Genomic DNA, 57,671 nt, shown 5'->3' on the forward strand with positions numbered 1-57,671 from the left:
CAGGGTTAAGTATGCGCTAAATTAATTCCGCCAACGGGTATAATCCCTAAAATAATAGGATAGTTTTCCATTTTAGACTTCGCATGTCATTTCCCATCAGAGTTTTTCTGCTCCACTACTGCCCGCAAGATTACCACATCCTCCAAAGGGCGGTCAGCAGAATCTGTCTTGCATTTTTGGATCTTTTTTACAACAGACAAGCCGTCGATTACCTCTCCGAAGACCGTGAACTGACCGTCCAGATTCGGCGTGCCTCCATACTGTTCATATTTGGAGATGTGTTCGTAATTAAACTTTACAATTTCATTCGTCTGTTCCAAAACATAAGGCTGTATCTTTTGCAGCGCAGAAGGAGTATAGTATTCCCCCCAAACAATATAAAACTGTGAACCGTTGCTCCGGCGTTCGGGGTTCACCTCATCCGGATCACGAGCCATAGCCAAAGCACCACGCAAATGATAAGAATAAGGCCAGTCGATTTCTGCCGGTAAGGTATATCCCGGACCACCTTTTCCCAAAACCTTGCCTTTAGGTGCTCCTTTGGAATCCGGATCACCTCCCTGAATAATATAATCTTTGATCACTCTATGAAAAAGGGTGCCGTCATAATATCCTTCAGAAACCAACTTCAGAAAATTATCCCGATGCAAAGGAGTATCATTGTATAAAGCCACACGTATCACCCCAAGAGAAGTTTCCAAACGAATAATAGAACGTTTCTCCTTATCACCTGCAAAACATCCGGCAACAAAAAGACCCAAAAAGCAAAAAAAGACAATGATTTTTCTCATCAGAATTAAAAAATATTAAACTAGACGCTGCAAAGATAGTAAAACGAAAGATATACCCCTCTATATTATCGAAACATTTCAGTAAATATTATCGCAGGTAAAAAGCCTCTCATAAAGTTATCAACAGCTGTTGAAAAAAAAATATTATAATAAGATGTGTAACTGTAGGGTTTTTTGTAACTTTGAACGCAATTTGCAAAAGCTCCCGAAAAGATATAATTTTGCCAAGATTCATTTAAAAAATCAAGACTCCGGGAGAATTTAACATGTTAAAAAACAAGAAATGAATATGGAAAATGTTTATCATATTCCTGTTTTGCTTCAGGAAACGGTAGACGGATTAAATATAAATCCTGACGGCATCTATGTTGATGTCACATTTGGAGGTGGAGGGCACAGCAGAGAAATTCTAAGCCGGCTCTCTCCCAAAGGACATTTATACAGCTTTGACCAGGATGAGGATGCGGAGCAGAACATCATTCAAGATAACCGCTTCACCTTCGTCAGAAGCAATTTTAGATACATCAAAAACTGGATGCGCTATTATGGCATAGAGCAAGTGGACGGTATTTTAGCTGATTTAGGAGTGTCAAGCCATCATTTCGATGCACAGGAAAGAGGATTTTCCTTCCGTTTTGATGCTCCGCTGGACATGAGAATGAACCAGAAAGCACAGCGTACAGCTGCCGATATACTGAATGAATACTCCGAAGCTCAACTGGCAGACTTGTTCTATCTGTATGGAGAACTGAAAAATGCGCGTAAAATAGCGGCTGCAGTCGTTAAAAACAGAAATAACCAAAGGATAGAGACAACGGGAGACCTGATGAACATCATCAAGGTGTTCTTCGAAAGAGACCGCGAGAAGAAAGAGCTGGCAAAGGTTTTTCAAGCGCTCCGCATTGAAGTCAATCAGGAAATGCAGGCGCTCAAGGAAATGCTGACGGCCTCGGCCGTGCTTCTGAAAGCCGGAGGCAGACTATCTGTGCTGACTTATCACTCGTTGGAAGACCGCATGGTGAAAAACCTGATCAAGACAGGCAACGTAGAAGGGCATGTAGAAAAGGATTTCTTCGGAAACACGAATGCTCCCCTTAAGATGGTCAACAACAAAGTGATCATTGCATCTGAAGAGGAACAGACAAGAAATCCAAGAAGCAGAAGTGCCAAACTGAGAATTGCAGAAAAGAAATAATCTATGAAGAAATCATGAGAAAAAGAAAAAATACACCTGACGTAACGGAAGAACTCACGGAACTGGAGCAACCTGACAACGAGCAGGAATTGGCAGAGGAAGATTTCGAGAAGGACGAAGAAAACGAAGTCGCTGAGCCTATCGTTATCAAGGATGATTCACTCCCAGCCAAGCTGGAACGCTTCACACAAAGAGAAGACCTTGGAAGCAAGAAGAAAATCAGCCTGAAAGATATTCTGGGAGGCGAGATACTCACTGGAAGCACATTCCGGAAACAGTTGGGACTGATCGCTATTTGCGTTTTCTATATCATTGTGTACATCACCAACAGATATCAGGCCCAGCAGGAACTTATCGAAATAGAAGAACTGAAAACTAAGTTACAAGAACAGAAATATTATTCTCTGACCCGTTCCGGGGAGTTTACCATCAAAAGCAGACAAAGTCAGGTTGAGAAAATGCTGAAACAAACTCCTGACAGCATGCTGGCCACTCCAAGCGAACCGCCATTCATCATCAAAACAACTACAGAAGAAGAGTAAAATGGACTTTGACAGTAAAAAGATAATCCCCAGATATAGCCTGATCTTTATCTTTATCGTAGCTTGGGGACTGTACATCCTGGGAAATGCCGCATACCTGATGTTCGTGGAAAAGGAATATTGGGAGGAGGTCAGCAAACAATTGGTTCAGGATGATGTACCGATTCCGGCAAACAGAGGTAATATTCTTTCTGCTGACGGACATATCATGGCTAGTTCCTTACCCGAATACAAAATATACATGGACTTTGTGGCTCGGGACAAGGATCCGAAAGTGCAGCAAAAACTGCAGGCATGGAGAGACTCTATGCTGACTACCAAAATGGATTCTATTTGTGACGGTCTGCATAAGATTTTCCCGGATAAGTCTGCAGCTGAATTCAAAGCAAGACTTAAAAAAGGACGTAAAAAGAAGAGCAGCTATTGGTTGCTCTATCCGAAACGTGTTTCTTACATTCAGTATAAAGAGTGTAAGAAACTGCCTCTTTTCCGGGAAACTCCGGGTAAAGGCGGTTTTTACACGGAAACATTCAACCAAAGAAAGAAGCCTTACGGTTCACTGGCTACCAGAACTTTGGGTAATCTGTATGCCAGCAAGGACTCAGCGATCTATGGTCTGGAGTTGTCTTACGACTCTATCCTTAGAGGAAAAAGTGGTGTGTCTCACCGCGCAAAAGTCAGAAACAAATGGCTCAGCCTGGTAGATGAACCGCCCGTTGATGGTAACGATATCATGACAACCATTGATGTGAGCATGCAAGACGCTGCAGAAAAAGCCATTCTGAAGAAATTAAAGGAAATCAATGGCGATGTAGGTGTCGTGGTACTTATGGAAGTGGCAACCGGTGATGTGAAAGCCATCGTTAATATGACCAAACTGGACGACGGCTCTTATTATGAAATCAAGAACAATGCCGTTGCCGATATGATGGAACCGGGCTCTACATTCAAAACCGCATCCATTATGGTTGCCCTGGAAGACAAGAAAATTACAAAGGATGACTTTGTAGAAACCGGAAACGGACAGTGGGAGATGTATGGCCAAAACATGAAAGACCATAACTGGCGTAGAGGAGGATATGGGCGTATCAGCGTGCCGGAAGTGTTGATGTACTCTTCGAATATCGGTGTGAGCCGAATCATCGACGAGCACTATAAAGATAACCCGCAAGCGTTCGTAAAAGGACTGTATCGCGAGGGAGTAGGAATTCCTATTGATATCCCTCTTGTCGGAGCAGGAAAACCGAACGTAAGAATGCCGAACAAGGACAACTGGTCTAAAACAGCATTGCCTTGGATGAGTATCGGATATGAGACACAGATTCCACCAATCTACACACTGACATTCTACAATGCCATTGCAAATGGCGGTAAAATGGTCAAACCGAGATTTGTCAAGGCTGAGTTGAAAGACGGAGTCGTGGTGAGAGAATTCCCGGTTGAAGTTGTCAAAGAGCAGATTTGCTCCAAGAGTACGCTTCAGGACATCCAGGATATTCTGGAAATGGTTGTCAGCAAGGGACTCGGCAAACAGGCCGGATGCCCGCAGTTCAAGGTTTCCGGAAAAACAGGAACAGCACAGATTTCAAAAGGCAAAGGCGGATATAAATCCGGAGGTATGCACTATCTGGTCAGCTTCTGCGGATACTTCCCTTCTGAAGCTCCAAAATACAGTTGCATCGTTGCCATCCAGAAATCGGGACTTCCGGCCTCCGGTGGCGGACAATGCGGTCCTGTATTCCGGGAGATTGCCCAGTCAGTAATGGCCAAAGGTGTATTCCGGGAACCAAGAGAAGGAGCTGATTCAACCTCTATATTCATTCCGGATGTATCCAACGGTAATATGCAGGCTGCGGCTCAAGTTTTGGAATCCTTAAATGTTCCGTTCCACACGGACTTCAATACGGATGACAAGAAACAGTTTGTTTGGGGTACTTCACAAAACAATGGAAACAATGTGATGCTGTCTTCAAACAAGTCACCCAACAATCTGGTACCGGATGTAAGCGGTATGGGAGCCCGTGATGCCGTATATCTTCTGGAAAGCAGAGGTCTTAAAGTACGAATCAATGGAGTGGGACTTGTTAAGAAACAAAGTATAGCACCTAACACACAAATAAAGAAAGGACAAACAATTATTATTGAACTCAGAAAATCATAAAAGGTATGAAACTCGAAGAACTATTGTCTTGCATCAAGACAAACAAATATATCGGCAACAAGGATCTGGAGATCCAAGGTCTGGATATTGATTCAAGAAAAATCAAACCGGGTTATCTGTTTATCGCAATCAAGGGAACAGCAACCGACGGACACAGCTTCATCAACAAAGCCATTGAATATGGAGCCAGCGCCGTTCTGTGTATGGACTTACCGGAAGAAATCAATCCGGAAGTTACTTACATTCAGGTAGCAGATACAGAAGATGTCGTAGGACAGGTAGCAACCAAGTTCTATGGTGATCCGACCTCAAAGATGAAACTCATCGGTGTTACCGGAACCAACGGAAAGACAACGATTGCCACCCTTCTGTTCAACATGTTCAAGAAAATGGGTTATAAGTGCGGTCTGTGTTCCACTGTCTGCAACTATATACAGGATGAAGCCATCCCAACCAGCCACACGACTCCCGACCCGATTACACTGAATCAGTTGTTGGGACGAATGGCCGACGAAGGATGTGCTTATGCCTTTATGGAAGTCAGCTCGCATGCTGTAGCCCAGAAGCGAATTGGAGGCTTGAAGTTTGCTGGAGGTATCTTTACCAACCTGACACGCGACCATCTGGACTATCACAAGACATTTGAGAACTACCGTGATGCCAAGAAAGCATTCTTCGACGCTCTGCCTAAAGATGCTTTTGCCATCACCAACGCTGATGACAAAAACGGCATGATCATGGTACAGAACACCGCTGCCACCGTAAAGACCTACTCCATGATGCGCATGGCCGATTTCAACGGCAAGATTCTGGAAGAGTCTTTTGACGGCATGTATCTCAGCATCAATGATCAGGAAGTAAGTGTTCCGTTCATCGGACGTTTCAACGTTTATAATCTGCTGGCCGTTTATGCGGCTACCATCATGCTGGGTAAGGATCCTTTGAATACACTGGTTACTCTCAGCACCATGACTCCGGTAAACGGACGTTTTGAAACCATACGTTCCAAGAATGGAGTAACGGCCATTGTTGACTACGCTCACACACCGGATGCTCTGGTCAACGTGCTGAACACCATCAATGATATTGTAAAAGGTAAGAGCAGCGTCATCACCGTATGTGGTGCCGGAGGTAATCGTGACAAAGGAAAGCGTCCGATTATGGCTCGCGAAGCTGCCGACCACAGCGACCGCGTAATCATCACCAGCGATAATCCCCGCTTTGAAAAGCCGGAAGACATTATCAAAGACATGACCGACGGATTAAGTCCGGAACAGGCTCAGAAGGTAATTACCATCACCAACCGTAAAGAAGCCATCAAGGCAGCCTGCTTAATGGCACAGCCAAACGATGTGATTCTTGTTGCGGGAAAAGGACATGAGAATTATCAGGAAATAGAAGGAGTGAAACATCACTTCGACGACCACGAGGTTATTAAAGAATGTTTCGGAATTAATTAATCTTAGTCATGCTGTACTATTTATTCAGATATCTGGAGGAGTTCGGAATACCGGGCTCACACATGTGGACCTACATTTCTTTCCGTTCTCTGCTCACTCTGATTCTATCGCTGATTATCTCAGCCTGGTTCGGAGAATATTTCATCAAATGGATGAAACGTCATAACGTAAGCGAAGCGCAACGCGACAAGAGTATCGATCCCTATGGAGTAGAAAAGAAGGGAGTCCCCACCATGGGAGGCATCATCATTCTGGTCTCCATCATCGTCCCTTGTCTGCTGTTCGGACGACTGCGTAATATCTATATGATCCTGATGCTGGTCACCACAATCTGGCTCGGCGCACTGGGCTTTGCCGATGATTACATCAAGATGAAAATCACGAAAGACGGATTAAAGCCGGCCTACAAACTCATCGGACAGACTTTATTGGGACTGTTTGTGGGCTTGACGCTGTGGCTCAGCCCCGATGCCGTCATCCGGGAGAACGTAACCATGCAACGGTCCGGAAATCAGGAAATAGTGGTGCATAAAAGTGAAAAGGTAAAATCAACTAGTACCACCATTCCGTTTGTGAAGAACAACAACCTGAACTACACGGAAATCATGAGTTTCTGCGGTAAGTACAAGACTGCAGCCGGATGGTTTCTGTTTGTTGTCATGACCACAATCGTAGTCGTGGCCGTATCCAACGGTTCCAATCTGAACGATGGTATGGACGGAATGACGGCCGGAAACTCGGCCATTATCGGAGTGGCACTCGGAATATTTGCCTATGTGTCCAGCCACATTGAATTTGCCAGCTACCTCAACATCATGTATATACCGGAATCGCAGGAGCTGGTTATCTTCATTTGCGCCTTTGTGGGTGCTTTGGTCGGTTTCCTTTGGTACAATGCCTATCCGGCCCAGATTTTCATGGGCGACACAGGCAGTCTGGCCATCGGAGGTATTATTGCCGTGACCGCCATTATCATTCACAAAGAGCTACTCATTCCGATTCTGTGCTTCATTTTCCTGATGGAAAGTCTGAGTGTCATCCTGCAGGTAAATGTAGCCAAGTGGGGAAACAAGCGGGGCAAGAAACTGAGAATGTTCAAGCGCGCCCCTATTCACGATGCATTCCGCGTGAAACCCGGACAGCTGCCAGCCGATATGAAAATATTCCTGAACTGGCCGAAGGGCTGCTGGCTGGAGTCTAAGATTACGGTACGTTTTTGGATCATCACCATCATCATGGCTGCATTGTCCATCATCACATTAAAAATAAGATAAGAAGAAAGGAAACAGATAAATCATGAAAAAAAGAATTGTAATATTAGGAGCTGCCGAAAGTGGAGTCGGTGCAGCAGTACTGGCACAAAAGAAAGGATTTGATGTCTTTGTCTCAGACATGGGCACCATCAAGGAGCGCTACAAGAACATGCTCGACAGCTACGGTATTATCTGGGAGGAAAAACAACATACTGAGGAGCTGATCCTCAATGCAGACGAAGTGATCAAGAGCCCGGGCATTCCCGAGAACGCCCCAATGATTCTGAAAATAAAGGAAAAGAACATTCCTATTATTTCTGAAATTGAGTTTGCCGGAAGATATACCCGCGCCAAAATGATCTGCATCACAGGCAGCAACGGTAAAACCACGACTACATCGCTGATTTATCATATCTTCAAGAACGCAGGCTATAATGTAGGTCTGGCCGGCAATATCGGACAAAGTCTGGCTCTGCAGGTGGCAGAAAAGGACTATGAATACTATGTCATCGAGCTGAGCAGTTTCCAGTTGGACAACATGTATCAGTTCCGTGCCAACATTGCCGTATTGCTGAACATCACTCCCGACCATCTGGACCGCTACGACAACTGCATGCAGAACTACGTAGATGCCAAGATGCGCATCCTGCAAAACCAAACCGAGGAGGATGCCTTTGTCTACTGGGCAGACGATCCGATCATCAAGAAAGAACTGCAAAAATACGGAATCAAGGCGCAGACCTGTCCTTTCTCCATCATCCGCAAAGAGGGAATGATCGGTTACATCGAGGACGGACAGTACAAAATAGAGACTCCTACTCCATTCAATATGGAACTGGAGGAACTGTCGCTCACCGGCAAGCACAACCTGTATAACTCACTGGCTGCAGGTATCTCGGCCAAGATTGCCAACGTCAAGAACGAGGTGCTGCGCGAGAGTCTGGGTAACTTTGAGGGAGTAGAACACCGTCTGGAAAAGGTGACCCGCGTACGTGGTGTAGAATATATCAACGACTCTAAGGCAACCAACGTAGACGCCTGCTGGTATGCTCTGGAAAGCATGACCACGCCTACCATCCTGATTCTGGGAGGAAAAGACAAGGGCAACGATTACCATGCCATCGAGGAACTCGTACGCAAGAAATGTGTCGGCCTGGTATTTCTGGGAGCCGACAACACCAAACTGCACCAGTTCTTCGACGGATTTGGTATTCCAATTGCAGACACCCACAGCATGAAAGACTGTGTGGAAGCCTGTTACAAAATGGCCAAACCGGGCGACACCGTATTGTTGAGCCCATGTTGTGCCAGCTTTGACTTATTCAAGAATATGGAAGACCGGGGTGAACAGTTCAAGACTCTGGTACGTTCCTTATAATATTATTACATTAAAGGATTATGAAACTTCCGGCTGCATTTTTTAAAGGAAAATCCATCCTGCAGGGCGACCTGGGTATCTGGACGGTATTTTTCCTGCTTTGCACAATATCTATTATTGAAGTTTACAGTGCTTCCAGTAATATGAGTTACCAGTCAGGCGCCTTTTGGCGACCTGTACTGGAGCATAGCGGCTTTTTCTTCGCAGGCTTCTTGGCTATTCTGGTCATACACAAGATTCCATGCCGCTACTTTAAAGTGATTCCATTGTTTATGATTCCTATTTCCGTGGGAGTATTGTTCGCGACCCTGTTTACGGAAAAGGTAAACAATGCGTCACGCTGGTATGAAATCGGTGGTTTTTCATTCCAGCCATCCGAAGTGGCCAAATGGACACTCGTGGTTTATATTGCCCTGATTCTGTCGAACATGCAGACAGAAAAGGGAGCCAACAAGCAGGCATTCAAATTTATCTTTTGGCCGGCTGCGGTTTTCTGTGCCCTGATTCTCCCGGAGAATTTCTCTACTGCCGCCATGACCTTCCTGATTACCATCATCATGATGTTCATCGGACGCGTGCCCTGGGGACAGTTGGGCAAACTTCTGGGAATTCTGGCATTAATCGGAGGAACCGCTTTCAGTGTTCTGAAATACACTCCGAACGAAAAGATTGAAGCCTGGAGCCAGTTGCCCGGTCTGCACCGTCTGGAAACCTGGTCCAACCGTTTAAAGAACCACTCAGAGGAAACGGTCGATGCCAAATCCTACAACATCCGGGAGAATACCCAGGTGGCACATGCCCGCATCGCCATCGCCTCATCCAATATTTGGGGAAAAGGCCCGGGAAACTCCGTGGAGCGTGACTTCCTGCCCCAACCGTTTTCCGACTTCATCTATGCGATCATCCTTGAAGAAACCGGACTGCTGGGAGGAGCGGCAGTTATGTTCCTCTACTTTATCCTGCTGTTCCGGACCTCATTGATTGCTTCCAGATGCGAACGGTCCTTCCCCGCCTTTCTGATTATGGGACTGGCCATTATGATGGTGATACAGGCCATGATCAACATGGCGGTAGCCGTAGGCGTATTTCCGGTCACCGGTCAGCCATTGCCGCTGATGAGCAAGGGAGGTACGGCCACCATCATGAACTGCATTTACATAGGTATGATCCTCAGTGTTAGCAGATCATCAAAGAAAAAGCCTAATTATGCGATCAGCGAGGTATCGTAGATGCCGCCAGACTCTCTTACTTAAAAAATTATAAGAGTTCATTGTCTTTTATAGAATATTTATTGCTATTTTTGCTGTCATTAATATTATAAGGTATGAAAGAGGAGCTAAGAATCATCATAAGTGGTGGAGGAACCGGCGGACATATATTCCCGGCGATTTCTATAGCCAACGCGCTGAAAGAGCAACATCCTGAATGTGAAATTCTTTTTGTCGGCGCCGAAGGCAGAATGGAGATGAAGAAAGTGCCGGCTGCCGGCTACGAAATCAAAGCGCTCCCGATCTGTGGTTTTGACCGGAAGAACTTGTTGAAGAATTTTGCCGTATTATATAAAATCTACAAGAGCAGACGACTGGCACGCCAAATCATCAAGCAGTTCAAGCCTATGGCTGCGGTTGGAGTAGGCGGATATGCCAGCGGCCCGACTCTGAACGTGGCCGAAGGAATGGGTATCCCTACCCTTCTTCAGGAGCAGAACTCCTATGCGGGAGTCACCAATAAGCTTCTGGCCCAGAAAGCAGACAAAATCTGCGTGGCCTACGAAGGAATGGAGCGTTTCTTCCCCAAAGAGAAGATTATCCTCACAGGTAATCCCGTAAGACAGGATCTACTGACATGCAGCAAAAGCCGGGAAGAGATTCTGAAAGGCTTCGGTCTGGATCCCAACCGAAAGACGATTCTGATTATCGGAGGAAGCCTCGGAGCACGCACCGTTAACGAGAGTGTCCTGAGCCAACTGCCGCTGATTAAAGACAGCGACGTGCAGATTATATGGCAAACCGGCGGATACTACTTCGACAGTATCCAGAAAACACTTGCCCAGCAAGGAAAGCCACAGAATCTGTTTGTAACGGACTTCATCACCCACATGGATGAAGCGTATGCAGCGGCCGATCTGGTCATTTCCAGAGCCGGAGCCAGCAGCATTTCCGAGTTATGCCTTTTGGGCAAGGCTTCCATTCTGGTACCCTCGCCCAACGTTGCGGAAGACCATCAGACCAAGAACGCAATGGCTTTGGTGCGCAAAGACGCTGCGTTGTTTGTCAAGGACAGCGAGGCGGTGAACAGCCTGATTCCTCTGGCTCTCAAGACCTGCCAGGATGCTGCACTGCTGCAGAAGCTTTCCGAGAACAGTAAGAAAATGTCTTTCAAGGATTCTGCAAACGTCATTGCAGAACAGGTTTATCAACTTGCCATCAAATACAGAGATAAAAAACAGAAACATGGAAATTAACAGTATCAAAGCAGTATATTTTATAGGTATCGGGGGTATCGGAATGAGTGCCATTGCACGCTATTTCCTGAACAAAGGCATCCTTGTTGGAGGATACGACCGCACTCCGAGCGATTTGACCCAGAAACTGGAAGAAGAAGGAGCGCTCATTCACTACGAAGAAAATGTGGCGCTCATTCCCGAAGCCTGCAAAGACAAAGATTCTGCACTGATTATCTATACACCGGCCATTCCGGCCAGCCATCAGGAACTGGTTTACTTCAAGGAAAACCAGTTTGACTTACAGAAAAGAGCCCAGGTGCTCGGCACACTGACCCGTGCTCACAAGGGTCTTTGTGTGGCCGGAACCCACGGCAAGACAACCACCACTTCCATGACAGCCCATATCCTGCACAACAGCCATGTGGACTGTAATGCTTTTTTAGGTGGTATCACGAAGAACTACGGCACCAACTACATCCTGTCTGCCAAAAGCGACTATGTCGTTATCGAGGCCGATGAGTTCGACCGTTCTTTCCACTGGCTCAGTCCGTATGCTTCTGTCATCACGGCCACTGACCCCGACCATCTGGACATCTATGGCACCAAGGAGGCTTATCTGGAGAGTTTCGCCAAATACAGTTCGCTGATACAGCCGGGCGGTTATCTGGTGCTGCACAAGGACCTGGAAATGGAGGCCCGTGTGCAGGACAATGTGACCGTTTACTCCTACAGCCGCAACGAAGGAGACTTCCACGCCGAGAATATCCGTATCGGCAATGGAGAGATTTTCTTCGATCTGGTTTCTCCGTTTGAGAACATCAAGGACGTGCAGCTGGGTGTTCCGGTAAGCATCAACATTGAAAACAGTATCGGTGCCATGGCACTCGCACAGATTGCCGGAGCCACAGCCGAAGAAATCAAGCAGGCCATGGCTTCCTTCCGTGGTGTGGACCGCCGTTTTGATTTCAAGATCAAGAACGACCATCAGGTATTCCTGACCGACTATGCCCACCACCCGGAAGAAATCAAGCAGAGCATCCGCTCCATCAAGGAACTCTATGCGGACAAGAAAATCACCGCGATATTCCAGCCGCATCTGTATTCCCGCACACGCGATTTCTATAAGGAATTTGCCGAAGGACTGTCTCTGGCCGATGATGTGATCCTGCTGGATATCTATCCGGCACGCGAAGCTCCTATCCCGGGAGTGACCAGCAAACTGATTTACGACAATCTGGCACCGGAAGTCACCAAGCGTATGTGTACAAAGGACGAGCTGCTCGACCTGATACAGAACTCCGACTTCGACGTTCTGATTGCACTGGGAGCCGGTGACATTGAGAATTATGCCCCTCAAATTGCAGAAATACTGAAAGATAAATGATAAAGAAACTCATACTTTTCATTATTGTCGTAGCCTTGGCCGGCTATTTCATTGCGGCCGTTACCGTACTGAACAAGCCTAAGGACGGTCAGGTCTGCGAACAGGTGGAAATCATGATTGAGGACAGCCTGGAACACAGCCTCATCAACGAAGAAGACATACAGCGATATCTTGTGCAGAACAAGCTGTTTCCACAAGGCAAACCGATCCAGGAGGTTGATCTGCTGGCCATAGAGAAGGCTTTGAAGAAAAGCCCTTACATAGACCAGGCCACTTGCTACAAGACAGCAACCGGCTCCATCTGTGTGAAGGTAAAATCCAGACAGGTGATTCTCCACATCATCAGCAATAACGGAGAAAACTACTATCTGGACAATCAGGGCAACTCTATTCCCAAGTCGTCTTATTTTGCCAATATGCCGATTGTGACGGGAGAGGTTACCAAGAAATACGCCAAGCAGAAGCTGACCACTTTGGGCAAGATCATCCAGAACGACCCGTTCTGGAACCAGCAGATTGAGCAAATCAATGTGCTCGACGACGGCAAACTGGAAATGATACCACGAGTTGGAAAACATACGATACTGTTGGGAGAACCCAAGGATTTCAAGAAGAAGCTCGACAAACTGAGAGTCTTCTATGAGAAAGGGTTGTCTCAAGTGGGATGGAACAAGTACTCAGACATCAGTCTTGAGTATCAGGATCAAATAATATGTACAAAAAATAAAGACTAACATGGCAACAGATAAAGACATAATTGTAGCAATAGAGCTCGGCTCGTCATCAATTCGTGGCATCGCGGGCAGAAAGGATGTGGATGGTTCGCTCCAGATTCTGGATGTGGTGGAGCGCAAATCCAAGAACTGCATCCGCAAGGGAGTAATCTACAACCTCGACAAAACCATCCAGGCGCTGAACGGTATCTTTATCCAGCTGCGCGAGGACCTGAATGTCTACATCAACAAGGCTTATGTAGGTATCGCAGGCCAGTCACTTTGCACCATCCGCAATTCTGCGTCCAAGCAGATGGCCACCAAGGTAGTCATCTCCAACGATATTATCGACTCTCTGAGAGACTCAAACTATAATATCAATTATCCCGACAAGGTGATTCTGGATGTAAAATCCCAGGAATACCGCATCGGCACAAACTACGTTACCGAACCGGTCGGCATCCTGAGCAATCAGATTGAAGGCCGCTTCCTGAACATCGTCATCCGTTCTTCCGTCAAGGAGAATATCCAGAAATGTTTCGATGCCGTAGGTGTCCAGATTATTGATATGTATATCGCTCCTCTGGCACTGTCCGACAATATTCTGACCGACAATGAAAAGCGCTCCGGCTGTGCATTGGTTGACTTCGGTGCAGAAACCACCACCGTGTCAATCTATAAGAACAACATCCTCCGCTATCTGTCTGTCATTCCACTGGGAGGCAATAACCTGACTCTGGACATCTGCAGCAAGCAGGTGGAAGAGGAAGAGGCCGAAGAGCTGAAAATCAAATACGGCACCGCCTTCTCGGACATGTCCCGCGAAGTGGTGCGCCACATTCCGTTATCGTTCGACCCGGGCACAACCATCGCCGAAGATGTCCTGCAGGAAATCACCGAAGCACGTATGGAGGAAATCATTGCCAACGTGTGGGAACAGATCCAGCAAAGCGGATATGCCGACAAACTGCTTTCGGGCATTGTCATCACCGGTGGAGCCGCCAACATCCCGAATATCGAAAAGGCAATCAGTCATAAGACCAAGTCGGACAAGATCAAGTTTGCCAAATCTCTGCAGACCATGATCAAGCCGGGCAATTACGCGAATGTCATTCAGGAGATGAATTCCAACACCCTGATATCTCTGCTGGCCTGCGGCGAATGCGACTGCACGGACGTTGACCCTAACGAGATTGAAAGAATGCGTCTGGAGGAAGAGGAAAACAGACGCAGAAAGCAGGAGGAAGAGGAAGAAAGAAAACGTCAGATTCTGGAAGAGCAGAAGAGACAGGAAGAACTTGCCGCTCAGACCGAAAAAGCCTCAAAGCAACAGAATGAAACCTCCAAGAAAGAGGATGATGAGGAAGAGGAAGAAGAGGACAAGAATAAAGGGGGCTTTATGAAATCGCTGAAAAGCAAAATCTCTAAACTTACCAAGATGTTTACTGAAACTGAAGAGTAACATCGACTAAAACTGATACAGCCATGACAGAAGAGAACAAGAATATGAATGACGAAAGCGGAATCCAGTTCAACGTAAAAACGGACAGTTCCAGCATCATCAAAGTGGTCGGCGTTGGCGGTGGAGGCGGTAACGCTGTAAACCACATGTATAAACAAGGCATCCACGATGTTACATTCGTGGTTTGTAACACCGATAAAAAGGCTCTGAGCGACTCTCCTGTACCTACCCGACTGCAGTTGGGCGCAGGTCTCGGAGCAGGAAACCGACCGGAAAGAGGCCGTCAGGCAGCCTTGGACAACATCGAGGAGATCAGAAAAATGCTCGACGACGGAACCCGCATGGTATTCGTTACCGCCGGTATGGGTGGCGGAACCGGTACGGGTGCCGCTCCGGTGATTGCCCAGTGCGCCAAGGACATGGGCATCCTGACAGTAGGTATCGTTACCATCCCGTTCCTGTTTGAAGGAAACAAGAAGATTGACCAGGCACTCGACGGTGTGGAGGAAATCTCCAAGCACGTGGATGCACTTCTGGTCATCAACAACGAGCGTCTGCGCGAAATCTATCCGGAGCTGTCTCTGCTGAACGCTTTTGCCAAAGCGGACGATACTCTCTCTATCGCAGCCAAGAGTATTGCCGAAATCATTACCGTGCATGGTATCATCAACCTGGACTTCCAGGATGTTACTACCGTACTGAAGGACGGTGGTGTGGCCATCATGAGTACCGGTTACGGCGAGGGAGAAAACCGTGTGAAGCATGCCATCGACGAGGCATTGCACTCTCCGCTGCTCAACAACGATGATATCTTCAACTCCAAGAAGGTATTGCTCAGCATCACTTTCTGCGCCAAGGATCAGGATCAGCTCACCATGGAGGAAATGAACGAAATCAACGACTTCATGACCAAGTTCGGCGAAGACGTGGAAACCAAATGGGGTGTGGCTACCGATGATACACTGGAGAAGAAAGTCAAGATCACCGTATTGGCAACCGGATTCGGTCTGGAAAATATTCCGGAACTGGAGCAGAAGAAGAAAAAGCCGCGCGAGAATGATGAAGAAAAGGAGAACGAGGAAATCCAGAAGGGTATCCGCCGTGACCAATACTATCCGGGAAGAAACCAGACTGCCACCAGAAAGCGTCACAACGTGTTTATCTTCAAGAAGGATGATCTGGACAACGACAACATCATCACCATGGTGGACGAAATGCCTACCTACATCCGCAACAAGGAGCAGCTTGAAGAAATCAAGTCGAAGACAGCACACAACCTGGCACAGACCGTCGTGGAAAACGAACCGGAAACAACCAGTCAACCAAGCAATACAATCATATTTCAATAAACTATGGCACTATTTGAACAAATCAGCAAAGATATCGTTGCCGCAATGAAGGCCAAGGACAAAGTACGCCTGGAGGCTCTGCGCAACGTGAAGAAACTGTTCCTGGAAGCCAAGACCGCTCCGGGAGCCAATGACGAACTCACAGACGAAGCCGCTCTGAAGATTCTGTCTAAACTGACCAAACAGGGTAAAGACACTGCAGCCCTCTACGTAAGCCAGAACCGCGAAGACCTGGCTAATGAGGAACTGGCTCAGGTGGCAGTTATCGAAGAATATCTGCCCAAGCCTCTTTCCGAAGAGGAACTGAAGGCCGAAATCAAGAAGATTATCGAGGAAACCGGAGCCAGCAGCCCGAAGGATATAGGTAAGGTAATGGGTGTGGCCACAAAAAGTCTGGCTGGAAAAGCCGACGGCAAGGCCATCAGCAGCATCGTTAAGGAACTGCTTGCCTAAGCAAGACCAAAAGATGCCTCTGCGCCGGAAATCCGGCCCGATAAAGCATATAAAAAAGGAAGAGTTTGGTGTTACGCCAGACTCTTCCTTTTTTCTTTTAAAAAAAGTTCCTGATGTTTTTCCAAAAACATCGAAATGAATTTTCCATTTCATCGAAATGTTTTTTTCTTGCCGCCACAAGGAAGCGCTTGCCCTCATTCTGCCGCGCATCACAGCGGCAAGCCCTCTGCAAGGCGTTTCCGCAGACCGGGAAAAAGCGGCCGGGCTTATTCAAACAAATCAGAAAGCACCGTCAGAGACTTCATGTCCGTAAAGCCCGGAAAATGCAACTGATAATAATGAATAAGGATTTTGAGATATTCACGCCTGTCCTGCCGCGACAATTCCAGCAGATGCATGTCCTCATAAGGCACCCGATACATGGCCGCCAGCAAAGTGGCATACTCTGGTGCAAGAAACACACCGTGCACCGGAGGCATCTCTACAAACGAAGATTCCTGCATGTCGAAATAATATCCCGGCACATAGGAATCCATAAAAGGCGGAATTCCCAAAAAACGGGTGATCTGGGTGACCAGCGCCAGATGAAAGCTCGGAAAATCCGTATCACTCCGTTCCAGCCATTCAAAAGAATCTACCAGAAACGTGAAGAGTTCCTCATTCTTGGGTTCCTTTCTTAATATATGGACCAGAAATTCGGAAAGGAATAAAATAATGGCCGATTTATACGGATTGAAGCTGCTCATCTGCATGGACGACAGCAAAGACAGTTCATTGATGGTCTGCAACGGAAAACGCTCTCTATAGTCATACTCCAGCTCCAGAAGGTTCAGCGGAAGAAAATACGTGCTCTTCATCTTCGACCTTTTTCCGCCTCCCTGAGAAATCCGGAACGACAAGAAGCCCCTGCACTCGGTGTAAACCTCGGCAATTCGCTTTTCATCGTCCAATTTATGGATCCGGAGAACGATAGCCCTACTTTTTTCGTACATAAAAGTTCTGTTTTAAATATGGTGGCAAAAATAGAGAAAACAAGGCATTTTTGAGCAAAAAAAGCAATAAAAAAGGGCAAAACGAATTTTTTTCGAAAAAAAACGCATTTTTTTTGCGGAAAAGTTTGGAGATTCAAAAATAAGTCGTACCTTTGCATCGCAATCGAGAAACAAACCTCGGTAACAAGAACTCAAAAAGTTCAAAACACCACGGTCCCTTCGTCTATCGGTTAGGACGAGAGATTTTCATTCTCTAAAGAGGAGTTCGACTCTCCTAGGGACTACAAAGTTAAATGAATATATTTTAAGAATTGAGATGGCAAATCATAAATCATCAGTAAAAAGAATCCGTCAGGAGGAAAAAAGAAGACTCCACAACAGATACTACGCTAAGACAATGCGTAACGCTGTTCGCAAGTTGCGCGCAACCAAGGATAAGGAAGCTGCTATCGCGATGTATCCAAGCGTACAGAAGTCTTTGGACAAGTTGGCAAAGATCAACGTTATTCACAAGAATAAGGCTGCTAACTTGAAATCTAAGCTCGCTGCTTATATCAGCAAATTGGCTTAATCCTGATTAAAGAAATAAAGAAAGAGACCCAATGAGGTCTCTTTTTTTTGCCCTTTTCCCAACGGGCACTCCCCCAGCCCCGGAGCCGAACCTGAAACAGCGACGGCATATTACAACGATAATTAAGAAAAAAAAATAGTTCGATATTCTTTTTTTTTGTATATTTGTGCGTTAAATAGAATAAGTAATAGTATGTCAGAAGAAGAACAGATCAGTGCCGGAAGTTATTCGGCGAGCAGCATACAGGTCCTCGAAGGACTGGAAGCCGTGCGTAAGCGTCCGGCCATGTACATCGGTGATATCGGTGAAAAGGGATTGCATCATCTGGTTTACGAGACCGTTGACAACTCCATTGATGAAGCTCTTGCTGGCTACTGTACTCATATTGAAGTGACCATCAATGAAGATAATTCTATCACCGTGCAGGATAACGGACGAGGTATTCCGGTGGATATGCACGAGAAAGAACACAAGTCTGCCCTCGAAGTGGTGATGACAGTGCTTCATGCCGGTGGTAAGTTCGACAAAGGTTCCTATAAGGTTTCCGGTGGTCTGCACGGAGTGGGTGTATCCTGCGTAAACGCATTGTCCACCAAGATGTTGTCACAAGTATTCCGCGACGGCAAAATCTATCAGCAGGAATATGCCTGCGGTAAGCCTCTCTATCCGGTAAAGGTAGTAGGCACTACAGACAAGCGCGGTACACGCCAGCAGTTCTGGCCCGACGGAAGCATCTTCATCACCACAACCTATAAGTACGAGGTTCTGGCCAACAGAATGCGCGAACTGGCATTCCTGAACGCCGGAATCACCATCACCCTCACCGACATGCGTGAGAAGGATGAGGAAGGCAACCCACGTCAGGAAATATTCTATTCTAAAAACGGACTGAAAGAATTTGTTCGATATATTGACTCAAGCCGTATCCATCTGTTCAACGATGTGATTTATCTGAACACTGAAAAGCAGGGAGTTCCCATCGAAGTGGCAGTGATGTATAACACGGGATATACCGAAAATATCCACTCTTACGTCAATAATATCAACACAATAGAGGGAGGTACCCATCTGGCCGGTTTCCGCACCGCCCTGACCCGTACGCTGAAAAAATATGCCGAGGAGCAGTGCGCCAAGGATCTGGAGAAACTGGAAAAGAACAAGGTGGAGATCTCTGGAGAAGACTTCCGCGAAGGACTCACCGCAGTGATTTCAATCAAAGTGGCCGAGCCTCAGTTCGAGGGACAGACCAAAACGAAATTGGGTAACAGCGAAGTGGCCGGAGCCGTTCAACAGGCTGTAGGCGAAGCACTGGCCAATTATCTGGAAGAACATCCTAAGGAAGCCAAACAGATCGTAGATAAAGTGATTCTGGCCGCTACGGCACGTGTAGCCGCACGCAAGGCACGCGAAAGCGTACAGCGCAAGAGCCCGATGTCGGGTGGCGGACTGCCGGGAAAACTGGCCGACTGCTCGGATAAGGATGCTGCAAACTGCGAGCTCTTCATCGTGGAGGGTGATTCTGCCGGTGGATCGGCAAAACAGGGACGCAGCCGTCAGTATCAGGCAATCCTGCCTATCCGCGGTAAGATTTTCAACGTGGAACGCGTGATGTGGCACAAGGCCTTTGAACACGAAGAGGTGAACAATATCATTCAGGCATTGGGCGTACGCTTCGGCCTGGGAGAAGACAGCAAAGAGGCCAATTATGATAAACTGAGATATCACAAGATTATCATCATGACCGATGCCGATGTCGATGGTTCACACATCGACACCCTGCTGATGACTCTCTTCTATCGCTATATGCCGGAACTGATTCAGAACGGACACTTGTTTATCGCAACACCTCCGCTCTACAGATGCCGCAAAGGCAAGATCGAGGAATACTGCTATACCGAAGCCGACCGTCTGCGCTTCATGAAGACTTACAACAACGGTTCGGAACAGGGCATCACCACCCAGCGCTACAAAGGTTTGGGTGAGATGAACGCAGAACAGTTGTGGGAAACCACCATGAATCCGGAAACCCGCCTCCTGAAGCAGGTTACCATAGATGATGCCGCAAGTGCCGATTACGTATTCTCCATGCTCATGGGCGAAGATGTAGGACCACGACGCGAATTCATCGAACAGAATGCAACTTATGCCAATATAGACGCATAATCAAATAGAAATACTATCATTCAATTCTTATAAATATTTTCTTGGCTGCTCTTTAGAAGTGATTCTACGGGAGCAGCTTTTTTATTGTCCGGAAGAGAACCTTTTTTAACTCCAAGAAACTATTCTTTTTTCTTTTTTTGTCGTATCTTAGTCCACTCTTAAGCAATTAATAAAAATACCCGAAAAACGAACCCTTAGCTTTTCCGAGAAGCTAACTAAATAGTTTTTTATACAATAACCTAAAAAAAATCTCATGAGAAAGATCTATTCATCATTATTAATGTTGGCTCTTTCCAGTTTTTCTTTAGAGACCATGGCTCAAGGAAACCTGATCAGCCAAACATTAGAAAACCCAGACAACGAACCGGCTCCCGTATTCCCCGTACCGTCTGCCCGACAATTAGCCTGGCAGGAGACCGAATTCTATGCCTTCTTCCACTACGGTATGAATACCTACACCGGAAAGGAATGGGGCTACGGAAACGAATCACTGAGCACATTCCGCCCACCCAAACACCCGAACTGCGAACAATGGGTTCAGGCAGCAAAAGATGCCGGCATGAAAGGCGGTATCGCCGTAGTGAAACACCATGACGGATTCTGCCTGTGGCCAACCAAAACAACCGAACATAATGCCAACAACTGTGGCCTCAGTTTCGAAGTCAATGTGCCAAAAGCTTATGCAGAAGCCAGTGAAAAGCTGGGTATGAAATATGGATTCTATATTTCTCCATGGGATAGAAACAGCGCTCATTACGGTAAAGACACATACGTAAAAGAAGTATTCCTGAAGCAGGCCTCCGAGTTGGCAGAATATGGTCACGACCAGTTCGAAATGTGGTTCGACGGTGCCAATGGCGGCGACGGTTACTATGGCGGTGCCAATGAAGTGCGAAATATTGATGCCAGCACTTATTACGATGTGCCAAATCTGGCTGACTCCATTCACAAAATGCAGCCTAACTGCGTGATGTGGGGCGTGGGCGATGAAGCACGCTGGATCGGAAACGAAGCCGGATGGGCCGGCGTAACCAACTGGTCACCGGAATACAAACCTGCAAGAGGACCTAACGAGAACGGTAACGAGAACGGTTGGAGATGGTTCCCGGGCGAATCAGATGCCAAAGGTACCAATATGGGTTGGTTCTGGCACGCCGGCGAATCACCACGCTCTCTGAATGAATTGTTCAAGTTCTACCTGGAAACAGTAGGACGCAACGCAACCCTGATTCTGAACTTCCCGCCCGACCAGAGCGGTGAGCTGCCCAAGGCAACAGTGACCCGTATGAAAGAACTGGGACAGCTCCTGAAGGAAAGACTTGGCACGGACCTGGCCCTCGACGCTAAAATCGAAGCATCAGAAACAAGAAAGGCTGGAGCAAAAAGAACTTACGTAGCCACAAACCTTAACGACAACGATAAAGACACTTATTGGGCTACAGATGATGATGTCATCGAATCTACGATTACCCTTTCTTGGGACGCTCCGAAAACAGTTCACTATGTGGCATTGATGGAATACATCAAAAAGGGACAGAGAATCAAATCGTTCACGATAGAAACCAGCCAAGATGGAACAAACTGGACCCCTCGTGCCACAGACCAATGCACCACTGTAGGCTACAAGAGAATTATTCCTCTTAACGGCAGCACAACAGAATATGGCAACGGATATAGCGTAAAGGCTATCCGAATCACCATCAACGACAGTAAGGCCTGTCCGCTGTTGCATACAGTATCTGTTTTCTAATCAACCATGACAAATCATTCAAATCATTCAAAAATGAAGAAAAACAAACTCTATATAACCAGTCTGCTTGCACTGACTCTTCCGGCTTACGGTTGGGCACAAGACAGAATCAGCTTCGAAGGAAATGACGGACAAGCAACCTACAAAAGCATTGGCGTTTATGATTCCTGGGACGAATCGCCCTTCCGCTCACAAAACGGTGCCAATCCACTGCTCAAGGGAAATGTAGCTGTCATTGACAACCCGGATGTAACAGAAGAAGGTAATGCTTCGGCTAAAGTACTCATGGTACAGCGCTCACGCTACGGAAGTAATCAGTTTGGAGCACGCATAGACCTGAACACTCCTTTTGAACTGACAACGACGACCAAGTATGTACATGTCATGATCAAAAAGGATAAGCCGGGACGCGTATTGCTCATCGGTTTGGGTAAACGTCAGGACAGAGCCGGACAAAGTCCGGAAACAGAACAGTGCTGGGCGCTCTCATCACGAACTATCGAACCGGGCATCTGGAATGATGCTGTGTTTGCCATCAAAGGAAACGGCGGTATCGATATTCATAGCCTCGTAGTGGTGCCCGACTGTGAGTCTACACACGACCTTAAAGAGGATTTTCTGGTTTATATCGACGAGATCGAGGTAAACGATGAGTCCACTCCACGCATCAAGATCGGTGACTACCCACTGAATATTGAAGAGGATGCAGTTTCCAGCAAGAACAACTATTATGTAAACAGTGTGGCTCTGACCTCACCGACAGCTGGAGAACAGACCATCAACGTGGGAAGCGCTACTCCGCAAACCATCTACCGTCCATTACTCGAGAAGTCATTCGTCGCAAAAGCCGGCGAAACAGTAACACCGAAAATAAACTTCAGCGGTAGCTGGATGAATGGTTATGTCTATCTGGATAAAGGACAGGACGGAGACTTCTATTGGCAGTTGAACGAAGACTATACCGCACCGGAGAATAGTGATTTGGTATCTTACTATTACATTGAAACCGTTGAAAACGAATCTGGATTCAATTATAAGGGCGAACCGGTATCAGGCAACAACCGTAACACCATGCAGACACCGGCATTCAAGATTCCTGAAGATCTGAAACCGGGATTCTATCGTCTGCGCTTCAAAGTCGACTGGGGTAATGCAGATCCGGGAGGCCGCACAACCACAACAAACGGTATCATTGCCAACGGCGGTAACATTACCGATGTGCGCTTAAATATCCACAAGGACAAGGTCAATGTAACGACACAATATCAGAACGGTGACGTCTATGCAGCCGACGGCTCACAACTGGCCGGCTCTGAAGTGAAGTTCGGAGAACCGCTGACCATCAAGATGGTTCCGTCTAACGGTTTCATTCCTGACGGTATCACATTGACTCATGGATATAATCTCACCGGTGACAGTCTGGTTCACGGAACTCCTCAATATACCACTATCCGCATTCCGGGATATGCTGTTAAAGAGGACGGCACCTTGACCATTCCGGCAAGTCTGGTTGATGGTGACCTGCATATTCTGGGTCATTTCAAGAGTACAACCAGCGGCACCGAAACCGGAGAATATGAAGTAAATTTCGAGAAAGATCTGATTATCACGAGAACAGACAGAACGTTGAACTCTGTGTCTCTGACCGGTAATGAAGGCTGTTCTTTTACAAGCAACATGTCAAAGACTCCCAAGACCGTGTATCAGAACCGGCTTTCGGATGTGGCCATAACCAAACAGGGAGAAACAATCACTCCCTCTGTCAACTATACTACCGGCGGACCGATGCATGGTTATTTCTACATCGACTTCAACAATGACGGAATCTTTACCACAGAAATAGGAAGCGATCACAGACCTACTTTCGGCAGTGAGCTGTTAAGTTTTTCCTACTACGACGGTTATAACAGCGACGGAGTAAAGAAAGGAACTGGAGAAACCAACAATACAATCACATTTCCTGCAGTCACCATCCCGGAATTCATTCCGGATGGTGTCTACCGTGCCCGTCTGAAAATAGACTGGAATAACATTGACCCCAAGGGACAATACGGAGAGACCAACAAACTTGATGCAAACGGCGGTTACGTTGTTGACTTCCTCATCAACATCAGCAACGGAGAAAAAACCGTAAAGCTCAACACCCTCAACGGTAATATCTACGGAACAAGCAACAGCGCATTGCCCTACAAGCTTACTTCTGAAAAGGTGCTGAATGTGGTTCCAACTCCGGTCACTGAAGATTATGTACTGAGCGAACCCATCTACATTCGTAGCGGATTGAATTTCGATGGGCCACAGTACATTCGTGGCAACCAGCAGTGGTTTGCAGATACCCTTCAGGTTGATGAAGTAAATTTGGGACAAACAATCTCTGTTCCTGTCTATGGTAATGTGGAGATTACTGCAAATTTCAAAGCTAAGGACGGCGCCGCTTACAAAATGATCTTCAACGATGAGTTTGACGGAAAGAATGGAGAGCGTGCCGATGCCAGCAAGTGGGGAGTAAGTAAACGTCAGAATGCCACCTGGAACCGCTTTATCAGCGACAGCATCGCCGTAGCATACATTGAAGACGGACAGCTGGTTTTGAAAGCAATTCCTAATGAAGACAAATCTACCGACAACGTGGATATGCTTACCGGAGCTCTGGAAAGCCAGAATAAGTTCAGTTTCAAGTATGGTAAGGTGGAGTGTAGAGCCAAGACCAACGGTTATAAAGGTAACTTTCCTGCTATATGGATGATGCCACAGGATCAGAGTGCCGGTTGGCCGAACTGCGGTGAGATTGATATCTTCGAGCAGATTGATACCGAAAACAAGTCTTATCACACCGTTCACTCTAACTGGACCTATAATCTGGGAAACAAGAACAATCCCACTTCTTCTTTCAGCAAGAATCTGAGTATGGACCGTTATCATACTTATGGCTTTGAGTGGAACGATAAGTTATTGACCTGGTATGTGGATGGTGTCAAGGTAGGCAGCTATGCAAAAAGTACCAACAATGACGCGCTTTCCAAAGGACAATGGCCTTTTGACAAGGAATTCTATCTGATTCTGAACCAGTCCGTAGGAAACGGCTCATGGGCTCAACCTGCTGACATTAATCACACATATCGAATGGACGTTGACTGGATTCGTGTATACCAGAAAGACAACACTACTAACATTGAAAGCACAATAGACCATTCTTTGGAAATCAATACAAGTGAAAACAAGATTATGATCAGTACCGGAAAGGCTACAGACGTACAGATTGTAAATATCAACGGTACAACCTTATATAAGGGCACTGTAGACGGAAACAAGACTTTCCATGTGCAGAAAGGCGTTTACATTGTAAACAACCAGAAGGTTCTGGTACCTTAAACGAAATAACTCGAAAAGAGATTTAAAGAAAAGAGCAACCGGGGCAAATCCCAGTTGCTCTTTTTATATACTTTACCTTTAGACTTTTCTTTATCCTAGTCTTGCAGATACCCCTGCTCTTTCAGTTCTTCCACAGCTTTTTCCAGTTCTTCGTACCAGGCTTCGCCAAAACGAAGAATCAAAGGCTCTTTCAGAAAACGGTAGACCGGAAGATTCAGCTGCTTGCCCTTCTCCACAGCCATACGGCAGACATCCCAGCGATGATAGTTCAGAGCGGTCATATCGCCGATTTTCTTCAGACGGATAGGATACAAATGGCAGGATGCCGGTTTGTAGAAATTGGAACGTCCCTCCCGATAAGCCTTTTCCAAAGCACAGAAACAGTTTCCTTTGTCGTCGTAACAAGTAAACACACAGTCCTTACCGTTGACAATACTGGTCACCAAGTCACCGTCACGATCCGTATATACCACTCCCTGACGGTCGATAACCGCCTGTGCCGAGGCCGAGAGTTCATGCCACACCTTCGGCAATGCCTCTTCCAGTTCGGCCACTTCGTCCAGTTCTACCGGTGCGCCGGCATCACCTTCGATACAGCAGGCTCCCTTGCAGGCTTCCAGATCACAACAGAATTTCTCGCTCAGGCAATCCATGGAAATGATCGTATCATCGATCTGTATCATGGGAATCTCATTTCTTTTCATACCTTTTACCAATTTATCGGGGTTTTACCATATTGTTCCAGATAAGCGTTTGTCAGACTGAAGTGCTTATTACCGAAGAAGCCGTGATAAGCCGACAGCGGAGAGGGGTGAGCCGAAGTCAGCACCAGATGGCGCTCGCGGTCAATCACCGCTCCCTTCTTCTGCGCATAAGCTCCCCAAAGGATAAACACCAGATGATCGCGCTCCTGCGACAACTTGCGGATTACGGCATCTGTAAATTCCTCCCAGCCATGTCGCTGATGTGAGGCAGCCTGATGAGCACGCACCGTCAGCGTAGCGTTCAGCAAAAGCACACCCTGCTGAGCCCAGCGCGTCAGGTTTCCCGTTGCAGGCACTTCCTTGCCCAAGTCTGCCTGTATCTCCTTAAAGATATTCTGGAGAGAGGGCGGAAAAGGAATTCCGTCATTCACCGAAAAACAAAGGCCGTGCGCCTGTCCCGGACCGTGATAAGGATCCTGACCGATAATGACCACCTTCACCTGATCGAAAGGACAAAGATTAAAGGCATTGAAGATCAATCCTCCCGGAGGGTAACACACCTGAGTTTTATACTCCTGACGGACAAAATCTGTCAGTTCCTTGAAATAAGGCTTTTCAAACTCATCAGCCAGTTTCTCTTTCCAACTAGTTTCTATCTGAACATTCATAGTCTATACATTTTATATTTGCAAAGATAGGCATTTATAGACATCTGTCGGCAAGCCCATTCATTTTTTCGGTGCTTTCTGCAAGCGTTGCCGTAAATAAGCCGACACAGGGCGCTCAAAAAACTCATAAAGCAACACCGCCAGCAGCGCACTGAAAAGAAAAGTCACTCCGATGCGCATGCCGCCATGTATTCCCGGCATCCAGGCATCCACCATCCGGATACAAAGCAGATGAACCATATAGAAGCTAAAACTCCATGCTGCCGGTTTCTGCCACGCCTTGTGACGAAGGAAAGCAGAAATCCGTCCTCCATGCTGCTCTCCCAGAGCAAAAGCCAGCACGACCCAGGCCGAAGGTATCCAAAAAAGAAGGGCATAAGTGGCATTCAGCGGTACCCAAGAATACAGCAGACAGGCAACTACCATCGACAGCAAGGCCGCTCCCTCCAAACAGGTAGTCTGCAAGGAAGACAGACTACGGTGACGCAAACGACTGTAAATACGATAACAAAGTATTCCCAGCCCGAAATCCAGCAATCGGAACAGCGGATGGATATACAACAGCTGGTTGCCATAAAGTTCCGGCAGGCGGGTCTGAAACAAGCCGTAAAGCACCATCAGGAGCAAACCGCCACCACCCCATAGCCAGTATTTGCGATGCACTCTGCCCCACCCTTTCATCAGCAAAGGAAAGACGGCATAGAAGAACATCAGATCGGAGAGATACCACGACACGGCATTCCCCGAAAAGAAATAACCGTACCACGGAAACCAGCTTTGCAACAACAGGGCGTTGGCAACCAACGGACCGGCAGAAAGCTGTTCACCGCGCAGCACACCATGCACCCACAAAGCCAACAGCAGTGTGAGCCAGTGCACAGGTAACAATCGAACCATGCGTTTCTGCATATAAGCCTTCCAGGAGAAATCCGGCTGCACCGCCCGTTCTCCATATCCGGCAGCCAGCACAAATCCGCTCAGCACCAGAAAGAACGAAACACCGCACGAGCCTCCGGCCTCAAACAGATCGAGATGATGAAAAAAGATACACAGGGCAAAAACCACCCTCAGGCTTTGCAAGGAATAAATCATACGACAAGGGGTATAAGAACAGAAACAGCCTCAGTGATTCACTGAAGCTGTTTCCGATTTATGTTTTATTCTGTTTCAGAATGATTAGTCCTGAATCAAGTTCTTACCGGTCATTTCCTTCGGCTGCTCCAGACCCATGATGTGGAGAATAGAAGGAGCTACGTCGGCCAGAATACCATTTTCAACCTTGGCATTCTTGTTGGCAGTTACGTAGATGAATGGAACCGGATTCAAAGAGTGAGCGGTGTTTGGAGTACCGTCAGCATTGATTGCGTTGTCTGCATTACCGTGGTCAGCGATGATGATTGTCTCATAATCGGTAGCCTTGGCAGCCTCAACCACTTCCTTCACGCAGTCGTCAACAGCCTTCACTGCCTTCTCGATTGCCTCGTAGATACCGGTGTGTCCCACCATATCACCGTTAGCGAAGTTCACCACGATGAAGTCGTACTTGTTCTCCTTAATCGCAGCAACCAGCTTATCCTTTACTTCGTAAGCGCTCATTTCCGGCTTCAGGTCATAAGTAGCCACCTTTGGAGAAGCTACCAGGATACGCTCCTCACCGTCGTACGGAGTCTCACGACCACCGTTGAAGAAGAAGGTAACGTGTGCATACTTCTCAGTCTCTGCAGTGTGCAGCTGCTTCAGACCCTTGCTGCTGATATATTCGCCCAAAGTGTTCTCCACGTTCTCTTTCGGGAACAGGATGTGTACTCCGGTGAAGCTTGCGTCGTACGGAGTCATGCAGTAGTACTGCAATCCCGGAATGGTCATCATGCCCTGCTCCGGCATATCCTGCTGAGTCAAAACAATAGTCAACTCTTTAGCGCGGTCGTTACGGTAGTTGAAGAAGATCACTACATCGCCTTCCTTGATCGTACCGTCAACATTAGCGTTGTTAATTGGTTTTACGAACTCGTCGGTAACACCCTCAGCATAGCTTTCTTCCATAGCAGCCACCATGTCAGTAGCCTGCTTTCCTTCGCCCTTCACGAGCAGATCATAAGCTACCTTCACGCGCTCCCAACGCTTGTCGCGGTCCATAGCATAGAAACGGCCCACGATAGAAGCAATCTGACAGCCGGTCTTCTCGCACTCAGCCTGCAGCTGCTCGATGAATCCCTTACCGCTCTTCGGGTCGGTGTCACGACCGTCCATGAAGCAGTGTACGTATGTATTGGCAATGCCATATTCCTTAGAAATCTCACACAGACGGAACAAGTGATCCAATGAAGAGTGCACACCACCGTTTGAAGTCAGACCCATCAGGTGAACGCTCTTACCGTTGTTCTTGGCATACTCGTAAGCAGAAACCACTTCCGGGTTCTTCAGGATGCTGCCGTCGGCACAAGCGCGGTTGATCTTTACCAGATCCTGATAAACGATGCGGCCGGCACCGATGTTCAGGTGACCTACCTCAGAGTTACCCATCTGTCCGTCTGGCAAACCTACGTTTTCGCCAGAAGCCTGCAGTTCTGAGTTTGGATAGTTCTGTGCCAGATAGTCCATATAAGGAGTCGGAGTCTGGAAAATAACATCACCTTTACCATGATTACCCACGCCCCATCCGTCGAGGATCATCAAAAGAGCTTTTTTTGCCATAATATAAATCGTTTTTAAAAGTTATCTTTCTTGTTGCAAAGTTACGAAATAAATTGAATAAAGCGGATATCGCTTTTTCATTTTTCACACCTTTTTATCTGCCGCTCATTTCCTGCTCGCTGAAGAGCGAAAAATCGCCTTTTCCCAAAAGATTATAGCTCATACGGTGATAGGGACTCACTCCATATTCACGGATGGCCAGACGGTGCGCCTTGGCGGGATATCCCTTGTTGCTGTCCCAGTGATACTGGGGATATTCCTCGTGCAGCCGCATCATATAATCATCGCGATAGGTCTTGGCCAGAATAGAGGCCGCGGCGATGCTCATGTACTTGCCGTCGCCTTTCACTACCGTGGTATGAGGCGTGTCGTGATAGGGTTTGAAACGGTTGCCGTCGATGAGCAGTGCCTCGGGGCGCAGTTTCAGCTGATCCAGTGCCCGGTGCATGGCCAGAAACGAAGCATTCAGGATGTTGATTTCGTCGATCTCCTGCGGGCTGACCACACCCACGGCCCAGGCCAGCGCATCGCGCTCAATCTGTTCGCGCAGCAGGTAACGCTTCTTTTCGCTCAGTTTCTTCGAATCGTTGAGCATCTCGTTTTCATAATCCTTGGGCAGAATCACGGCGGCGGCATAAACAGCTCCCGCCAGACAGCCGCGTCCGGCCTCATCACAACCCGCCTCTATCAGGCGGTCATCCATGTAGGGTAATAACATAACTCGGTTATTTTGATAATCTATTTTCCTTTAAATCCATAAATATTTCCGGCAAAGTCTGCCGCGAAAAACATATTGCCCGATACGGCCATTGTCGTCATGATGGGGGCGCCTACCTTGTGGCTCCACATCAGCGAACCGTCATGCCGGTTGATTCCGTATAAGGCACCATCGGAGGCTCCTACCAGCACCATGTCGCCGGACAATACCGGACTGCACTCTATCTGTGCAGCTTCTCCGTTTACATAAGGAGCCGTGTAAATCAATGCCTTTCCGGTACGGAATTTCCACTTTTCAGTCCAGTTGTGGCGGTCCAGCGCCACCAGACCGTTTTCGGCCGTTCCGAATATAATCTCCTCATCGGTCACCAAAGGAGTGGACGTGACATCCACGGAATAAGGGAGTTCTTTCTCAAAAAGAATCTCACCTGTGGAAGGAGACAAAACGAACAACGACTTCAAGGACAGGAAATACATCAGTCCCTCAAACATGGCGGGGGAAGAAGCACGGTTTCTGATACCGTTCTCACTCTTGCCCCACAGCAACTGTCCGTTGTCCGCATCGTTGGCATACATGGCTCCCCACTGCACTCCACCAATCAGGACTTTCTCATCCGCACTCAAAGACAATGTGGCGGTAGTACCTTCGCGCTGCGCCCATCCGGTGTTCTGCCAAAGCAAAGTGCCCGTACGGGCATCCAGAGCGCACAGTCCCTTACCGGAGCCGGCAAAGACCCGCTCGCCCGAAGCCACAATACCGTCGTTCAGACTAGGAATATAAGCCACATCCAGCTTTTTCTCCCAAGCCAGCTTACCGCTCTCTGCATCCAAAGCATACAGATAGCCGTACACATCCTGAGCAAAAATCAATCCCTGTGTTCCTGCAATCGTATTCTTTACCGAAGCACGGGTTGCATATTTCCAAACAACCGTACCGTCTGCCGCATTCATGGCCACAATGGCTGCCTTGCCTGATTCGTTTTCATCAACCGAAGCCGCATAGACTTTATTCTTGTAGACAATCGGCGAAGACATATAGATGTTCGAACCGATATTGGTGCTCCAGGCCAGGGCAAACGGCAGGGCTACCGTATCCTTGGAAATACCGACGTGACGGGCATTCCCGGCCAGATTCGTCCAGTCTGTCGAAGTCCCGGCCGGCAAGCTATCGGATGCAAAGGTAAAGTATTTTTCTTGCACGGCCACTTCTCCGTTATGAAAATAAGCCGTAGCTTTCAGAGTCACCGTTCTGCCCCGGTATTTTTCCGGCAGTTTGGCTTTGCCACGCCAATTGAAATCGGTTGTCTGAGTCATCGCCTTGTCAGAAAGAATCTCTTTCTGTCCCACCCAGCAGGAGAACAGCACCTTGTCGGCCGTTGCTACCGTAGCATAGGCATTTACCGAAACATTCAGTTCGCCATCCGCACGGACAGGGGCCTGCCCGTTCTGCACCGAAGCTATTTCCAGATGCCGGTCTATATAGGTGTATCGGAGTTCCGACTTTAAGTTTCCCTGTTTGTCCACATGGAGAGTACGGAAAGCTGACGTGGCATGGTCAATACCACCACGCGCCGGAGTAGAAGTACAGATGGCCAAAGCCTTTCCATGCCGGGTGATGTAATTGATATGCCAATGTCCGTATATCCAGGCTTTCAGATTGTGGGCATCCAGATCGATGGTCTTATCCGAACCGGCAGAAAAGATGTGCCGGTCGCCGGTTGTCCAGTAATCGTGGTTGAAGAACACGACAGGCGTGCCTTTCGGAATCTGGGCCAGATCGTTCTTCAGCCAGCGGTAAACGTCTTCTTTTGTATATCCGGGCCGGTAGTCTCCACCCCACATCGGGGTGACGATATAATGCATCTTGCCCACGTTGAACGAATAATAGACCGGACCGTAAATCTTTTCAAAGAGTTCTTCACCGTATTTTCCGTTCACCAGGTCATGATTTCCGATGCAATAATACACTGGCAGATCCATATTACCGTCATTCATCATCGGCTTGTGGGCCTTCAGTCCTTTCTCATAACAGATGTCACCGGTATGGACAATAAAGGCAGCCTGTTCGTTCCAGGCATAGTTCCGCAAGTCGTTCACCCAGTCCTCCTGCCCCACAGCCGAAGAGATTTCCGTATCGGAGATATGCACAAAACTATGTGCGCCGTCTTTCTTGACATGGGCTTCGTAGGGTTGCAAGGCAAAATCATAATGCTCCACGCCTTTTTCTATGGGATGATAATAGCGGGTAGCCTTATATCCGCTGGGCATGGAAACAAACAGAAAGCGCTCCCGGGCATGTCCGGGCAAGGAATAAGTACCGTCGGACAATGTTTTTGTCACATTCAAACCATCGGAAACCATCACGTTTCCCAAAACTTTCTCGCCTTTGTCATGTCGGCCGTTTCCATTAGTGTCTGCATAAACTTTTCCGCTATAGGCTTGTGCCTCCGAAGCGGCACACAGTCCCAACAAAACGGCAGACACCAGAGTGTTTAATCTTTTCATCATTAGTATTATTTGGGTTAATCAATAAAGTCAATATTCAGATCCTTGATAAAGGGCACCAAAGGGAAGATGCCTATCGAGTCTTTCATCCCGATTTCCTTGGGAGTAGGAGGAATAAACTTTCCCTGCACGCCTTTCATGCGGGCCCCTTTATCTGTCAGAGTCACGATGCCATACAAAGCTCTGTCGTAGGGAATGGAGCGGCTCAGCAGAGAGTAGCGGTCATTGATCTCCTTCGGATAACGCTTTTCCGTTTCCGACAACTGTTCTATCCAGACATACGAAGCGCTGTTTATCTGCACATAGGTAATGCCTCCAATGTTTTTGATGTAGTTGCTGTGGTTATGCCCGCTGAATGCCAACACTACTTTTTGGAATCCGCTCCGGCGGTTCTCTTCCTCCAGAATCTTACGGACTGCCTGTCCATTGTTCATAAACGTGTCGATACTCTGGTGGGAGAAAAGAATGCACTTCTTGGTGGTGGCTGCCAGATCAGCCTTCAGCCATTCCAGTTGTTCGGCATCAACAAAAGCACGCATCTTGGGGTTCACATAATAGTTTGCTTTGGAATACGGAATATATCGGGTGCCATCATACAGATTGTTTCCGTCCAGCACAATGAAGTGAAACTCTCCCTGATCAAATGAGTAATAACGCCCGGGCATTTCCATACCCCGGACATATTCTTCCTTGGTGTATTTGTCCAGGTCATGATTTCCCAGAACGTGGAACTTCTTTCCCGGAAATCCTTCCCAGACTCGGCGATAGGGAGCATTCAGACTGTCCAGACGGATAAAGTCGCCCAACTGAATCAGGAAGTCCACCTTTTCGCGCCTGGCAGCATCTACCACCGCCTGCATGCGCTGCATACCGTCGGGCACATCCGGTGCATGCAGATCCGAAACAATGGCAAAACGCACCGGCTCATCTTTTTCCTGCGCAAAAGAACACAGATTGAAACAGAAGAGAATGAAAAAAATACGTTTAAAAAAGTTCATAGCTTGTTTTATTAGATTTATTGTTATCAGAATAAATCCAAAGATAGGTATTTATCGAATAAAATCAAACCGGGGAAGTTATTTTTCCCGGAAAGCGGAAACAGCAGAAAGACCCGAAAAAATGATGCTGATGACTTTTTCATTTCATCAGCATCATTTTTCAAAATCATCAGCATGAAATTATGTAAAGGGCAAAGAGGCGTTTTTTTGCTTTCAGAAGCGAAAAAAAATTCCGACCTTTGCCGGCATGATTATCGTATTGCTTTGTTTATGGGTGAGCGCCGCATTGGGCTACATCCTCCGTCGACACCCCTGGCACTGGGTGTCTTCCATGACAACTTATATCATCTGGCTTCTGCTCTTCCTGCTCGGTATGGAAGTGGGATCCAACCGTACGCTCATCGCCTCGCTCGGCACATTGGGCGTGGAGAGTGCCGTGGCAGCCCTGTTTATGGTAGCAGGCAGCTGTGTGGCGGCCTTGCTGTTTTACAAAAGCATCGGCAAGATGAAACGCGAAAGTGCCGAAACAGGTAACCCGGAAAAGGCTCCGTCGCTCTCACATCAAATGAAGGACAGTCTGATTATTGTAGGTTTCTTTCTGCTGGGACTGGTCTCGGGCTACAGTCTGCCCCGCCCGCCTCTGCCGGCTGACGCCGGATATATCACGCTCTGCGTGCTGATGGGCAGTGTGGGTTTCTCCATCGGACAGAATGACGAGGTGCGCCGCAGCATCCGCCGGCTGGACCGCCGACTGATGCTCCTGCCGCTGGTGACGATTCTCGGCACCTGGGGCGGCATGCTGGCCGTGTGTGCCCTGATTCCCCGCATCGGAGTAGCGGACTGGATGGCTGTGGGTTCGGGCTTCGGATACTACTCGCTGTCGGGCATCATGATTTCGGAACTGCGTGGAGCGGAAATCGGTACCATAGCGCTGATGAGCAACATTCTGCGTGAAATCATCACACTGGTTGGCGCACCGCTGCTGGCACGCTGGTTCGGTCCGCTGGCTCCCATCACGGCCGGAGGATGCACCACGGAGGATACTACCCTGCCGGTCATTGCCCGTACGTGCGGACGTGCGCTCGTTCCGGTGAGCATCTTCCACGGACTTACCATCGACTTCTCCGTACCGTTTCTCATTTCCTTTTTCTGCTCATTGGCCGGATAACCGGTCAGTCCTCCTGCCGTCCGGCCAGTTCGGCACGGATGCGGCTCAGCGACTGAGGCGTGATCCACAGATAGGAGGCAATGTATTTCAGAGGAACGTAAAGCAGCAGCTCGGGATTGTCCTCCAACAGGCGCAGATAGCGCTCCTTGGCACGGGGCACAGCGGTGCTGATGAGCCAGGTTTCCAAATCGAGAAACTGACGTTCGAACAGGATGCGCCCAAAATTGGCGGCCTGCACGGAGCTGGAAAACCATTCCTCCAGCTCTGTACGCGAAATAGCATACAATTCACTGTCGCTCATCGCCTCAATGGTGATGAGCGATTTTCGTCTTCCGGCATAGCCCCAGATGGAAAAGACAGCTTCTCCCGCCGAAGCGAACCAAAGGGACTGGTCGGTGCCGTCATCATTCACAAACGACCCGCGCCAGATGCCGCTGGCAATGATATAGAAATGGCTGTTACTCTCTCCTTCGCGCACCAGGAAACTGCCACGGGGATAGGACACGGGGGTCATGCGCTCGAGCAAACGGGCGGCATCGTTTGCCGTAATGGCATATTTGCTGCAAAAGCGCTCCAAAACTTCTTGCTTCATCGGATTTTCTCATGATTCTTTCCTCCGGCAAAGATAGCCATCATTTCTCTCGGCGGCAATAAACGGTGACCAAAAAAAGAAAAGTCAGCAGCTCGGCCATCGGTACGGCCAGCCAGATGCCGGCAGCCCCCAGCCAAAGAGGAAGCAGCCCGAAGCAAAGCACAATAAAGACAAAACCGCGCAGCAGGGTGATGAGCAGGGCCATGCGGTCGCGCTCCAGACTCTGAAAATAGCCGATGCTCACAATGTTCACGCCAAAGAATACAAAGCCGCAGGCAAACAGGGGCAGTCCCTCCACGGCCAGAGCATAGGCCGGATAATGAGGCTCGAGAAACCAACGGACAATCTGGGGACTGAACAGGGCGGTGACCGCCAGACAGAGCGCTCCGGCGGCTACGGCAGTAATCAGTGCCTGGCGCAAGGCCTGATGCACGCGCCCGCGGGCACCGCATCCGTGGTTGTAGCTCAGGATGGGCTGTGCCGACTGGGCAATGGCATTATAGACCATAAAGATGATGGGAAAGAAGTAGCAGGCTATGCTGAATGCGGCCACTCCGTCCTCATGCAGATAGTGCATGAACACGTAGTTGCCTACAAACATCATGGTGGCAATAGCGGCCTCACAAAGGAAAGAGGAAAGTCCCAGACGCATTATGGTACGGGTGTGGCGGCACAACTGTCGCCATCCGCTGCGGGTACGTTGCAAGGACATCAGACGCAGGGTGATGTCGGGACGCAACAGATAGCCCACAATCATCAGCGCACCGAGGATATAGCCCAGACTGGTGGCCAGAGCCGCACCCATCATGCCCCACCCCAGTCCGAAGATGAACCAGTAGTCGAGAGCGATATTTATGAGTGCGGGCACCACATTGCAGAGCATGGCATAGCGGGGCGACCCGTCGAGCCGCACAAAGAACATACCCGAATTGAGCAGAGCACTGAACACAAAGAAAGGCAGAAACCAGTGCATATATTCCAATGCCAACGGGAGCAGACGCTCCGAACTTCCGAAAAAACGGGCCACCTGCGGGGCAAAACAAAGCACGATGCCCCAAAGCAAGACCAGCAGCAACGAACCGACACACACGGACTGGGTGATGTAGGCACGGGCCAGACGCTCTCTGCCACGCGAAAGGGCTATGGAAGCGGCTACCGAAGCGCCCACTCCGAACATCAGTCCGATACCAGTATTTATCAGGAACAAAGGGGCTGTGATATTTACTGCGGCCAGGGCATCGCTGCCGATACCGCGCCCCACAAAGATGCCGTCGGTAATGACGAACACGGCCGAAAAGACCATTCCCAACAGCGTGGGGAAAAACAGTTTGCGAAACAGGCGCGACACTTCCATCGTGCCGAAATCAAGTGTTTCCTTCACATTCTCTTTCATAAACTTCCTACTCTTTTTTTGACGGCAAATGTAGGAAGGGGAAACGGCATAACGCTTCACATTTGGTAAAAAATGCGTTGTGCCTCTAAAAAGAGGAACCTTGGATTTTTCTAAAAAAAACAGCCGTATTCCACAGCTCTGGCACAGGGCACAGAACCATAGAATACGGCTGCCTGAAAAGGGTTATACTGCGTATTACTTTTCAAAAAGAATCAGAACATACGGGCCACACGGCGGATACCGGCTACCAGCGCATCGACTTCCTCAAAGGTGTTGTAAAGACCGAAGCTGGCGCGCACGGTGCCTTCGATGCCCATACGGTGCATCAGCGGCTCGGCACAGTGGTGACCGGTGCGCACGGCAATGCCCAGACGGTCGAGCAACGTACCTAAATCCAGGTGATGGATATCGCCCACCAGGAAGGAAATCACAGCATCTTTATGCTTTGGTGTACCGATGAAACGCATGCCTTCAATAGTGGCCATCTGCTCCATCGCATAGCGGGTGAGCTCCTGTTCATGAGCATAGATATTGTCCATGCCCAAGGCGGTTACGTAATCCAACGCATGAGCCAGACCGGTAGTCGCTACATAATCGGGTGTTCCGGCCTCGAACTTATAGGGAAGCTCGTTGAATGTGGTGCGCTCGAAGCTGACATTCTGAATCATCTCACCGCCACCCATATACGGAGGCAAACGGTCGAGCCATTCTTCCTTGCCATAAAGCACACCGATACCCGTAGGACCGTAAATCTTATGTCCGCTGAATGCAAAGAAATCGCAATCCAGATCCTGCACGTCTACCGCAAAGTGGGGAGTACTCTGGGCACCGTCTACCAGCACGGGGACTCCGTGGGCGTGAGCCGTACGAATCATCTCTTTCACGGGATTGACTGTGCCGAGCACATTGCTCACGTGGGTGATGCTCACCAGACGGGTGCGCTCGTTGAACAGCTTTTCGTATTCGTCCAAACGGAGCTCGCCTTCGTCGGTAATGGGGATCACGCGCAGACGGATGCCTTTGCGGGCCTGAACCAACTGCCAGCTCACAATGTTGGAGTGATGTTCCATCTCACTCACAATCACTTCATCGCCTTCCTTCAGAATGGCATCGCCAAAGGTCGTGGCCACCAGATTGATACTTTCCGTAGTGCCACGGGTGAAGACGATTTCGGCCGTAGAACGGGCATTCAGAAAGCAGCGCACGGTTTCACGGGCCTGCTCATGCAGTTCGGTTGCCTGTTGTGAAAGGAAATGCACTCCGCGATGCACGTTGGCATTCACATTATAGTATTCGTGCGTCATGGCTTCCACCACCGAACGGGGCTTTTGTGTCGTTGCGCCATTGTCCAGATAGACCAAAGGCTTGCCATACACCTCACGTCCCAGAATGGGGAAATCCTCACGAATCTTGTTAATATCGTAACTCATAATCTTCTCTTGTTTTCTTATATCTTTTTTCTCCGGAGGAGGAATGCGGCACATCATCCGTGCACCACAAAGTTCTGCTTACTTGCAGATCTTGCAACCGGAGCAACGGCTCAACTCGCCGCGGAAACGCTTCTCCACCAGATGATGCAGACGGTCGCGCAAAGCATCAATGGCAATGCAGTCGATCACCTCGCCGGCAAAGGCAAAGCGCAGAAGCATCTGGGCCTCTTCACGTGAGATACCGCGCTGCTGCATGTAGAACAGAGCCTGTTCGTTCAACTGTCCCACAGTGGAACCGTGGCTACACTTCACATCGTCGGCATAAATCTCGAGCATGGGCTGTGCGTACATACGGGCTTCCTTAGTGGCACACAGATTGGCGTTGCGCTCGTTGGAAACGGTGTGCTGTGCGTTCTCGCGCACCAAAATGCGGCCGGCAAAAGCACCCACGGCCTGATCATCGAGCACATATTTATAAAGCTGGTTGCTGGTGCAATGGCTCACACGGTGGTCAATCAAGGTGTTGTGATCCACGTGCTGCTGCTTGTCGGCAATGACACAACCGTAGAGGTTGGTCTCGGCACGCTCGCCCGAAAGGGTCACTTCACTGCGGTTGCGGGTCAGTCCGTTGTGCAGGGTGATGGTATTGAGCGACACGTTGCTGTCGGCCTGCTGGTCTACATACAGATTACCGAAGCGTTTGTTCTTCACATGAGTCTCCTCCAGTTCATAGAGTTGCAGACGGGCATTGTTTCCGACATATACCTCAGCAATCTGAGTAGTCAGGAACGAACGGTCATCGGCAGCATGGTCACAGAACAGAATGCGGGCCTCAGCGTTGTCTTCCAACACGATGAGCACACGACGGTTCACCATCAGGTCTACATCCGAACGCAGGATATTCACAATCTGCAAGGTGCGCTCGGCCACAACACCACGGGGCACATACACAAAGAGTCCGTCCTGAGCCAACATGGTGTTCAGCGCATTGAGGGCATCTTTTCCCGTGCGGGCCTGCTTGCCATAGTAGCGCGCCACCAACTCGGGATACTGCTGTGCCGCCTCGTGCAGGGAGCACACAATCATTCCTTCGGGCAGGGCCACTGCCGGCTGTATCTTGCTATAGAAGGCATCATTGACCATAAAATAGAGTGAGGTGCTCAGGTTAGGCACATCGCACTTGAACACTTCATAGGGATTGACCGGAATGTCCAGGCGATTCAGGTTCACTCCGTAATCGGGTGCAAAGGCTGCCGGTACATCGGTGTACTTGTAGCGCTCCACCTTCTGCGTGGGAAATCCCTGCTGAAGAAAATCCTGAAATGCCTGTTCGCGCAGGGCATTCAGAACCGGAGCACTGTGGCTGTCGATCATCGTGCGGCACTGGCGGAACAGATCGATATATTGTTGTTCACTATTCATTCTTTCTTCGTTTTTTAAAATTCAAACTCTTGTTTGCATCTGGATGCTTGGTCTAACGGGTTTTCCGGACCGGAATCCTACAGGAATTCCGATAGCCGCGACATGTGTCCGCAACCGCTGACGCTGTTTTTTCAACAGGTGGATAGGATTTGCCGCCGGGCTTGAACATTTGAGCAGCCTGCTGGGCGCATGCCGCCACAAACAGAAAACCGGAAGACCATTTCTTGCACCAAACCGGATTAGTCTTCCAGTTCGGCCTTGATCCAGTCAAAACCTTTGTTCTCAATCTCCAGAGCCAACTCCGGACCGCCGGTCTTCACGATACGGCCACCAAGCAGCACGTGTACGATGTCCGGCTTCAGGTAATCCAACAGGCGCTGGTAGTGAGTAATGACCAGAGCGCTGGTCTCGGGAGTTCTCAACTTGTTGAAGCCTTCGGCTACAATACGCAGGGCATCTACGTCGAGGCCCGAATCGGTTTCGTCCAGAATACTGAGTGTCGGCTCAAGCATCGCCATCTGGAAGATCTCGTTGCGCTTCTTCTCACCTCCTGAGAATCCTTCATTCACGGAACGGTTGGCCAGTTTGCTGTCCAGTTCCACGATTTTGCGCTTCTCGCGCATCATCTTCAGGAAATCACCGGCGCTCATCGGCTCCAGACCGTGGTACTGACGCTTTGCATTGATTGCGGCACGCATAAAGTTTACCATAGAAACACCGGGAATCTCTACCGGCTGCTGGAACGAAAGGAACAATCCTTCGTGAGCACGCTCTTCGGGCTTCATGGCCAAGAGGTCCTTTCCGTTGAAAGTAACGCTTCCGGAGGTCACCTCATAGGCAGGATTTCCTACCAGCACATTGCTCAGGGTACTCTTTCCTGCACCATTCTGTCCCATCAGGGCATGAATCTCGCCCGGATTGACCGTCAAATTGATTCCTTTCAATATCTCTTTGCCATTGATGCTGGCATGCAAGTCTTTTATCTCTAACATCATAATAGTCGTTGATTTTGTAGAAAAATAAACATTATCCCACCGTACCTTCCAAGGATACATTCAGAAGTTTCTGAGCCTCAACGGCAAACTCCATCGGCAATTTGTTAATCACATCCTTGGCATATCCGTTGACAATCAGTCCCACGGCTTCTTCAGTCGGGATACCGCGCTGGTTGCAATAGAACAACTGCTCTTCGGAAATCTTCGAAGTGGTAGCCTCATGCTCCACAATGGCGGTGTCGTTGTGCACGTCCATATAAGGGAAGGTATGTGCCCCACAGGTGCTGCCCAACAGGAGCGAATCGCAGGAACTGTAGTTGCGCGCGCCATCAGCTCCCGGTGCCACACGTACGAGTCCGCGATAAGAGTTCTGGCTCTTTCCGGCCGAGATACCCTTGCTGATGATGGTACTCTTGGTGTTCTTGCCCAAATGGATCATCTTCGTACCGGTATCGGCCTGCTGGTAGTTGTTGGTCACGGCCACACTGTAGAACTCTGCCTGCGAATTGTCGCCGCTGAGCACACAGCTGGGGTATTTCCAGGTAATGGCCGAACCGGTCTCTACCTGTGTCCAGGAAAGCTTGCTGTTGGCTCCACGCAGATGACCGCGCTTGGTCACCAGATTGAGCACACCGCCCTTACCTTCGGCATCACCGGGATACCAGTTCTGCACGGTGCTGTATTTCACTTCGGCATTCTCGTTCACCACAATCTCTACAATGGCAGCATGCAACTGGTTCTCGTCGCGCATCGGAGCGGTACATCCTTCCAGATAGGAAACATAGCCGCCGTCGTCGCACACAATGAGCGTACGCTCAAACTGTCCGGTATTGCGCGCATTGATACGGAAATAAGTAGAAAGTTCCATCGGACAGCGCACGCCCTTCGGAATATACACGAACGAACCGTCGCTGAATACGGCCGAATTCAAAGCCGCAAAGAAATTATCGCGATAAGGCACCACCGAGCCCAGATACTGTTTTACCAGATCGGGATACTCGCGCACCGCCTCGCTGATGGAACAGAAGATAATGCCGCGTTCTGACAATTTCTCCTTAAAGGTTGTTTTTACAGACACAGAGTCCATCACAGCGTCAACAGCCGTTCCGCTCAATGCCAGACGTTCCTCCAGAGGAATACCCAGTTTGTCGAAGGTCTTCATCAACTCAGGGTCAATTTCATCCAGATTCTTCGGTCCGTCTTTCTTTCCTTTCGTCGGATCGGCATAGTAAGAAATGCCCTGATAATCTATCTCCGGCATTTTCAGATGCCCCCACTCCGGCTGTTTCATCGTAAGCCAGTGACGGAAGGCCTTGAGGCGGAACTCAAGCATCCACTCCGGTTCTTCCTTCTTTGAAGAAATCAGGCGGACCACATCTTCGTTCAAGCCTTTTTCTATGATTTCAGTCTGTATGTCCGTGGTAAAGCCGTATTCGTATTTCTTCTCGGCTACCTCTTTTACAAACTTGTTTTTCTCTTCCATGAAATTACAAATATATTGATTATATTTCAAAAAGAGGAATGCAGTCTGTTGTCAAAAACAGACCTGCATTCCTGCTCTTCGTAGTATCTCTTTAATACTCATCGGGTTGGGTTGTGCTCTGAGAAGATGTATTCTCCTCAGCCCCTCTTGTATTCTTAATCTCACCGGAATCGGACTGCCCGTCTTCGGATGTACCGGAATCCGGCAGACTATTCCAGGTGGCTTTCATGCAACGAAACAGGAATGCTCCCGAATTCGTAACCGGACGCACCAGAACCGACTGCTCGGCGCGCTGCGGATCTATCCAATGAAATGCTGTGAGCAGATGAAGCAGACAGCTCAGCACAATGCAATATTTCAGAACGCCTACTCCTGCGCCCGCCAGGCGGTTTACACCACCCAAGCAAAGCCCTTCGGCTGTTTTGGTCAGCAGGAATGCTACTACCGACAGGGCCATGGGCACACCTACCCAAATCAGGATGAAAGCCAGTACACGGGCCACGGTCTGCGGCGCCCCAAGCTCCGGAGCAATCCAATCGCCCACCATTGCATACAGCATTCGGGCAACAACCAGTCCCGCCAGCACACCTCCGATGGATGCCAACTGCCGGAACAGTCCTCCTTGCCATCCTTTAAAGGCAGCCCACAAAAGCGCAGCTCCCAACAGATAATCCAATGTTGTCATTACAGAGTGGCCTTAACCTCAACTTCCTGATAAGTTTCAATGATATCGCCTTCGCGGATGTCATTGTAGTTCACCAAACTGATACCGCATTCATAGTTTGTTCCCACTTCCTTCACATCGTCCTTGAAGCGTTTCAAGGCGTTGATCTGACCGGTGTGAACCACAATACCGTCGCGAATCAGGCGGGCCTTGTTCGAGCGCTGTACCTTACCGTCGATTACATACGCACCGGCCACGGTACCCACTTTACTGATCTTGTAAACCTGACGAACCTCGATTGTTGCTGTAACCTCTTCCTTCACTTCAGGTGCCAGCATACCTTCCATAGCGGATTTCACCTCTTCGATGGCATCGTAAATAATTGAATACAGACGGATGTCTACACCCTGCTGCTCGGCCAATTTACGTGCGGTAGCAGACGGACGTACCTGGAAACCGATGATAATTGCCTCGGAAGCGGCAGCCAGAGCCACATCGCTCTCGGAAATCTGTCCCACAGCCTTGTGGATTACATTCACGGCAATCTTCTCGGTTGACAACTTGATGAGTGAATCGCTCAAGGCCTCGATAGAACCGTCTACGTCACCCTTGACAATCACCTTCAACTCCTGGAAGCCACCCAATGCAATGCGTCGTCCCACTTCATCGAGAGTAAGCATCTTCTGAGTACGCAATCCCTGCTCACGCTGCAACTGCTCGCGCTTATTGGTGATTTCGCGGGCTTCCTGCTCGGTATTCATCACATGGAAAGTATCACCTGCGGCAGGTGCACCGTTCAGACCCAGAATGGTAGCAGCCTGAGCCGGACCGATTTCCTTCACGCGCTGGTTACGCTCGTTGAACATCGCCTTGACACGACCATAGTTCGTACCGGCCAATACGATATCACCCACGCGCAATGTTCCGTTGGATACGAGCACGGTAGCTACGTAACCACGCCCCTTGTCGAGTGAAGACTCGATGATAGAACCGGTTGCATTACGGTTCGGATTTGCTTTCAGGTCGAGCATTTCAGCCTCGAGCAGTACCTTCTCCAGCAATTCAGGTACACCGATACCCTTCTTGGCCGAGATGTCCTGGCTCTGATATTTACCTCCCCAGTCTTCAACCAGGAAGTTCATGTTAGCCAGTGCTTCCTTGATCTTGTCCGGATTAGCGGCCGGCTTATCAATCTTATTGATGGCAAACACGATAGGCACATTAGCTGCCATAGCGTGATTGATTGCTTCTTTTGTCTGCGGCATGATGTCGTCATCGGCAGCGATAATGATGATGGCGATATCCGTTACCTGTGCACCACGGGCACGCATGGCGGTAAATGCCTCATGTCCCGGAGTATCGAGGAAGGTGATATGACGTCCGTCCTCGAGAGTCACGTTGTAGGCACCGATGTGCTGAGTGATACCTCCGGCCTCACCGGCAATCACGTTTGTCTTGCGGATATAGTCCAAAAGCGAAGTCTTACCGTGGTCTACGTGACCCATCACGGTCACAATCGGAGCGCGCGGAACGAGATCTTCCTCATCGTCCTCCTCTTCGTTTACAGCTTCAGACACTTCGGCGCTGACATATTCAGTCTTGAAACCGAACTCTTCGGCCACAATATTAATGGTTTCAGCATCCAGACGCTGGTTGATAGATACCATGATACCCAAGCTCATGCAGGTACCGATAACCTGAGTTACAGGCACATCCATCATAGATGCCAGCTCGTTGGCGGTTACGAACTCCGTAAGTTTCAGAATCTTGCTTTCTGCTTCGCGTTCTTCCATCTGCTCCTCCATGTTGGCGCGGGCGTTCTCGCGTTTCTCCTTACGGTACTTGGCACCCTTGTTCACCTTATTCTTGCTGGTAAGGCGTGCCAGTGTTTCCTTCACCTGTTTTGCAACATCTTCTTCCGTAACCTCAGCCTTCACTGCCGGCTGCTGGTTTTTCTTCTTGTTATGCTTGGCATTTGCCTGAGCAGCCGCACCCTGAGCCGCACCGTTCTTCTTGCCCGGTGTGCCGTTGTTCTGTCCGCTCACGGCATTCACGTCCACGCGCTCTTTACCCACGCGTACACGCTTTTTCTTCTCGCCGCCCTGCTGTGCGTTTCCACGTTCGCCGGCGCCATTCTGGCGTCCTTTCATCTCCTGATGCTGGCGATTCTTTTCCTCACGCTCCTTGCGGCGTTCGTCCTTGGATTTCTTCTTAGGTCTGGTAGACTGATTCAGTGCCGAAAGGTCAATATGTCCCTTTACCTTGAGCTGTGGTGCACCTCCAGCCGGTGTATTCAAGCGGAACACACCATTTTCTTCTGTGCCAATAGTCTTTTCTGATTCGGTAGGTTTATTTGTCATTTCTTCTTTAATTACTTCGGGAGTTTCCGGAGTTGTGTTCTCCTCATGTGCGTTTTCAGCTTTCGGTGCTTCGGTTGCCTTTCTGGCCGGGCGGTTCAGAGCATCCAGATCGATGTGTCCCACCACTTTCGGTCCTTTGGGAGCGGCAGCGGCCGGCTGTGCGGGTGTCACCTCTTCTTCGGCAATCGAAATGGTTTCTTTCTTTTCTTTATTCTGACGCTGACGGCTGATCAGTTCGGCATCCTTACGGAGTCCCTGATCGGTTTTGAAAGCCGCCACGAGCATTTCGTACTGTTCTTCCGAGATTTTGGTGTTCGGATTCGCCTCAATGTCGGTAAACCCTTTTTTCTGCAGGAACTCCACAGCCGTCTGCAGTCCCACATTGCATTCCTTAGTTACTTTATTCAGTCTTATCCCCATATATTACTCCTCAAATTCTTCTCTTAAAATTCTTAATACTTCGTCTACGGTCTCCTCTTCCAGATCGGCGCGGTTAATGAGTGTTTCGCGCGGAGTGCCCAGCACATCCTTTGCGGTAACCATACCGATCTTCTTCAATTCCTCGATAATCCACGGGTCGATGGCGTTGGAGAACTCATCGAGATATACATCATCTGACTCCTCTTTGTTGATTTCGCGGAACACGTCAATGGTATATTCCGTCAGGATACTTGCCAGCTTGATGTTCAGACCATTCTTACCGATAGCCAGAGACACCTGATCCGGATCGAGGTAAACCTCAGCCTTGCGCTCCTCTTCGTTCAGACGGATGCTGTTCACACGCGCCGGGCTCAGAGCACGGGTAATGAACAGGGAGGTGTTGGCCGTATAATTAATCACGTCAATATTCTCGTTGCGCAGTTCGCGTACGATACCGTGCACACGGCTACCCTTTACACCCACACAGGCTCCTACCGGATCGATGCGCTCGTCGAAGCTTTCTACAGCCACCTTGGCGCGCTCTCCCGGGATACGGGCAATTTTCTTGATGACAATCTGACCGTCGTGAATTTCCGGTACTTCAGCCTCGAGCAAACGCTGCAGGAACACGGGTGAAGTACGGCTCAGGATGATCTTCGGGTTATTGTTCGTATTGTCCACACGGAGCACTACGGCACGTGCAGCCTCGCCCTTGCGGTAGAAGTCTCCCGGAATCTGCTCTGTTTTCGGAAGCAACAGTTCGTTTCCTTCGTCGTCAACCAGAAGCATTTCCTTTTTCCATACCTGATATACTTCAGCACTTACGACACGACCCACCTTGTCCTTGTATTTGTTATACAGACTGTCGTGTTCCAGTTCCAGAAGCTTGCTGGCCAGAGTCTGGCGCAGGGTCAGGATGGCACGGCGTCCGAAGTCACGTGCAAAGTCTACACTCTCACTCACCTCTTCGCCGATTTCGCAGTCGCGTGCAATCTTCTGTGCATCGGTCAGCGCAATCTCGCGGTTAGAATCGTTCACCTCACCGTCGGCTACCACCACACGGTTGCGGTAGATCTCGAAGTCGCCCTTATCCGGATTCACGATTACGTCGTAGTTTTCATCGCTGCCGAACATCTTGGCAATCACGCTGCGGAAGCTGTCCTCGAGCACGCTCACCAGCGTAGCACGGTCTATGTTTTTGGTTTCTTTAAATTCAGAGAATGTATCGATCAAACTTACGGTTTCTTCTTTCTTTGCCATAACTGTTTACTTGAAGCTGATTAAATATTTAGTGTATTTTATTTCATCGTAACTGAAAGTCACCAATTCGTCCACCAGACGCGGACGCTTGCTGCCTTCCTCCTTTTTCTTTACCTGACGGAGGATAGAAAAGGTGTCGTCGTTCACTTCGTGCAGTTCACCCTGGTATTTCTTTCCGTCGAGTGTGAGCACCTCCACATCCTTTCCCAAATGGTTCACATACTGCTGATGCACCTTAAACGGCTGACCGATGCCTGCGCTGCCCACTTCCAGCTCGAAGTCTTCCTTCTCGCGGTCCAGTTTACTTTCGATAAAGCGGCTCAGTTCCACACAGTCTTCGATCCACACGCCTTCGGCATGATCAATCTCCACTACAATACGATTGTCATTACTCACGGACACATCTACCAGAAAGTAGTCCTTGTCCTGCAACCATTCTTCAACGATTTGTCTTACAATGTTCTTTTCTATCATCTGATCTGAAATACAATTAAAAAAACAAAGTGAGGAACTTGATCAGCCCCTCACTTCATCCTACTTTGCAAAGATACAAGTTTTCCGTCAGTCCGCAAAGATTTATGTATATTTTTTCATTTTGCGGGAACGGAAACTTACTTTTTCTTCATTTTTATCTCGTCGTTTTCCCGGCAGACCGTTATCGGCGAATCGCTGTCGGAAACCTCAAAGGTCACCAGCTCGTCGCGGCGGAAACTGCCCACCATCAGCACGGCCTGTTTTTCCGGATAATCGGAACCCAGAATGCAGGTATCCCCATCCACGGTGCCGTCGAACAGAATCTGGTCGTCGAGCGACACTTGCAGGCTGTCGCCCCGAAAGCCCAGCAGTTGGACTTCATAGCGTTTGGACTCCGGTTTATCGGGGGTGCCCTGCGGGAAGCACCACATCCAGAACAGGATCACCACTCCGATCACGACCAATGCCATGGCCATGATGCCAAACATGAACTGTTTGTTATGATTTAATTTAGCGTGTTTCATGATCAGTCTGTTATATGCAGTTTTTCCTTATAAGCCTTCTCGTCGGCCAGCAGTTTGCAGGCCTCCTTCAGTTCCTTGTCGTCGCGCACCTGAAGTTCCGCGCCGCCCTTCTGATAATAATAACGGCGCACAATCTCGTCATTCAGCAGCATCTTGATTTCTTTTTTGTTGCGCTCCATATCGGCTTCCAGGTTGCCTTTGAAGATAGAGTCCAACTGGTTCAATGCGCCGCGGGCCTCATCAGAATATCCTTCGGTCTCGGCCGACTTGGTCAGCAACTTCAGCAGCTCGCGTCCGCGCTTGTTGTAGGTAAAGCCGCTCTCCTTGACCATTTCCACAAACTTGGCATAATCCTGATCGCTCACATCAAAGCTGCCGGCCGGGGCAATGGTTTCGTGCTGCGCAACAAACCAATTTCCGAATTCGGCCACTACATCGTTCACGGCCAGCTCCACAACCATTGAAGGCAATATATCGGGCTTCACGATCACATCGGGCGTAATACCACCGCCGTCGCGCACCTCGCGTCCGGCTTCGGTATGGAACACACGGGTCAGACTGTCGGGTACGGTACCTACCGAACCGTCTTCGTTCAGATGACGGTAGTCGTAGGCCTGGATACAACGTCCGCTCGGAATGTAATAGCGGCTGGTAGTCACCTTCAGACTGCCGTTGTAAGGCACTTCGCGTGGTGCCTGCACCAGTCCCTTGCCATAAGTACGGGTACCGACAATCAGCGCACGGTCAAAATCCTGCAGGCTACCCGATACGATTTCCGAAGCGGAAGCCGACCAGCGGTCCACCAGCACAGCCATCGGCATCACGGTATCCAGCGGTTCCTTACGGGTGAAATATTCCGTATTGGCCGACTGCACCTTACCTTTGGTATAAACCACCTTTTTGTTTTTCGGAACAAAGAAGTTCACGATTTCCACGGCTTCGCTCAACAGTCCGCCACCGTTGCCGCGCAAATCGAGCACCAGCGAACGGGCGCCCTGCTCCTTCAGGCTGACCAGCGCGCGGCGCACATCTTTAGAACAACCGTCGGTAAAGCCCGTAAGGATGATATAGCCCACGTTGCCGGGAAGCAAGGTATAATAAGGAACCGAAGGCAGCTGGATATTTTCGCGCACAATCTTGAACGACAGCGGTTCCTTTACTCCATAACGGCGCACCTTGAGCACGAAGCTGGAACCGGGAGTTCCCTTCAGCATCGTAGTCACCTTATCCACCGGCATTCCCTTAATATCCACTCCGTCAATTGACAGAATCACATCACCGGCCTTCACGCCGGCCTTCTGGGCGGGTGTTCCCTCATAAGGCTCATTGATAGCCACACGATCTTCTTTCTTGATATAGCGCACCACAGCACCGATACCGGCATATTTTCCGGTGGTCATGGTCTTGAACTCGTCCATGTTATCCTCGGAATAGTACACCGTAAAGGGGTCCACCTGCTTCAGCATAGACTGAATGGCCCAGCCAATCACGGTATCGGCATCCAGAGTGTCCACATAATACATATCCAGCTGACGGTAGATGTCGCTGAAAATCTCCAGATTGCGGTTTATCTCAAAATTATGGTTCTTGCTCTTCTGAGCAAAGACACTGCCGGCTCCTGCCAGCAGCACGCTAAGGATCAGTACAAATTTTTTCATAACTGCAAAGTTAAGCAATTCAAAATCGCCCGTTTAATATATCTTTCATTTTTAACCTAATTTCATGCCATTTCTCCTCCGGCAGCGAAGCCCCCAGATGACCGATTACCGTGCCGCCCAGCAAGGAACCGGCCTGCAGACACTTGGTCAGATCCGCTCCACGGCTCATGGCATACAGAAATCCTCCGGCAAAATAGTCACCGGCTCCGGTGGTGTCGGTCACCGTACAGCCGGGCAGCGCATCGGCAAAGAACACATCGCCGCCGTGATAGCGCGCTATGGCTCCGCGCGAACCGAGCTTCACAATGGCCAGCGCGCAATGCTCCGACAGGGCATCCAGCCCTTCATACGGGTCGGACACGAGCGTAAAGGCAGCGCACTCCTCTTCGTTGGCAAAGACAATATCCACATAATCGCTCACCAGATGGCGGAAAAAGTCATAATGATCGCACACCACATTATAGCTGGCCAGGTCGAGAATGATTTTCAGTCCGGCCTGACGGGCCTGCTGCATCACCGCCTCCATCAGATCGTATTCCTGCACCAGATAACCTTCGACAAACAGATAGTCGTAACCGGCAAACGTACGCTCCGTGATATACTCGGGAGCCATCAGAGAGGCAGCCCCCAAATAAGTACCGAACGTGCGCTCTCCGTCGGCCGACACCAATGTTGTGGCGATACCGGTAGCCTCATCCATCTGCATGAGCCGCACCTCCAGTCCGGCTTCTCCGCAGCATTTGCGGAAGATTTCTCCATAACGATCCGGACCTACGGCTCCCACAAAACCGGCCTGTCCGCCCAAATGAGCCAGAGCCTGCATGGCGTTCGAAGCCGACCCGCCGGCAGCCTCAGCAGATGAAAAACCCGAAAGCATCTCTTGCAGACGCAAGCGCGTTTCATTGTCAATCAGCTGCATACTCCCCTTGGGCAAACCGGCCCGGCGAAGCACCTCATCGGAACCGATCGGCACAATAATATCTAGCAAAGCATTACCTATTCCTATTATTTTTGTCATTTTCCTGAAATTTTTCTGCAAAGATATTGCATATTTCAAAATAAACTACTACTTTTGCATCGCAATTGAGAAAAACAATAGCAAAAACTGCTTCAGTAGCTCAGTTGGTTAGAGCACCTGACTGTTAATCAGGGGGTCGTTGGTTCAAGCCCATCCTGAAGCGCATAGCCTTCCGATTTTTCGGGAGGCTTTTTTGTTTCCTCTCTCCCAGGGCATCTGAAAGCACCCTGCATTCCGGTGCATCACCCCGAAAATCCTTATCAGAAATGCATCTTCTTGCCCCGAAAAACCGGAAAAAGCAAGTTTTTTTTGATGAAGAAATAAAAAAAGTGGGATTTTATTTGGAGGATACCGGAATAATGTCTATCTTTGCATCGCAATTGAGAAAAACAATAGCAAATCTGCTTCAGTAGCTCAGTTGGTTAGAGCACCTGACTGTTAATCAGGGGGTCGTTGGTTCAAGCCCATCCTGAAGCGCAAAAGCCTTCCGATTTTTCGGGAGGCTTTTTTGTTTTCCATAAAAAACAAGTGTCCGCCCCATACAAAATGTCGGGCTACAAATATCTTTCCTTTCTTTCTGCACTCCCAAACGCATCTTATAATAACTGAATCAAGCCACAATTTCTTTCATCGGGAGAAAAAGGTGTATATTTATACCGGCACAAACGGCCTTTATACGGCATATATACAGCATTTATGCAGAAAAACATCAGCATCACCTTTTAAAGTCACCCTAGTAACTTATTAAAAACATCATGGAAAATCCCGAAAAACAACACGGCAACTCCCCCAAACTGCCACAGTAACCGAAAAGGAAGTGCCCCTAACCGTATTTTTTAAGCTGAAAAAACACAGAATAAACTCCGAAAGAGAAGAAGAAAAGACAGACAATAAACTGACAAAAAGCACCTTACACCTAAAAATGCCGCTTGAGAATCGTTTTTTGCAGCACACTTCACTCTTTACCCTGAAAAGCAAGCCTTCTCAACAAACAGAAAATACAATTTGTCAAAATGTCAAAAGCCATACGGGCATAAAAAAAAGAGATTCGGAAGCAATTTTCCGAATCTCTTTCATTTTATATGGTCAGAATAAATTATTCTCCCTTGGCACCGCCTTCCGGACGACGCTTGCGCTCCGGACGCTCACGACGGATTGGACGCTCTACAAAGTCAGCAGGCTTCTCCATCAATACGCGGCGAGAAAGCTTGAACTTACCGGTCTTAGGATCGATTTCCATCAACTTCACCTTCACCTTGTCGCCTTCTCTCAATCCAGACTCCTCAACGGTTTCCAGACGCTTCCAGTCGATTTCTGAGATGTGCAACAGTCCATCCTTACCCGGCATGAACTCCACGAAAGCACCGTAAGGCATGACGCTGCGTACAGTTCCTTCGTACACCTCACCAACTTCCGGAATAGCAACAATAGCCTTGATCTTAGCCATAGCAGCGTCGATCACATCCTTGTTGGCACCGCTCACCTGAACCTTACCTACACCGTCAACTTCTTCGATAGTGATGGTAGCTCCGGTTTCTTCCTGCATGCCCTGGATAATCTTACCGCCAGGACCGATCACAGCACCGATAAATTCCTTAGGTATCGTGATCTGCTCGATACGTGGTACGTGTGGCTTCAACTCTGCACGAGGCTCAGACATGCACTCCATCATCTTGCCCAGAATATGCTCGCGTCCGGCCTTAGCCTGCATCAAAGCCTTCTCCAGAATCTCATAGCTCAAACCGTCGCACTTGATATCCATCTGAGTGGCAGTCAAACCGTTTACAGTACCGGTAGTCTTGAAGTCCATATCACCCAGGTGATCCTCGTCGCCCAAGATATCAGACAACACAGCATACTTGTCTTCGCCCGGATTCTTGATCAGACCCATCGCAATACCGCTCACCGGATTCTTGATAGGTACACCGGCATCCATCAGAGCCAGAGTACCGGCACATACAGTAGCCATAGAAGAAGAACCGTTAGACTCCAGAATATCTGAAACTACACGGATAGTATAAGGATAGTCGGCCGGGATCTGTCCCTTCAGACCTCTCCATGCCAAGTGACCGTGACCGATTTCACGACGGCCAACGCCACGCTGTGCCTTAGCCTCGCCTGTTGAGAACGGCGGGAAGTTGTAGTGCAGCAGGAAGCGCATCTTGCTCTGATCCAGCACGTCGTCTACAATCTTCTCATCGAGCTTGGTACCCAGAGTACAGGTAGACAATGACTGAGTTTCACCACGGGTAAAGATTGATGATCCGTGAGGTCCAGGCAGCGGACTCACCTCGCACCAGATCGGACGGATATCTGTGGTGGCACGGCCGTCCAGACGCTTGCCCTCATCGAGCACGCAACGACGCATGGCATCGCGCTCCACATCGTGATAGTATCTGTCAATCAAGGCACTCTTCTCTGCCAGTTCATCCTCGGTCAGTTCAGGATGTGCCTCGGTATAAGCCAGCTTGAAGTCCTCGCGGATCTGCATGAAAGCGTCCTCGCGGGCGTGCTTGTCGCGGTTACCTTCCTGAGCGATGGCATAAGCCTTGTCGTAGCAAGCCTTAACACACTCGGCACGCAACTCGTCGTCGTTCACCTCGTGACAGTATTCGCGCTTCACATCCTTGCCCAATTCCTTGGCCAATTCCTTCTGCAACTGACACATTGGCTTGATGGCCTCGTGAGCCACCTTCAGGGCCTGAAGCAGATCCTGCTCGGATACTTCCTTCATTTCACCCTCAACCATCATGATATTCTCTTCTGTGGCTCCAACCATGATATCCATATCGGCGCTTTCCAACTGCTCGAAGGTAGGGTTCACTACATACTCACCGTTGATACGAGCCACACGAACTTCAGAAATCGGGCCGTCAAAAGGAATGTCAGATACCGCCAAAGCTGAAGAAGCGGCAAAACCGGCCAAAGCGTCCGGCATGTCTACTCCGTCAGCAGAGTAAAGGATCACATTAACATAAACTTCAGCGTGGAAATCGCTTGGGAACAAAGGACGCAGGGCGCGGTCCACCAAACGACAAGTCAGGATTTCATAATCCGAAGCTTTACCCTCTCTCTTGGTAAAACCTCCCGGAAAGCGTCCGGCTGCTGAAAACTTCTCTCTGTACTCTACCTGTAAAGGCATAAAATCTGTTCCGGGAACGGCATCTTTTGCGGCGCAAACAGTGGCCAAGAGCATAGTATTACCCATAGTGAGCATCACAGCTCCATCGGCTTGTTTCGCCAATTTCCCGGTTTCGATGCTGATGGTTCTTCCATCAGGCAACTCGACGGTCTTCTTAATTACGTTCATCTAGATATATAAAATATGTTTTTTCGAAATTTCAAAAAATCCGAGCAAAGTTAAGCAAATATATTTATTAAGAAAGAGCATTGCCGAAAAAATATCGCCCAACTCCCGTTTTTTTATAAAAAGAAAGGATTTGAATGTCTGAAATAAGTGGAAAAGGGGTATCTTTGCAGAAAGAAGTTACGAAAAGAGTGTAATTTATTGGAAATGAGCGTAGGCTAATTACTCTTGATAGTAATAGGTTACGATTTAGTTAGTTATCTACTGCATTATCCTTCTGCGCGTTGCGTAACCTTCAAAGAACTCTTCGTATGCAAAAGTAGCTATTTAATCCGAGATTTTGATATAAACTCCCGGATTTTTTTATCCCCTCATTCATAAGATTTTTCCGTAAAAGCGGTTTTGTCCGTCGGAACACCATTGCCCAAAACGGGTTTGAGCAAACGTGTGCCGACTACCGCATAGCCGGAGAAAAAGGCACAGCCTCACGCCTAAACGATGTTTAGACTGATGATGCTGTGCCTCTTTCTTTTTGCGCCTATGCCAAGAGGTGCTTTTACGGGGTTTCAGACGGTTTCCTCTTTTTACGGATTTTCCCCTGAAGTTTTTTCTACCCAATCTGCCTCTGTTTTCGTTTACCTCCATTTTGCGCCTTTCAGTGAGCCGCATCAGTCAGTCATTTTCGTTCTGGGCGCAAAGGTAATTCCGGGATAGGACGGGAAAGCAAGGTCAAGCCTCCTGTTTTCGGTAAAAATCTCCAGCCCTGCGGGTAGTATTTTGACCGGAAAACCTTGTATTCCCTAATCCCTACCTTTTCAAGCACCCGAAACGAAAACGACCGATGCGACAGAAAGACGCATTAAAAAAAATGTCGGATAAACGAGAAGCAGATAAGATAGTTTGAAACTCAACTCCCTCAGCTCTTGAATCCGCATAAAAAACAAAAAAATCAAAAACAGCGAAGATATGACAGCAACGGCAAATTTCAGACAAGTGGCGCAATACATCGGGTTGGCGATATGCGGCTTGATGATGCGCACCGCCTTCGGGGTGTTCGGCATCCTTTGGGGCATCATCAGAGAGATTGTAAACGGAGTGTTCCGAGTGGCGATAGGTGTAATCGTGGCTATCCTTTCCACCATTGCCTACTTCGGCTTCATCCTTTGGTTATTAACCCTTTAACCCTTACCGACATGGCAAAGAGAAACAGCAAGACGGTAGCGCAGCAGTGCAGATATTACGAGGTGGACAACATCTTCGTGTATATGGTGGAAACGTACATCAACGGCAATTTTAGCACTTTCCGAAGATTGTACCACGAACTGAACAAGGACGCACGGAGGGACTTCATGGACTTCCTTCTTAGCGAGGTAGAGCCGACCTATTGGAGAGAGATACTTAAACAGACAATCTAAAAACGACAGCGATATGAAAGGAACAGACCATTTCAAAAGAACGATACAAATGTATCTGGAACAGCGGGCTGAGGAAGATACGCTCTTTGCGAAGAAGTACCGCAACCCTGCCAAAAACATAGACGAGTGCGTGACCCACATTCTGAACTATGTGCAGAAAAGCGGTTGCAGCGGCTTCACGGACGGAGAGATATTTGGGCAAGCCATCCACTACTATGAGGAAAACGAGATAGAGGTGGGCAAACCTATGGCGTGCCAAGTGGTGGTGAACCATGTTGTGGAACTCACAGAAGAGGAAAAGGCGGAGGCACGTCAGAATGCAGTCCGCAGATACCAAGAGGAGGAACTCCGCAAGTTGCAGAACCGCAACAGACCGTCAGCGAGAAAAGAAAACCACCCCCAACCCTCATTATTTGATTTAGGCTTATGAAACCGAAGACCAAGATACAGAAAGAGGTGGCAAGACTTTCAGCCAACCTCCGCCCCATATCAACGACACAAATTGAATGGGCATACCGCCACTGCGTTGAACATATCGGCTACCGCACCAAGAAAGGGAACATTACCTGCTCCGACTGCGGTCACGAGTGGCACAGCGACAGCGCACTGTGCGACACCCTTGAAGGCTGCACCTGCCCCCAATGCCATGCCAAACTCAAAGTGCAGGACACACGCAAACGTATCTACAAGGAAACGCAGTATTTCAGCGTGATAACCACCTGCAAAGGCTATCAGGTAATCCGTGTGATGCAGGTCAGATGCGAGAGCAGGAAAGGCGAGCCGATGCACTTCTACTGCCACGAGGTTGTGCAGCGTTGGATTTCACCCGACGGTAAGGTTACAGACATGGCGTTGCTCCGTGGCTTCACATTCTATTACTGCGATGTATGGGCATTGTGCAGCGCGATGGAGATAAGACCGCACAACAGCCTATACGATGATGTTGTGGCAAGAAGCTGTGCATATCCCAAGATGAGGGTATTACCCCAACTCAGACGCAATGGCTTCAAGGGCGATTTCCACGGCATTTCCCCCGTGCGTCTTTTCAAAGCCTTGCTTTCAGACCCAAGAATTGAAACCCTTATGAAAGGCGGTGAGATTGAGGTTATGAAACACTTTCTTTTCAATGCCCGTACTGCCGATGAATGCTGGACATCATATCTGATTGCCAAGCGTCACAAGTATCGGATAGACAACTTCTCCATGTGGTGCGACTATCTGCGTATGCTCAACAAACTCGGTCAAGACCTCCGCAACCCGAAGAACATCTGCCCCGAAGATTTCATGGCGGCACACGACAACGCAACCCGAAAGATTGAAACCATACACGAGAAGGAACGAGCCGAGCAACGCCGCCGCTGGGAGATTGAAAGGCGTGAGCGTGAGCAACAGCGGCAACTGCAAAGGGAAAAAGATGCGGAAGATTTCATCGCCAACAAATCCAAATTCTTCGGATTGGTAATCACGGACGAGGAAATAATCATCAAGGTGCTTGAAAGCATAGACGAGTATTACAGCGAGGGCAAGGCACAGAACATCTGCGTGTTCGGCAGTGAATACTACAAGAAAGCCGACACCCTCATACTCTCGGCAAGGATTGGCGGTGAGATAATTGAAACCGTAGAGGTGGATTTGCGGACACTCAAGGTGGTGCAGTGCCACGGCAAGTACAACCAAGACACCGAATACCACGAACGTATCATAGACATTGTGAACAAGAACGCCAACCTTATCCGTGAGCGGATGAAAGTGGCATAGCATAAACCCTAAAACAACATTGATATGGAAGTAAGAATTGAAAGTATGATTTGTGTGTGGGATGATGCAATCCCCACGATGTTCATTGAATTTGTAAACCTCCTCACTCTCACAACGAGTGAGGAGGGATTGAGAAAAAGTGTGAAGGAGTTTGCCGAGAAGCACGAACTTGACAAGTTTTTCCTTTACGGCTTCGGCTCACATGTAGCTAACACCATTTCTACCTGCATCAACGCTACACGAGCAACCCCGAAATGGTGATGAAGAACAGAGTTCTGTCAGTACATTTTTAATCATATAAAAAGCAACATTATGGCAACACGAATGACCATCAACGGAGTAAGCACCTGTACGGAAGCAGGTACGGAGAAATATGAGCGTTTCCAATCGGGTATCGGCAGACGCAGGCGGACACTTGTGCAGTACGACTACCGCCATACGGACGGAGAACTGTTCGCTTGTGTCAAACCCACATTGGACGAGTGCCGAACCGCAAGGAACAAGTGGCTGAACGCAAAGCAGGGAAAGGAGGGCAACCGATGAACACGACCTATCAAACGCTGATAGTCAAATTCAGCGAACCTATCACGACATTGGACGGTATCTTTG

47 protein-coding genes, 3 tRNA genes and 2 pseudogenes (1 of these 52 running past the window's edge) are annotated in these 57,671 nt (G+C 48.8%); 29 read left to right on the forward strand and 23 right to left on the reverse strand.

Features of this window, described 5'->3' with window-relative positions; translation table 11 throughout:
• Positions 1-86: 86 nt before the first annotated feature.
• Complete coding sequence (locus tag DXA74_RS06945; RefSeq protein WP_199666118.1) at positions 87-791, reverse strand: peptidylprolyl isomerase; 705 nt, start codon at positions 789-791, stop codon at positions 87-89.
• A 289-nt stretch (positions 792-1,080) separates the two neighbouring features.
• On the opposite strand from DXA74_RS06945, the gene rsmH reads away from it, so the two are divergent.
• The 13 genes from rsmH to DXA74_RS07010 all read left to right on the forward strand — a co-directional run bounded on the left by rsmH (position 1,081) and on the right by DXA74_RS07010 (position 16,587).
• Complete coding sequence (gene rsmH / locus DXA74_RS06950; protein ID WP_370448490.1) at positions 1,081-1,986, forward strand: 16S rRNA (cytosine(1402)-N(4))-methyltransferase RsmH; 906 nt, start codon at positions 1,081-1,083, stop codon at positions 1,984-1,986.
• Between the two features lie 14 nt (positions 1,987-2,000).
• Complete coding sequence (locus DXA74_RS06955; protein ID WP_118526108.1) at positions 2,001-2,528, forward strand: FtsL-like putative cell division protein; 528 nt, start codon at positions 2,001-2,003, stop codon at positions 2,526-2,528.
• 1 nt (position 2,529) lies between these two features.
• Positions 2,530-4,689 (forward strand): penicillin-binding protein, encoded by a 2,160-nt coding sequence (locus tag DXA74_RS06960; protein ID WP_118526110.1) that lies wholly within the window; start codon positions 2,530-2,532, stop codon positions 4,687-4,689.
• A gap of 5 nt (positions 4,690-4,694) precedes the next feature.
• A complete protein-coding gene (locus tag DXA74_RS06965; RefSeq protein WP_118526112.1) occupies positions 4,695-6,149 on the forward strand; it encodes a UDP-N-acetylmuramoyl-L-alanyl-D-glutamate--2,6-diaminopimelate ligase in 1,455 nt (484 codons plus the stop codon).
• A gap of 8 nt (positions 6,150-6,157) precedes the next feature.
• A complete protein-coding gene (locus tag DXA74_RS06970; protein ID WP_118526114.1) occupies positions 6,158-7,423 on the forward strand; it encodes a phospho-N-acetylmuramoyl-pentapeptide-transferase in 1,266 nt (421 codons plus the stop codon).
• A gap of 22 nt (positions 7,424-7,445) precedes the next feature.
• Positions 7,446-8,780 carry a UDP-N-acetylmuramoyl-L-alanine--D-glutamate ligase gene (murD, locus tag DXA74_RS06975; RefSeq protein ID WP_118526116.1) on the forward strand — a complete coding sequence of 445 codons (1,335 nt, stop codon included), beginning with the start codon at positions 7,446-7,448 and terminating at the stop codon, positions 8,778-8,780.
• A gap of 20 nt (positions 8,781-8,800) precedes the next feature.
• On the forward strand, positions 8,801-10,009 hold the full coding sequence (locus DXA74_RS06980; RefSeq protein ID WP_118526118.1) for an FtsW/RodA/SpoVE family cell cycle protein: 1,209 nt from the start codon (positions 8,801-8,803) through the stop codon (positions 10,007-10,009).
• A 95-nt stretch (positions 10,010-10,104) separates the two neighbouring features.
• On the forward strand, positions 10,105-11,244 hold the full coding sequence (gene murG, locus DXA74_RS06985; protein WP_118526120.1) for an undecaprenyldiphospho-muramoylpentapeptide beta-N-acetylglucosaminyltransferase: 1,140 nt from the start codon (positions 10,105-10,107) through the stop codon (positions 11,242-11,244).
• The gene (gene murC, locus DXA74_RS06990; protein WP_118526122.1) at positions 11,234-12,610 is read left to right on the forward strand and encodes a UDP-N-acetylmuramate--L-alanine ligase; all 1,377 of its coding nucleotides are present in this window, start codon (positions 11,234-11,236) and stop codon (positions 12,608-12,610) included. The genes murG and murC overlap by 11 nt, the downstream gene beginning before the upstream one ends.
• Positions 12,607-13,344, forward strand: a complete 738-nt coding sequence (locus DXA74_RS06995; protein ID WP_118526124.1) for a cell division protein FtsQ/DivIB — start codon at positions 12,607-12,609, stop codon at positions 13,342-13,344. The genes murC and DXA74_RS06995 overlap by 4 nt, the downstream gene beginning before the upstream one ends.
• A 1-nt stretch (position 13,345) precedes the next feature.
• Complete coding sequence (gene ftsA / locus DXA74_RS07000; RefSeq protein WP_118526126.1) at positions 13,346-14,785, forward strand: cell division protein FtsA; 1,440 nt, start codon at positions 13,346-13,348, stop codon at positions 14,783-14,785.
• 44 nt (positions 14,786-14,829) lie between these two features.
• On the forward strand, positions 14,830-16,134 hold the full coding sequence (gene ftsZ, locus DXA74_RS07005) for a cell division protein FtsZ (protein WP_118526219.1): 1,305 nt from the start codon (positions 14,830-14,832) through the stop codon (positions 16,132-16,134).
• A gap of 3 nt (positions 16,135-16,137) precedes the next feature.
• The gene (locus tag DXA74_RS07010) at positions 16,138-16,587 is read left to right on the forward strand and encodes a GatB/YqeY domain-containing protein (protein WP_118526128.1); all 450 of its coding nucleotides are present in this window, start codon (positions 16,138-16,140) and stop codon (positions 16,585-16,587) included.
• A gap of 266 nt (positions 16,588-16,853) precedes the next feature.
• On the opposite strand, the gene DXA74_RS07015 is transcribed toward DXA74_RS07010, so the two are convergent.
• Positions 16,854-17,579, reverse strand: a complete 726-nt coding sequence (locus DXA74_RS07015) for a DNA repair protein RecO (protein WP_118526130.1) — start codon at positions 17,577-17,579, stop codon at positions 16,854-16,856.
• 212 nt (positions 17,580-17,791) lie between these two features.
• On the opposite strand from DXA74_RS07015, the gene DXA74_RS16320 reads away from it, so the two are divergent.
• From DXA74_RS16320 to DXA74_RS07035, 5 genes are all read left to right on the forward strand, one after another.
• Positions 17,792-17,863 (forward strand) — tRNA-Glu (locus DXA74_RS16320).
• Between the two features lie 32 nt (positions 17,864-17,895).
• A complete protein-coding gene (gene rpsT, locus DXA74_RS07020) occupies positions 17,896-18,150 on the forward strand; it encodes a 30S ribosomal protein S20 (protein ID WP_118526132.1) in 255 nt (84 codons plus the stop codon).
• Between the two features lie 192 nt (positions 18,151-18,342).
• Positions 18,343-20,313, forward strand: a complete 1,971-nt coding sequence (gene gyrB / locus DXA74_RS07025) for a DNA topoisomerase (ATP-hydrolyzing) subunit B (RefSeq protein ID WP_118526134.1) — start codon at positions 18,343-18,345, stop codon at positions 20,311-20,313.
• 253 nt (positions 20,314-20,566) lie between these two features.
• Positions 20,567-22,063 carry an alpha-L-fucosidase gene (locus tag DXA74_RS07030; RefSeq protein ID WP_118526136.1) on the forward strand — a complete coding sequence of 499 codons (1,497 nt, stop codon included), beginning with the start codon at positions 20,567-20,569 and terminating at the stop codon, positions 22,061-22,063.
• A 33-nt stretch (positions 22,064-22,096) separates the two neighbouring features.
• The gene (locus DXA74_RS07035; protein WP_158576034.1) at positions 22,097-25,435 is read left to right on the forward strand and encodes a glycoside hydrolase family 16 protein; all 3,339 of its coding nucleotides are present in this window, start codon (positions 22,097-22,099) and stop codon (positions 25,433-25,435) included.
• Between the two features lie 95 nt (positions 25,436-25,530).
• On the opposite strand, the gene DXA74_RS07040 is transcribed toward DXA74_RS07035, so the two are convergent.
• The 7 genes from DXA74_RS07040 to DXA74_RS07070 form a co-directional block, all read right to left on the reverse strand.
• A complete protein-coding gene (locus tag DXA74_RS07040) occupies positions 25,531-26,118 on the reverse strand; it encodes a DUF3109 family protein (protein WP_199666122.1) in 588 nt (195 codons plus the stop codon).
• 26 nt (positions 26,119-26,144) lie between these two features.
• Positions 26,145-26,807: a uracil-DNA glycosylase gene (ung, locus tag DXA74_RS07045; protein ID WP_118526140.1), complete on the reverse strand. Its 663-nt coding sequence runs from the start codon at positions 26,805-26,807 to the stop codon at positions 26,145-26,147.
• Between the two features lie 60 nt (positions 26,808-26,867).
• Complete coding sequence (locus DXA74_RS07050; RefSeq protein WP_118526142.1) at positions 26,868-27,899, reverse strand: acyltransferase; 1,032 nt, start codon at positions 27,897-27,899, stop codon at positions 26,868-26,870.
• 84 nt (positions 27,900-27,983) lie between these two features.
• Entirely contained in the window at positions 27,984-29,501 is a 1,518-nt protein-coding gene (gene gpmI, locus DXA74_RS07055) for a 2,3-bisphosphoglycerate-independent phosphoglycerate mutase (RefSeq protein ID WP_118526144.1), read from the reverse strand.
• A 94-nt stretch (positions 29,502-29,595) separates the two neighbouring features.
• Complete coding sequence (locus tag DXA74_RS07060) at positions 29,596-30,219, reverse strand: ribonuclease HII (RefSeq protein ID WP_118526146.1); 624 nt, start codon at positions 30,217-30,219, stop codon at positions 29,596-29,598.
• A gap of 20 nt (positions 30,220-30,239) precedes the next feature.
• Positions 30,240-32,723, reverse strand: a complete 2,484-nt coding sequence (locus tag DXA74_RS07065; RefSeq protein WP_118526223.1) for a PQQ-binding-like beta-propeller repeat protein — start codon at positions 32,721-32,723, stop codon at positions 30,240-30,242.
• A 17-nt stretch (positions 32,724-32,740) separates the two neighbouring features.
• On the reverse strand, positions 32,741-33,721 hold the full coding sequence (locus DXA74_RS07070; protein WP_118526148.1) for a metallophosphoesterase: 981 nt from the start codon (positions 33,719-33,721) through the stop codon (positions 32,741-32,743).
• 247 nt (positions 33,722-33,968) lie between these two features.
• On the opposite strand from DXA74_RS07070, the gene DXA74_RS07075 reads away from it, so the two are divergent.
• A complete protein-coding gene (locus DXA74_RS07075; RefSeq protein ID WP_118526150.1) occupies positions 33,969-34,889 on the forward strand; it encodes a lysine exporter LysO family protein in 921 nt (306 codons plus the stop codon).
• A gap of 4 nt (positions 34,890-34,893) precedes the next feature.
• Here DXA74_RS07075 and DXA74_RS07080 read toward each other — a convergent pair whose 3' ends face one another.
• From DXA74_RS07080 to DXA74_RS07140, 13 genes are all read right to left on the reverse strand, one after another.
• Positions 34,894-35,481, reverse strand: a complete 588-nt coding sequence (locus DXA74_RS07080; protein WP_118526152.1) for a Crp/Fnr family transcriptional regulator — start codon at positions 35,479-35,481, stop codon at positions 34,894-34,896.
• A gap of 40 nt (positions 35,482-35,521) precedes the next feature.
• The gene (locus DXA74_RS07085) at positions 35,522-36,862 is read right to left on the reverse strand and encodes an MATE family efflux transporter (protein ID WP_118526225.1); all 1,341 of its coding nucleotides are present in this window, start codon (positions 36,860-36,862) and stop codon (positions 35,522-35,524) included.
• A 224-nt stretch (positions 36,863-37,086) separates the two neighbouring features.
• Positions 37,087-38,304 (reverse strand): aminotransferase class V-fold PLP-dependent enzyme, encoded by a 1,218-nt coding sequence (locus DXA74_RS07090; RefSeq protein WP_118526227.1) that lies wholly within the window; start codon positions 38,302-38,304, stop codon positions 37,087-37,089.
• A 78-nt stretch (positions 38,305-38,382) separates the two neighbouring features.
• On the reverse strand, positions 38,383-39,726 hold the full coding sequence (gene sufD / locus DXA74_RS07095; RefSeq protein WP_118526154.1) for a Fe-S cluster assembly protein SufD: 1,344 nt from the start codon (positions 39,724-39,726) through the stop codon (positions 38,383-38,385).
• Between the two features lie 239 nt (positions 39,727-39,965).
• Positions 39,966-40,718, reverse strand: coding sequence for a Fe-S cluster assembly ATPase SufC (gene sufC / locus DXA74_RS07100; RefSeq protein WP_118526229.1), 753 nt, complete (start codon positions 40,716-40,718; stop codon positions 39,966-39,968).
• Positions 40,719-40,752: 34 nt separating this feature from the next.
• Positions 40,753-42,204, reverse strand: coding sequence for a Fe-S cluster assembly protein SufB (gene sufB, locus DXA74_RS07105; RefSeq protein WP_118526156.1), 1,452 nt, complete (start codon positions 42,202-42,204; stop codon positions 40,753-40,755).
• A 91-nt stretch (positions 42,205-42,295) separates the two neighbouring features.
• The gene (locus DXA74_RS07110) at positions 42,296-42,889 is read right to left on the reverse strand and encodes a CvpA family protein (protein ID WP_118526158.1); all 594 of its coding nucleotides are present in this window, start codon (positions 42,887-42,889) and stop codon (positions 42,296-42,298) included.
• Positions 42,889-45,648: a translation initiation factor IF-2 gene (infB, locus tag DXA74_RS07115; RefSeq protein ID WP_118526160.1), complete on the reverse strand. Its 2,760-nt coding sequence runs from the start codon at positions 45,646-45,648 to the stop codon at positions 42,889-42,891. Before infB ends, DXA74_RS07110 begins: the two co-directional genes overlap by 1 nt.
• A 3-nt stretch (positions 45,649-45,651) precedes the next feature.
• Positions 45,652-46,908: a transcription termination factor NusA gene (gene nusA / locus DXA74_RS07120; RefSeq protein ID WP_118526162.1), complete on the reverse strand. Its 1,257-nt coding sequence runs from the start codon at positions 46,906-46,908 to the stop codon at positions 45,652-45,654.
• A gap of 6 nt (positions 46,909-46,914) precedes the next feature.
• Positions 46,915-47,382: a ribosome assembly cofactor RimP gene (gene rimP, locus DXA74_RS07125; RefSeq protein ID WP_118526164.1), complete on the reverse strand. Its 468-nt coding sequence runs from the start codon at positions 47,380-47,382 to the stop codon at positions 46,915-46,917.
• A 137-nt stretch (positions 47,383-47,519) separates the two neighbouring features.
• Complete coding sequence (locus DXA74_RS07130; protein ID WP_118526166.1) at positions 47,520-47,906, reverse strand: hypothetical protein; 387 nt, start codon at positions 47,904-47,906, stop codon at positions 47,520-47,522.
• A gap of 2 nt (positions 47,907-47,908) precedes the next feature.
• The gene (locus DXA74_RS07135) at positions 47,909-49,564 is read right to left on the reverse strand and encodes a S41 family peptidase (protein ID WP_118526231.1); all 1,656 of its coding nucleotides are present in this window, start codon (positions 49,562-49,564) and stop codon (positions 47,909-47,911) included.
• A 19-nt stretch (positions 49,565-49,583) separates the two neighbouring features.
• Entirely contained in the window at positions 49,584-50,582 is a 999-nt protein-coding gene (locus DXA74_RS07140; RefSeq protein ID WP_118526168.1) for an adenosine kinase, read from the reverse strand.
• 89 nt (positions 50,583-50,671) lie between these two features.
• On the opposite strand from DXA74_RS07140, the gene DXA74_RS07145 reads away from it, so the two are divergent.
• Both DXA74_RS07145 and DXA74_RS07150 read left to right on the forward strand, forming a co-directional pair.
• Positions 50,672-50,745 (forward strand) — tRNA-Asn (locus DXA74_RS07145).
• A 240-nt stretch (positions 50,746-50,985) separates the two neighbouring features.
• Positions 50,986-51,059: transfer RNA gene (locus DXA74_RS07150), tRNA-Asn, on the forward strand.
• Between the two features lie 619 nt (positions 51,060-51,678).
• Here DXA74_RS07150 and pnp read toward each other — a convergent pair.
• Positions 51,679-53,892 (reverse strand): polyribonucleotide nucleotidyltransferase, encoded by a 2,214-nt coding sequence (pnp, locus tag DXA74_RS07155; RefSeq protein ID WP_118526170.1) that lies wholly within the window; start codon positions 53,890-53,892, stop codon positions 51,679-51,681.
• 580 nt (positions 53,893-54,472) lie between these two features.
• Between pnp and DXA74_RS16565 the strand changes: the two are divergent.
• The 8 genes and pseudogenes from DXA74_RS16565 to DXA74_RS07205 form a co-directional block, all read left to right on the forward strand.
• Positions 54,473-54,693: pseudogene (locus DXA74_RS16565) on the forward strand (hypothetical protein); the annotation flags it as partial.
• Positions 54,694-54,855: 162 nt separating this feature from the next.
• Positions 54,856-55,071: a hypothetical protein gene (locus DXA74_RS07175; protein ID WP_005861638.1), complete on the forward strand. Its 216-nt coding sequence runs from the start codon at positions 54,856-54,858 to the stop codon at positions 55,069-55,071.
• Between the two features lie 11 nt (positions 55,072-55,082).
• Positions 55,083-55,304: a hypothetical protein gene (locus DXA74_RS07180; RefSeq protein WP_005796897.1), complete on the forward strand. Its 222-nt coding sequence runs from the start codon at positions 55,083-55,085 to the stop codon at positions 55,302-55,304.
• A 13-nt stretch (positions 55,305-55,317) separates the two neighbouring features.
• Positions 55,318-55,734, forward strand: a complete 417-nt coding sequence (locus DXA74_RS07185) for a PcfK-like family protein (RefSeq protein WP_005861640.1) — start codon at positions 55,318-55,320, stop codon at positions 55,732-55,734.
• Positions 55,731-57,062: a PcfJ domain-containing protein gene (locus DXA74_RS07190; protein WP_005861643.1), complete on the forward strand. Its 1,332-nt coding sequence runs from the start codon at positions 55,731-55,733 to the stop codon at positions 57,060-57,062. The genes DXA74_RS07185 and DXA74_RS07190 overlap by 4 nt, the downstream gene beginning before the upstream one ends.
• Positions 57,063-57,086: 24 nt before the next feature.
• Positions 57,087-57,355, forward strand: a pseudogene (locus DXA74_RS07195) (hypothetical protein).
• A gap of 19 nt (positions 57,356-57,374) precedes the next feature.
• On the forward strand, positions 57,375-57,605 hold the full coding sequence (locus DXA74_RS07200) for a DUF3873 domain-containing protein (protein WP_005861651.1): 231 nt from the start codon (positions 57,375-57,377) through the stop codon (positions 57,603-57,605).
• Positions 57,545-57,671: the 5' end (the start) of a hypothetical protein gene (locus DXA74_RS07205; RefSeq protein WP_008674608.1), read on the forward strand. Its footprint extends 164 nt past the window's final position; the window shows 127 of its 291 coding nt (coding positions 1-127); its start codon is at positions 57,545-57,547; the stop codon falls past the right edge of the window. The genes DXA74_RS07200 and DXA74_RS07205 overlap by 61 nt, the downstream gene beginning before the upstream one ends.

This window comes from Bacteroides sp. OF04-15BH (assembly GCF_003477995.1).
In the GTDB taxonomy this organism is placed as follows: domain Bacteria; phylum Bacteroidota; class Bacteroidia; order Bacteroidales; family Bacteroidaceae; genus Paraprevotella.

Bases quoted from the DNA above. Each gene is read 5' to 3' on its own strand.
- DXA74_RS06945 (WP_199666118.1), bottom strand. From the start codon at position 791: ATGAGAAAAATCATTGTCTTTTTTTGCTTTTTGGGTCTTTTTGTTGCC.
- rsmH (WP_370448490.1), top strand. From the start codon at position 1,081: ATGGAAAATGTTTATCATATTCCTGTTTTGCTTCAGGAAACGGTAGAC.
- DXA74_RS06955 (WP_118526108.1), top strand. From the start codon at position 2,001: ATGAGAAAAAGAAAAAATACACCTGACGTAACGGAAGAACTCACGGAA.
- DXA74_RS06960 (WP_118526110.1), top strand. From the start codon at position 2,530: ATGGACTTTGACAGTAAAAAGATAATCCCCAGATATAGCCTGATCTTT.
- DXA74_RS06965 (WP_118526112.1), top strand. From the start codon at position 4,695: ATGAAACTCGAAGAACTATTGTCTTGCATCAAGACAAACAAATATATC.
- DXA74_RS06970 (WP_118526114.1), top strand. From the start codon at position 6,158: ATGCTGTACTATTTATTCAGATATCTGGAGGAGTTCGGAATACCGGGC.
- murD (WP_118526116.1), top strand. From the start codon at position 7,446: ATGAAAAAAAGAATTGTAATATTAGGAGCTGCCGAAAGTGGAGTCGGT.
- DXA74_RS06980 (WP_118526118.1), top strand. From the start codon at position 8,801: ATGAAACTTCCGGCTGCATTTTTTAAAGGAAAATCCATCCTGCAGGGC.
- murG (WP_118526120.1), top strand. From the start codon at position 10,105: ATGAAAGAGGAGCTAAGAATCATCATAAGTGGTGGAGGAACCGGCGGA.
- murC (WP_118526122.1), top strand. From the start codon at position 11,234: ATGGAAATTAACAGTATCAAAGCAGTATATTTTATAGGTATCGGGGGT.
- DXA74_RS06995 (WP_118526124.1), top strand. From the start codon at position 12,607: ATGATAAAGAAACTCATACTTTTCATTATTGTCGTAGCCTTGGCCGGC.
- ftsA (WP_118526126.1), top strand. From the start codon at position 13,346: ATGGCAACAGATAAAGACATAATTGTAGCAATAGAGCTCGGCTCGTCA.
- ftsZ (WP_118526219.1), top strand. From the start codon at position 14,830: ATGAATGACGAAAGCGGAATCCAGTTCAACGTAAAAACGGACAGTTCC.
- DXA74_RS07010 (WP_118526128.1), top strand. From the start codon at position 16,138: ATGGCACTATTTGAACAAATCAGCAAAGATATCGTTGCCGCAATGAAG.
- DXA74_RS07015 (WP_118526130.1), bottom strand. From the start codon at position 17,579: ATGTACGAAAAAAGTAGGGCTATCGTTCTCCGGATCCATAAATTGGAC.
- rpsT (WP_118526132.1), top strand. From the start codon at position 17,896: ATGGCAAATCATAAATCATCAGTAAAAAGAATCCGTCAGGAGGAAAAA.
- gyrB (WP_118526134.1), top strand. From the start codon at position 18,343: ATGTCAGAAGAAGAACAGATCAGTGCCGGAAGTTATTCGGCGAGCAGC.
- DXA74_RS07030 (WP_118526136.1), top strand. From the start codon at position 20,567: ATGAGAAAGATCTATTCATCATTATTAATGTTGGCTCTTTCCAGTTTT.
- DXA74_RS07035 (WP_158576034.1), top strand. From the start codon at position 22,097: ATGAAGAAAAACAAACTCTATATAACCAGTCTGCTTGCACTGACTCTT.
- DXA74_RS07040 (WP_199666122.1), bottom strand. From the start codon at position 26,118: ATGATACAGATCGATGATACGATCATTTCCATGGATTGCCTGAGCGAG.
- ung (WP_118526140.1), bottom strand. From the start codon at position 26,807: ATGAATGTTCAGATAGAAACTAGTTGGAAAGAGAAACTGGCTGATGAG.
- DXA74_RS07050 (WP_118526142.1), bottom strand. From the start codon at position 27,899: ATGATTTATTCCTTGCAAAGCCTGAGGGTGGTTTTTGCCCTGTGTATC.
- gpmI (WP_118526144.1), bottom strand. From the start codon at position 29,501: ATGGCAAAAAAAGCTCTTTTGATGATCCTCGACGGATGGGGCGTGGGT.
- DXA74_RS07060 (WP_118526146.1), bottom strand. From the start codon at position 30,219: ATGTTATTACCCTACATGGATGACCGCCTGATAGAGGCGGGTTGTGAT.
- DXA74_RS07065 (WP_118526223.1), bottom strand. From the start codon at position 32,723: ATGAAAAGATTAAACACTCTGGTGTCTGCCGTTTTGTTGGGACTGTGT.
- DXA74_RS07070 (WP_118526148.1), bottom strand. From the start codon at position 33,721: ATGAACTTTTTTAAACGTATTTTTTTCATTCTCTTCTGTTTCAATCTG.
- DXA74_RS07075 (WP_118526150.1), top strand. From the start codon at position 33,969: ATGATTATCGTATTGCTTTGTTTATGGGTGAGCGCCGCATTGGGCTAC.
- DXA74_RS07080 (WP_118526152.1), bottom strand. From the start codon at position 35,481: ATGAAGCAAGAAGTTTTGGAGCGCTTTTGCAGCAAATATGCCATTACG.
- DXA74_RS07090 (WP_118526227.1), bottom strand. From the start codon at position 38,304: ATGAGTTACGATATTAACAAGATTCGTGAGGATTTCCCCATTCTGGGA.
- sufD (WP_118526154.1), bottom strand. From the start codon at position 39,726: ATGAATAGTGAACAACAATATATCGATCTGTTCCGCCAGTGCCGCACG.
- sufC (WP_118526229.1), bottom strand. From the start codon at position 40,718: ATGTTAGAGATAAAAGACTTGCATGCCAGCATCAATGGCAAAGAGATA.
- sufB (WP_118526156.1), bottom strand. From the start codon at position 42,204: ATGGAAGAGAAAAACAAGTTTGTAAAAGAGGTAGCCGAGAAGAAATAC.
- DXA74_RS07110 (WP_118526158.1), bottom strand. From the start codon at position 42,889: ATGACAACATTGGATTATCTGTTGGGAGCTGCGCTTTTGTGGGCTGCC.
- infB (WP_118526160.1), bottom strand. From the start codon at position 45,648: ATGGGGATAAGACTGAATAAAGTAACTAAGGAATGCAATGTGGGACTG.
- nusA (WP_118526162.1), bottom strand. From the start codon at position 46,908: ATGGCAAAGAAAGAAGAAACCGTAAGTTTGATCGATACATTCTCTGAA.
- rimP (WP_118526164.1), bottom strand. From the start codon at position 47,382: ATGATAGAAAAGAACATTGTAAGACAAATCGTTGAAGAATGGTTGCAG.
- DXA74_RS07130 (WP_118526166.1), bottom strand. From the start codon at position 47,906: ATGAAACACGCTAAATTAAATCATAACAAACAGTTCATGTTTGGCATC.
- DXA74_RS07135 (WP_118526231.1), bottom strand. From the start codon at position 49,564: ATGAAAAAATTTGTACTGATCCTTAGCGTGCTGCTGGCAGGAGCCGGC.
- DXA74_RS07140 (WP_118526168.1), bottom strand. From the start codon at position 50,582: ATGACAAAAATAATAGGAATAGGTAATGCTTTGCTAGATATTATTGTG.
- pnp (WP_118526170.1), bottom strand. From the start codon at position 53,892: ATGAACGTAATTAAGAAGACCGTCGAGTTGCCTGATGGAAGAACCATC.
- DXA74_RS07175 (WP_005861638.1), top strand. From the start codon at position 54,856: ATGACAGCAACGGCAAATTTCAGACAAGTGGCGCAATACATCGGGTTG.
- DXA74_RS07180 (WP_005796897.1), top strand. From the start codon at position 55,083: ATGGCAAAGAGAAACAGCAAGACGGTAGCGCAGCAGTGCAGATATTAC.
- DXA74_RS07185 (WP_005861640.1), top strand. From the start codon at position 55,318: ATGAAAGGAACAGACCATTTCAAAAGAACGATACAAATGTATCTGGAA.
- DXA74_RS07190 (WP_005861643.1), top strand. From the start codon at position 55,731: ATGAAACCGAAGACCAAGATACAGAAAGAGGTGGCAAGACTTTCAGCC.
- DXA74_RS07200 (WP_005861651.1), top strand. From the start codon at position 57,375: ATGGCAACACGAATGACCATCAACGGAGTAAGCACCTGTACGGAAGCA.